At 67.6% G+C, this 56,601-nt stretch carries 48 protein-coding genes, 1 tRNA gene and 1 pseudogene (1 of these 50 cut by a window edge); 26 read left to right on the top strand and 24 right to left on the bottom strand.

Translation table 11 applies throughout. The features are described from left to right. Nucleotides 1-18: 18 nt before the first annotated feature. The 4 genes from AAAZ40_RS03845 to AAAZ40_RS03830 form a co-directional block, all read right to left on the bottom strand. Nucleotides 19-1,278 carry an isovaleryl-CoA dehydrogenase gene (locus AAAZ40_RS03845; RefSeq protein ID WP_476661255.1) on the bottom strand — a complete coding sequence of 420 codons (1,260 nt, stop codon included), beginning with the start codon at nt 1,276-1,278 and terminating at the stop codon, nt 19-21. Nucleotides 1,279-1,344: 66 nt separating this feature from the next. Next, complete coding sequence (locus AAAZ40_RS03840) at nt 1,345-1,752, bottom strand: type II toxin-antitoxin system VapC family toxin (RefSeq protein WP_476661254.1); 408 nt, start codon at nt 1,750-1,752, stop codon at nt 1,345-1,347. Further along, the gene (locus tag AAAZ40_RS03835) at nt 1,752-2,009 is read right to left on the bottom strand and encodes a type II toxin-antitoxin system Phd/YefM family antitoxin (protein ID WP_476661253.1); all 258 of its coding nucleotides are present in this window, start codon (nt 2,007-2,009) and stop codon (nt 1,752-1,754) included. Before AAAZ40_RS03835 ends, AAAZ40_RS03840 begins: the two co-directional genes overlap by 1 nt. A gap of 131 nt (nt 2,010-2,140) precedes the next feature. Further along, nucleotides 2,141-2,533 carry a MerR family transcriptional regulator gene (locus AAAZ40_RS03830; RefSeq protein ID WP_476661252.1) on the bottom strand — a complete coding sequence of 131 codons (393 nt, stop codon included), beginning with the start codon at nt 2,531-2,533 and terminating at the stop codon, nt 2,141-2,143. Between the two features lie 77 nt (nt 2,534-2,610). On the opposite strand from AAAZ40_RS03830, the gene AAAZ40_RS03825 reads away from it, so the two are divergent. After that, complete coding sequence (locus AAAZ40_RS03825) at nt 2,611-5,232, top strand: putative bifunctional diguanylate cyclase/phosphodiesterase (protein ID WP_476661251.1); 2,622 nt, start codon at nt 2,611-2,613, stop codon at nt 5,230-5,232. 29 nt (nt 5,233-5,261) lie between these two features. Here the strand turns inward: AAAZ40_RS03825 and AAAZ40_RS03820 are convergent, their stop codons facing one another. The 7 genes from AAAZ40_RS03820 to AAAZ40_RS03790 form a co-directional block, all read right to left on the bottom strand. After that, a complete protein-coding gene (locus tag AAAZ40_RS03820) occupies nt 5,262-6,074 on the bottom strand; it encodes a M48 family metallopeptidase (protein ID WP_476661250.1) in 813 nt (270 codons plus the stop codon). A gap of 17 nt (nt 6,075-6,091) precedes the next feature. Further along, a complete protein-coding gene (locus AAAZ40_RS03815) occupies nt 6,092-6,844 on the bottom strand; it encodes a lysophospholipid acyltransferase family protein (protein WP_476661249.1) in 753 nt (250 codons plus the stop codon). Then, nucleotides 6,841-7,440 carry a D-glycero-beta-D-manno-heptose 1,7-bisphosphate 7-phosphatase gene (gene gmhB, locus AAAZ40_RS03810; protein ID WP_476661248.1) on the bottom strand — a complete coding sequence of 200 codons (600 nt, stop codon included), beginning with the start codon at nt 7,438-7,440 and terminating at the stop codon, nt 6,841-6,843. Before gmhB ends, AAAZ40_RS03815 begins: the two co-directional genes overlap by 4 nt. Before the next feature lie 19 nt (nt 7,441-7,459). Continuing rightward, on the bottom strand, nt 7,460-9,664 hold the full coding sequence (gene glyS / locus AAAZ40_RS03805; protein WP_476661247.1) for a glycine--tRNA ligase subunit beta: 2,205 nt from the start codon (nt 9,662-9,664) through the stop codon (nt 7,460-7,462). 14 nt (nt 9,665-9,678) lie between these two features. Next, nucleotides 9,679-10,581, bottom strand: a complete 903-nt coding sequence (gene glyQ, locus AAAZ40_RS03800) for a glycine--tRNA ligase subunit alpha (RefSeq protein WP_476661246.1) — start codon at nt 10,579-10,581, stop codon at nt 9,679-9,681. 96 nt (nt 10,582-10,677) lie between these two features. Then, a complete protein-coding gene (gene lnt, locus AAAZ40_RS03795; RefSeq protein WP_476661245.1) occupies nt 10,678-12,318 on the bottom strand; it encodes an apolipoprotein N-acyltransferase in 1,641 nt (546 codons plus the stop codon). Continuing rightward, nucleotides 12,318-13,184 (bottom strand): HlyC/CorC family transporter, encoded by an 867-nt coding sequence (locus tag AAAZ40_RS03790; protein ID WP_476661244.1) that lies wholly within the window; start codon nt 13,182-13,184, stop codon nt 12,318-12,320. Before AAAZ40_RS03790 ends, lnt begins: the two co-directional genes overlap by 1 nt. Before the next feature lie 166 nt (nt 13,185-13,350). On the opposite strand from AAAZ40_RS03790, the gene AAAZ40_RS03785 reads away from it, so the two are divergent. Further along, a complete protein-coding gene (locus AAAZ40_RS03785) occupies nt 13,351-15,030 on the top strand; it encodes an AMP-binding protein (protein ID WP_476661243.1) in 1,680 nt (559 codons plus the stop codon). Further along, on the top strand, nt 15,027-15,995 hold the full coding sequence (locus AAAZ40_RS03780; protein ID WP_476661242.1) for an MBL fold metallo-hydrolase: 969 nt from the start codon (nt 15,027-15,029) through the stop codon (nt 15,993-15,995). Before AAAZ40_RS03785 ends, AAAZ40_RS03780 begins: the two co-directional genes overlap by 4 nt. Nucleotides 15,996-16,010: 15 nt before the next feature. Here the strand turns inward: AAAZ40_RS03780 and argC are convergent, their stop codons facing one another. Beyond that, entirely contained in the window at nt 16,011-16,934 is a 924-nt protein-coding gene (argC, locus tag AAAZ40_RS03775; RefSeq protein WP_476661241.1) for an N-acetyl-gamma-glutamyl-phosphate reductase, read from the bottom strand. A 229-nt stretch (nt 16,935-17,163) separates the two neighbouring features. On the opposite strand from argC, the gene sucC reads away from it, so the two are divergent. The 3 genes from sucC to AAAZ40_RS03760 are packed head-to-tail and all read left to right on the top strand — an operon-like array spanning nt 17,164 to nt 19,920. Continuing rightward, nucleotides 17,164-18,327 (top strand): ADP-forming succinate--CoA ligase subunit beta, encoded by a 1,164-nt coding sequence (gene sucC / locus AAAZ40_RS03770; protein WP_476661240.1) that lies wholly within the window; start codon nt 17,164-17,166, stop codon nt 18,325-18,327. 37 nt (nt 18,328-18,364) lie between these two features. Continuing rightward, the gene (gene sucD / locus AAAZ40_RS03765) at nt 18,365-19,258 is read left to right on the top strand and encodes a succinate--CoA ligase subunit alpha (protein ID WP_476661239.1); all 894 of its coding nucleotides are present in this window, start codon (nt 18,365-18,367) and stop codon (nt 19,256-19,258) included. A gap of 44 nt (nt 19,259-19,302) precedes the next feature. Continuing rightward, nucleotides 19,303-19,920, top strand: a complete 618-nt coding sequence (locus AAAZ40_RS03760; RefSeq protein WP_476661238.1) for an FHA domain-containing protein — start codon at nt 19,303-19,305, stop codon at nt 19,918-19,920. 65 nt (nt 19,921-19,985) lie between these two features. On the opposite strand, the pseudogene pyrF reads toward AAAZ40_RS03760, so the two are convergent. The 7 genes and pseudogenes from pyrF to AAAZ40_RS03725 form a co-directional block, all read right to left on the bottom strand. Continuing rightward, nucleotides 19,986-20,875: pseudogene (pyrF, locus tag AAAZ40_RS03755) on the bottom strand (orotidine-5'-phosphate decarboxylase). Nucleotides 20,876-20,949: 74 nt separating this feature from the next. Further along, complete coding sequence (gene gshB / locus AAAZ40_RS03750; RefSeq protein ID WP_476661237.1) at nt 20,950-21,909, bottom strand: glutathione synthase; 960 nt, start codon at nt 21,907-21,909, stop codon at nt 20,950-20,952. Beyond that, complete coding sequence (gene gshA / locus AAAZ40_RS03745; RefSeq protein WP_045536427.1) at nt 21,909-23,204, bottom strand: glutamate--cysteine ligase; 1,296 nt, start codon at nt 23,202-23,204, stop codon at nt 21,909-21,911. Before gshA ends, gshB begins: the two co-directional genes overlap by 1 nt. A 25-nt stretch (nt 23,205-23,229) precedes the next feature. Then, nucleotides 23,230-25,185: a methyl-accepting chemotaxis protein gene (locus AAAZ40_RS03740; RefSeq protein ID WP_476661236.1), complete on the bottom strand. Its 1,956-nt coding sequence runs from the start codon at nt 25,183-25,185 to the stop codon at nt 23,230-23,232. A 45-nt stretch (nt 25,186-25,230) separates the two neighbouring features. Next, nucleotides 25,231-26,556, bottom strand: coding sequence for a methyl-accepting chemotaxis protein (locus tag AAAZ40_RS03735; protein WP_045536429.1), 1,326 nt, complete (start codon nt 26,554-26,556; stop codon nt 25,231-25,233). Between the two features lie 2 nt (nt 26,557-26,558). Then, on the bottom strand, nt 26,559-27,071 hold the full coding sequence (locus AAAZ40_RS03730) for a chemotaxis protein CheW (RefSeq protein ID WP_045536431.1): 513 nt from the start codon (nt 27,069-27,071) through the stop codon (nt 26,559-26,561). 79 nt (nt 27,072-27,150) lie between these two features. Then, nucleotides 27,151-27,696, bottom strand: coding sequence for a type I phosphoribosyltransferase (locus AAAZ40_RS03725; RefSeq protein ID WP_476463569.1), 546 nt, complete (start codon nt 27,694-27,696; stop codon nt 27,151-27,153). Between the two features lie 78 nt (nt 27,697-27,774). Between AAAZ40_RS03725 and AAAZ40_RS03720 the strand changes: the two genes are divergently transcribed. The 3 genes from AAAZ40_RS03720 to lptC are packed head-to-tail and all read left to right on the top strand — an operon-like array spanning nt 27,775 to nt 30,142. Further along, nucleotides 27,775-28,821: a KpsF/GutQ family sugar-phosphate isomerase gene (locus AAAZ40_RS03720; RefSeq protein WP_476661235.1), complete on the top strand. Its 1,047-nt coding sequence runs from the start codon at nt 27,775-27,777 to the stop codon at nt 28,819-28,821. A 23-nt stretch (nt 28,822-28,844) separates the two neighbouring features. After that, nucleotides 28,845-29,456, top strand: coding sequence for a KdsC family phosphatase (locus AAAZ40_RS03715; protein WP_476661234.1), 612 nt, complete (start codon nt 28,845-28,847; stop codon nt 29,454-29,456). Continuing rightward, nucleotides 29,453-30,142, top strand: coding sequence for an LPS export ABC transporter periplasmic protein LptC (lptC, locus tag AAAZ40_RS03710; protein ID WP_476661233.1), 690 nt, complete (start codon nt 29,453-29,455; stop codon nt 30,140-30,142). Before AAAZ40_RS03715 ends, lptC begins: the two co-directional genes overlap by 4 nt. 126 nt (nt 30,143-30,268) lie before the next feature. Here the strand turns inward: lptC and AAAZ40_RS03705 are convergent, their stop codons facing one another. Continuing rightward, entirely contained in the window at nt 30,269-30,709 is a 441-nt protein-coding gene (locus AAAZ40_RS03705) for an RNA recognition motif domain-containing protein (RefSeq protein ID WP_476661232.1), read from the bottom strand. A 347-nt stretch (nt 30,710-31,056) separates the two neighbouring features. Between AAAZ40_RS03705 and metX the strand changes: the two genes are divergently transcribed. Continuing rightward, nucleotides 31,057-32,283 (top strand): homoserine O-succinyltransferase MetX, encoded by a 1,227-nt coding sequence (gene metX, locus AAAZ40_RS03700; protein ID WP_476661231.1) that lies wholly within the window; start codon nt 31,057-31,059, stop codon nt 32,281-32,283. Beyond that, nucleotides 32,280-32,864 carry a methionine biosynthesis protein MetW gene (gene metW / locus AAAZ40_RS03695; RefSeq protein WP_476661230.1) on the top strand — a complete coding sequence of 195 codons (585 nt, stop codon included), beginning with the start codon at nt 32,280-32,282 and terminating at the stop codon, nt 32,862-32,864. The genes metX and metW overlap by 4 nt, the downstream gene beginning before the upstream one ends. Here the strand turns inward: metW and AAAZ40_RS03690 are convergent. Beyond that, a complete protein-coding gene (locus AAAZ40_RS03690) occupies nt 32,845-33,495 on the bottom strand; it encodes a TetR family transcriptional regulator (protein ID WP_476661229.1) in 651 nt (216 codons plus the stop codon). The genes metW and AAAZ40_RS03690 overlap by 20 nt on opposite strands. A gap of 176 nt (nt 33,496-33,671) precedes the next feature. On the opposite strand from AAAZ40_RS03690, the gene AAAZ40_RS03685 reads away from it, so the two are divergent. From AAAZ40_RS03685 to AAAZ40_RS03675, 3 genes are read left to right on the top strand one after another with little or no spacing between them, the layout of a single operon-like run. After that, complete coding sequence (locus AAAZ40_RS03685) at nt 33,672-34,919, top strand: efflux RND transporter periplasmic adaptor subunit (protein ID WP_476661228.1); 1,248 nt, start codon at nt 33,672-33,674, stop codon at nt 34,917-34,919. 15 nt (nt 34,920-34,934) lie between these two features. Beyond that, the gene (locus tag AAAZ40_RS03680) at nt 34,935-38,102 is read left to right on the top strand and encodes an efflux RND transporter permease subunit (protein WP_476661227.1); all 3,168 of its coding nucleotides are present in this window, start codon (nt 34,935-34,937) and stop codon (nt 38,100-38,102) included. Then, nucleotides 38,095-39,552 (top strand): efflux transporter outer membrane subunit, encoded by a 1,458-nt coding sequence (locus AAAZ40_RS03675; protein ID WP_476661226.1) that lies wholly within the window; start codon nt 38,095-38,097, stop codon nt 39,550-39,552. The genes AAAZ40_RS03680 and AAAZ40_RS03675 overlap by 8 nt, the downstream gene beginning before the upstream one ends. 1 nt (nt 39,553) lies before the next feature. Here the strand turns inward: AAAZ40_RS03675 and AAAZ40_RS03670 are convergent, their stop codons facing one another. Both AAAZ40_RS03670 and radA read right to left on the bottom strand, forming a co-directional pair. Beyond that, the gene (locus AAAZ40_RS03670; RefSeq protein ID WP_476661225.1) at nt 39,554-40,660 is read right to left on the bottom strand and encodes a patatin-like phospholipase family protein; all 1,107 of its coding nucleotides are present in this window, start codon (nt 40,658-40,660) and stop codon (nt 39,554-39,556) included. A gap of 46 nt (nt 40,661-40,706) precedes the next feature. Further along, nucleotides 40,707-42,119, bottom strand: coding sequence for a DNA repair protein RadA (gene radA / locus AAAZ40_RS03665; RefSeq protein ID WP_476661224.1), 1,413 nt, complete (start codon nt 42,117-42,119; stop codon nt 40,707-40,709). A 45-nt stretch (nt 42,120-42,164) separates the two neighbouring features. Here radA and rodA point away from each other — a divergent pair, with 45 nt between their 5' ends. Together rodA and tldD are read left to right on the top strand one after the other, a co-directional pair. Continuing rightward, on the top strand, nt 42,165-43,322 hold the full coding sequence (rodA, locus tag AAAZ40_RS03660) for a rod shape-determining protein RodA (protein WP_476661223.1): 1,158 nt from the start codon (nt 42,165-42,167) through the stop codon (nt 43,320-43,322). Between the two features lie 89 nt (nt 43,323-43,411). Then, entirely contained in the window at nt 43,412-44,872 is a 1,461-nt protein-coding gene (gene tldD / locus AAAZ40_RS03655) for a metalloprotease TldD (RefSeq protein WP_476661222.1), read from the top strand. Nucleotides 44,873-45,008: 136 nt separating this feature from the next. Here the strand turns inward: tldD and murJ are convergent, their stop codons facing one another. Beyond that, nucleotides 45,009-46,574, bottom strand: a complete 1,566-nt coding sequence (gene murJ, locus AAAZ40_RS03650; protein WP_476661221.1) for a murein biosynthesis integral membrane protein MurJ — start codon at nt 46,572-46,574, stop codon at nt 45,009-45,011. Between the two features lie 116 nt (nt 46,575-46,690). On the opposite strand from murJ, the gene AAAZ40_RS03645 reads away from it, so the two are divergent. From AAAZ40_RS03645 to brxC, 10 genes are all read left to right on the top strand, one after another. Next, entirely contained in the window at nt 46,691-47,545 is an 855-nt protein-coding gene (locus AAAZ40_RS03645; RefSeq protein WP_476661220.1) for a 3',5'-nucleoside bisphosphate phosphatase, read from the top strand. Then, nucleotides 47,535-48,428 carry a DMT family transporter gene (locus AAAZ40_RS03640; protein WP_476661219.1) on the top strand — a complete coding sequence of 298 codons (894 nt, stop codon included), beginning with the start codon at nt 47,535-47,537 and terminating at the stop codon, nt 48,426-48,428. The genes AAAZ40_RS03645 and AAAZ40_RS03640 overlap by 11 nt, the downstream gene beginning before the upstream one ends. 16 nt (nt 48,429-48,444) lie before the next feature. Beyond that, nucleotides 48,445-49,080, top strand: coding sequence for an L-threonylcarbamoyladenylate synthase (locus tag AAAZ40_RS03635; RefSeq protein ID WP_476661218.1), 636 nt, complete (start codon nt 48,445-48,447; stop codon nt 49,078-49,080). A gap of 52 nt (nt 49,081-49,132) precedes the next feature. After that, nucleotides 49,133-49,801, top strand: a complete 669-nt coding sequence (locus AAAZ40_RS03630) for a site-2 protease family protein (protein ID WP_476661217.1) — start codon at nt 49,133-49,135, stop codon at nt 49,799-49,801. Nucleotides 49,802-49,828: 27 nt separating this feature from the next. Beyond that, a complete protein-coding gene (locus AAAZ40_RS03625) occupies nt 49,829-51,205 on the top strand; it encodes a tryptophan--tRNA ligase (RefSeq protein WP_476661216.1) in 1,377 nt (458 codons plus the stop codon). Between the two features lie 64 nt (nt 51,206-51,269). Further along, nucleotides 51,270-51,360, top strand: a tRNA-Ser gene (locus tag AAAZ40_RS03620). A 305-nt stretch (nt 51,361-51,665) separates the two neighbouring features. Beyond that, a complete protein-coding gene (locus tag AAAZ40_RS03615) occupies nt 51,666-51,794 on the top strand; it encodes a hypothetical protein (RefSeq protein WP_476661215.1) in 129 nt (42 codons plus the stop codon). Then, the gene (locus AAAZ40_RS03610; RefSeq protein WP_476661214.1) at nt 51,791-52,591 is read left to right on the top strand and encodes a hypothetical protein; all 801 of its coding nucleotides are present in this window, start codon (nt 51,791-51,793) and stop codon (nt 52,589-52,591) included. The genes AAAZ40_RS03615 and AAAZ40_RS03610 overlap by 4 nt, the downstream gene beginning before the upstream one ends. Beyond that, complete coding sequence (locus tag AAAZ40_RS03605) at nt 52,581-53,144, top strand: BREX protein BrxB domain-containing protein (protein WP_476661213.1); 564 nt, start codon at nt 52,581-52,583, stop codon at nt 53,142-53,144. The genes AAAZ40_RS03610 and AAAZ40_RS03605 overlap by 11 nt, the downstream gene beginning before the upstream one ends. A gap of 41 nt (nt 53,145-53,185) precedes the next feature. Beyond that, nucleotides 53,186-56,601, top strand: the 5' portion of a protein-coding gene (gene brxC / locus AAAZ40_RS03600; protein WP_476661212.1) for a BREX system P-loop protein BrxC. Its footprint extends 46 nt past the window's final position; 3,416 of the gene's 3,462 nt are visible here — the first part of the coding sequence; the start codon lies at nt 53,186-53,188; its stop codon lies beyond the right edge, outside the window.

Below are 56,601 nucleotides of genomic sequence, written 5' to 3'. Positions count from 1 at the left end.
ACCGCCGCGGCTGCGCTTTCAGCGGGTCTCGTGGTACAGCTCGCGTCCGATCAGCATGCGCCGGATCTCGCTGGTGCCGGCGCCGATCTCGTACAGCTTGGCGTCGCGCCACAGGCGGCCCAGCGGGTAGTCGTTGATGTAGCCGTTGCCACCAAAGAGCTGGATGCCGTCGCCGGCCATTTTGGTGGCCTGCTCGGCGCACCACAAAATCACCGAGGCGCAGTCTTTGCGCACCTGGCGCACGTGCGCGGCGCCGAGCCGATCCAGGTTCTTGCCGATCTGGTAACAAAAGGCACGGCCGGCCTGCAGCACGGTGTACATGTCGGCCACCTTGCCCTGCACCAGCTGGAACTCGCCGATGCTCTGACCAAACTGCTTGCGCTCGTGGATGTAGGGCACCACGTTGTCGAGCACCGCCTGCATGATGCCGATGGGGCCGGCGGCCAACACCGCGCGCTCGTAGTCCAGCCCGCTCATCAGCACCTTGGCGCCCTGGTTCAGGCCACCCAAAATGTTGGCCGCCGGCACCTCGACGTTGTTGAACACCAGTTCGCCGGTGTGGCTGCCGCGCATGCCCAGCTTGTCGAGCTTTTGCGCCACAGTAAACCCCTTCATGCCCTTCTCGACGATGAAGGCGGTGATGGCGCGCGCGCCCCCGCCGGCCGCCCGGCCGCCCGAAGGCGGGCGAGCCCCCTCGGGGGGAGGCGCAGCCTGGGAGTCGTCGGGTTCGGGCGCGGTCTTGGCATAGACCACCAGCGTGTCGGCGTCGGGGCCGTTGGTGATCCACATCTTGCTGCCGTTGAGCAGGTAGCAGCCACCGCGCTCTTCGGCCCGCAGCTTCATGCCGATCACGTCGGAGCCGGCGCCGGCCTCGCTCATGGCCAGCGCGCCCACGTGCTCGCCGCTGATGAGCTTGGGCAGGTACTTGGCGCGCTGCGCCGCGCTGCCGTTGCGCTTGATCTGGTTCACGCACAGGTTGGAGTGCGCGCCGTAGCTCAGGCCCACGCTGGCGCTGGCGCGCGAGATTTCCTCCATCGCGATCATGTGCGCCAGGTAGCCCATGTTGGCGCCGCCGTATTCCTCGTCCACGGTGATGCCCAGCACGCCCAGCTCGCCCAGCTTGCGCCACAGGTCCATGGGGAACTGGTCGCTGCGGTCGATCTCGGCCGCGCGTGGGGCGATTTCGGCCTGGGCGAAATCGCGCACCGCGTCGCGCAGGGCATCGATGTCGTCGCCCAGCATGAAATCGAGGCCGGGCAGGTTGGGCAGTGCGTTCATGGTCGGTGTCTCCGGTTTTTTGAGGCCAGTTACGTTTACGTAAACGTCAATTATGACGGTAAAAACCTACGCCGACACCACACCCACGCCCGCCACCACAGCGGCATGAGCCAAGGCCTGGTCCTGGGTGGCCAGCGGCAGGCGGCGGCGCAAAGCCAGATCCAGGTACACGGCGTCGTAACTGCTCAGGTCGTAGCGCAAGGCCAAGTCGAGCAATTGGGCCGGATGGGGTTTTGCGCTGTCGATATCAATCGGCAAAGTGGCCAACAGGGCAAGCATCTCCTGCGCCTGGGACGCAATCAGGCGCTGGCGCTTGCAGGCCGTGCGCAACACGTTGGTGTATTCCAGAGGCAGCAAGGCGGGCGCAATGGCTCGCTCATCCAGCAGGCGCTGGGCCACGGCTTGGGCGTAAGGGCTGGATTGGCTCTCGATCAGCCATCCGCACACCACCGAGTTATCGATGACGAATGACATCAGTCCAGCCCTTGACGCGCCAGCGCCTTGATCTCGCCCTCGAGGACGACGCCCTGGCGCAGGCTGCCCAGGCGAACGAAGGCCTCTTGCACTTGCAGGCGCTGCGCCTCGGGTGCGTCGGTTCCACTGCTGGGCACCCGCACCAGCCTGGCCGCCGGCTTGCCGCGGCGGGTAACGGCGACGGTTTCACCCCCTTCTACCCGGTCGATGAGTGCGGATAGCTGGTTTTTGGCTTGCGCAAGCGAAACATGGATCATGGCTAGGCTCTTTCAAGAATGGCCAGTTCATCATGCAGCAGGGCAGGCACCGTGTCAAGCAACTGCGGCACTGTGCTCGAGGCCGTGCTCGGCAGGGCCGCTTGCCCAGCCCAAACCCGCAGGGGTCAAGCTCAGCCCCCCAGCTTGGCCAGCAGGGTCTTGGCTTCTTTTTCGTGCACTTTCACCTCTTCCAGATTGGCTTGCAGGTCGGCCAGCTGCTCTTCGAGCTGGCGCCGGTGCAGCGCCAGCACGGCCAGAAACTTGCGCAACTGCGGCCCGCTGTCGCGCGGGGTGTCGTACATGTCGATGATTTCTTTGGCTTGCGACAGGCTCAGGCCGAGGCGCTTGGCGCGCAGCACGAGCTTGAGCCGGGTGCGGTCGCGCGCGCTGTAGACGCGGTTGCGCCCGAGCGCGCCGCTGCGCTGCGGCTGCAGCAGCCCCATGTCTTCGTAGAAACGAATGGCGCGCGTGGTCAGGTCGAACTCGCGCGCCAAATCGCTGATGCTGTAGCTGGTTTTAACCATGTTGTGCGCCGTCAACACCCTTGTTTCTCAATGGGCTCATAATGCCGTAAGCGAAAATCTGATCACTGCCATTTGCCATGGAAGCGCTGCATCCCTTTGCCCCCTACGCCCCGGGTCCGCGTCATTCCGGCCCGGGATTTTTGGCCACCGCCATCAATGCCTCGCCTGTGGTGGCAATCACCTGGGTGGGAGCCGAAGGCTGTCCGGTCGCGTACGTGAGTGAAAACGTGAGCCAGTGGGGCTACCGCGCCACCGACTGGATGCGCCAGCACCTGCTCTACCTCGATCTGGTGCACCCACACGACTTGGACGCGCTCAACGCCGAGGTCGAAGCCAAGCGCCTGCAAGGCATCGAGAACTATGTGCAGCATTATCGCCTGCGCACCGCCGACGGGCGCTGGGTCTGGATCGAAGACCGCACCTGGATAGAGTACGACGCAGCCGGCACCATCACCTGGGCGCACGGGGTGCTGCTTGACATCAGCGCACGCAAACACCACGAGCAAATGGCCGAGCTGGAGCGCCAGACGCTGGAGCGGCTGCTGGGCCACACCGAGTTGCAGCCTTTGCTCGAGTTCATGGTGCATGGCTACCAAAGCCTGCTGCCCGAGCGCCTTTTTAGCGTGCTGCTGCTCGAACCCAAAAGCAACACCTTGCTCGACTGCGCCGGCCCCGATCTGCCGCCCCCCTACCGAGCCGCCATCAACGGCAGCCCCATAGGCCCGGCCGCGGGCTCGTGTGGTACGGCGGCGCACAGCGGCCAAACCGTGGTCGTGTCCGACATCGCCACCGACCCGCTGTGGGCCGATTACAAACACTTGGCCCTGGCGCACGGCTTGGCAGCCTGCTGGTCGGTGCCCATCAAGGGGGCACAGGGCAGGGTACTGGGCACTTTTGCCGTTTATGCGCGCCAAGTCGCCCCGCCCAACCCAGGCGAATTGGCGTTGCTCGAGCGCGGTGCCTACTTGGCCGGACTGGCGATCGAGCGCCACCAGTCGCTCGACACCTTGATCAAATTGCAGCAGGCGGTCGAGCAGAGCCCGTCTTCGATCGTGATCGCCAACTTAAATGCCGAAATCGAGTACGCCAACGCCGCATTTTTCCGCGCCACCGGCTACAGCCCAGAGGAAGTGCTGGGCAAAAACCCACGTTTCTTGCAGTCTGGCCAAACCCCGCCCTCGGTTTACCGGGAAATGTGGGAAGCGCTCACTGCTGGTCGCCCTTGGAACGGGGAGCTGATCAACCGGCGCAAAGACGGCAGCAGCTACACCGAAATGGCGCGCTTGGCCCCGATCGTGCAGCCCAACGGCCGCATCACGCACTACCTGGGCATCAAAGAAGACATCACCCAAAGCAAGCTGGTCGAGCAGCAAATCGAGCGCATGGCGTACTTTGATGCGCTCACCGGCCTAGCCAACCGGCTGCTGCTGCAGGATCGCTACCACCAGGCGGCGGTGGTGGCGCGGCGCCAAGACCAGCCCTTGGCGCTGATGTACATCGACATCGACAACTTCAAGCACATCAACGACATCTTGGGGCACCACGTGGGCGACCAGCTGCTGGTGCAGATGGCGCAGCGCCTGAGCACCCTGTTGCGCGCTGGCGACACGCTCTCGCGCCAGGGTGGCGACGAATTCGTGCTGATGCTGCCCGGCTGCGATGCGGCGTCGGCCCGCCTCGTGGCTGAGAAACTGACCGAACAAACGCGCCACAGCTTCACCCTCGGCGAGCACGAGGTGACGGCGACGCTCTCGATCGGGATTGCGCTCTTCATGCGCGACGGTGAAACGCTGGACGAACTGGCCCGTAGCGCCGACCTGGCGATGTACCAGGCCAAACAAGAGGGGCGCAGCACCTTCCGCTTTTACGCGCCCGAATTGCGTACCCAAAGCAGCCGCACGCTGCGCCTGCAAACCGATTTGCGGCTGGCGCTGGAGCGTGGGCAACTGGCGCTGGTCTATCAGCCCCAGGTGCGGCTCGGCGATGGCGCCTTGCTGGGCGTTGAGGCCCTGCTGCGCTGGCAGCACAGCGAGCTGGGCCCGATCTCGCCGGCCGAGTTCATTCCGCTGGCCGAAACCTCAGGCCTGATCCTGCCGATCGGTGAGTGGGTGCTGCACCAGGCGCTGCAGCAGTTGCAGCGCTGGGACGCCGCTGGGTTGGATGGGTTGACGATGGCCGTCAACTTGTCGGCGGTGCAGTTTCGCGACTCCAGGCTGGCCGATGGGATTGGGAAGCTGTTGCGCGTAAGCGGTTTGGCGGCGCACCGACTGGAGATTGAGCTCACCGAAAGCTGCGCCATGATCAACCCGCAAGGCACCATCGCCACCATGGAGAGCTTGCGGCGGCTGCAAGTGCCGATTGCCATCGACGACTTTGGCACCGACTACTCGTCGCTGAGCTACCTCAAGCGCTTCAAGGTGGCCAAACTCAAGATCGACCAAAGTTTTGTGCGCGATCTGCACGCCGACCCGGACGACCGCGCCATCGTGCGCGCCGTGATCGGGCTGGCCGACCACCTGGGTATGCGCACCGTGGCCGAAGGGGTGGAAACGGCCGAGCAACTGGCTTGGCTGCGCGAGCACGGCTGCGACCAAGCACAAGGCTATTTCTTCACCCGCCCGCTGCCTGCCGATGCCTTGCAGGCATGGGCGCAGCAGCGCAACTTGCTTGGGCCAGGCCCAGCGGGTGCAGTAGGCTAGCGGCAGCTCGAACAACCCTGTGTCGGGTCTCAATCGGGCCCGATGCGCACCCGCGCCAGCGCGCGCCGGCGCTCGAGCTGGTCGGGCAGCACGCCCTGCACCAGACGCCAAAAGGCCGGGCTGTGGTTCATCTCGCGCAGGTGCGCCAGTTCGTGCACCACCACGTAGTCGATCAACTGCGCCTCGAGCTGGATCAGGCGCCAGTGCAGGCGCAGGCTGCCGTCGGCCTTGGCGCTGCCCCAGCGCGTGCCGGCGTTGCTGAGCTTGAGGCTGCGCCAGCGCACCCCCAGCTGCGGGGCAAAGTGCTGCAGGCGTTGCACGTACAGGCCGTAGGCGCTGTGTTGCAGCCAGGTGTGCACGGCGCTGCGCACCCGTTCGGGCGCGCTGCCGGGGGCCAGCGCCAGCTGCAGGCCGGCGCTGCTCAGGCGCGCACTCCCCGGGGCCAAGCCCGCTGCCGGCTCCAGCAACAAGGGCCAGGGCTGGCCCAGGTAGGCCACGCTCGCCCCGGCGCGCCAGCGCGCCGCCAGTTGCGCCGCCTGCTGCTCGGGTGTGGGCGTGGCCGCTGCGGCCGAGTGCGCCTGCACCTGCTGCAGCTTGTCGAGTATCCAGCGCGCCTTGCTGAGCAAAAAACGCTCCACCTCGGCCTGCGCCAAGCGGCTGGGGGCGCGTACGGTCAGCCCTTGGGGCCCGATGCGCAAGCCCAGCGTCTTGCGTGCCGCGCGCTCGAAGTGGTAGCCCACGCGCTGCCCGTTGAGCAGGCATTCGCGGTTGGTTTGTGGGTGGCGCAACGGTGGCGCGTCCAACAAATCCAGTTGCGTGCTCACAGCGACAACGGGGGGCAAAAAAGGCGGGGGCTGTTTCAGGGCTGGCTGGCGTAGGCTTCGGGGTCGAGGCGGCGCATCTCGGCCTCGATCCAGTCTTGCACCTCGCGCATCAGCTCCTCGGGGTCACGCCCCACGCTGGGGATGGGCGGGCCGATGGACAGCTCGACCACCCCGGGGCGCTTGATGAAGGCCTTGGCCGGCCAGCAGCGGCCGGAATTGACGGCGATCGGGATCACCGGCACCCCGGCCTGCACCGCCAGCCGCGCGCCACCGCTCTTGTACTGGCCCACCTCGCCGCGGGCGATGCGCGTGCCTTCGGGGAACATGATGACCCAAGTGCCCTTGGCGAGCAGGCGCCGGCCTTGCTGCACCACCTTGGCAAAAGCCTGGTTGCGTTGCGCGCGGTCGATGTGGATCATGTCCATGCGCCCCATCGCCCAGCCGAAAAAGGGGATGCGCAGCAGCTCTTTTTTGAACACAAAGGCCAGCGGACGCGGCATCAGCGCCGGCAGGCTGAAGGTCTCCCAGACCGACTGGTGCTTGACCAGCAGCACCGCGGCGTCCTGCTCCCCAGTGGGCAGGTGCTCCCAGCAGGTGACGCGGTTTTTGATGCCCAAAATCCAGCCTCCGGCCCAGACCGAAGTCGCCAGCCAGGCCACGCACAGGCGGTAGGTTCGGGCGCCGCTGACCCAAGGTGCGGCCAGCACCACCACCAGCGCCCACGGCACCACCGTAACGGCCATGAACAACAAATGCAGCAGCGAACGCAGGGCGTAAATGGCGGTCATGAATGGCCTGTTTTATCGGGGACTATGGCCTTTGCCCGCGCCACGATGGCGTCGGCAAAAGCGCTTAAATCGGGGTGCACGTTCACGCCGGCGGGCAAACCGGGCGGCGGCGTGCCGTCGCGGTGCGCCACAGACTGGCCGCTGAGCACCAGGTGCGCCTCGCAGCCGGCGGCCAGCGCCGCTTGGGCGTCGCGCACCGAATCGCCGACTGCCACCATCTGCGCCGCCGGGACGCCAAAGCGCTGGCTGATCTGCAGAAAGAGCCCCGGCGCCGGTTTGCGGCAGTCGCATTCGTCTTCGGGCGCGTGCGGGCAGAAAAACACCGCCTCCACGCGACCCCCGGCCTGCGCCAGCGCCTTGTGCATGCGGGTGTGGATGTCGTTGAGGGTGGCGATGTCGAACAACCCACGGCCCAGGCCCGATTGGTTGGTCGCCACCACCACGCGCCAGCCGGCCTGGTTGAGCCGCGCCACCGCCTCGAGCGCCCCCGGCAAGGGTTGCCAGTCGTCGGGGCTGCGCAGGTAGTCTTCGGGGTCGGGGTTGAGGGTGCCGTCGCGGTCGATCACGATCAGCTTGAGGTCGCGGGAGTGGGGCATGGTTTGGTGCGCTCGAGGCTCAAGCCAGCCGCGCCAGCTCGGCCACGCGGTTCATGGCCCGGTGCAGGGTGTGCAGCAGCGCCAGCCGGTTGGCGCGCACCGCCGGGTCGTCGGCGTTGACCAGCACCGTCGCGAAAAACGCATCCACCGACCCATGCAGCGCCGCTAGGCCCAGCAGGTGGGCGCGGTAGTCGCCAGCCTCGAACTGGGCCTGGGTCTGCGGCAGCGTGGCTTGCAGCGCGGCGTACAGGGCCTGTTCGGCCGGCTCGGCCAGCAGCTGCGGCTGCACCGGGGCCGCGCCAGCGTCGGCCGTTGCGGGCCCGGCGGCGGCCGATTTTTTCAGGATGTTGCCGATGCGCTTGTTGGCCGCTGCCAGCGCCGCCGCTTGCGGCAAGGCGGCAAAGGCACGCACCGCCTCGAGCCGGCGCGGCACCTCGGCCAGGCGCGTCGGGCGCAGCGCCAGCACCGCGTCCACCTCGTGGCTGCCAAAGCCCTGTTCGCGCAAGCTGCCGGCCAGGCGCTCAAACACGAACTCGGTCAGCGCGGCGCTGGGGTCGGCGATTTGATCGCCAAACACCGGTCGCGCCAGCGCCAGCAGCTCGTCCCAGTCCAGCGGCAAGTCGCGCTCGATCCACATGCGCAGCACGCCCAGGGCGTGGCGGCGCAAGGCGTAGGGGTCCTTGTCGCCGCTGGGCAGGCTGCCGATGCCAAACAGGCCCACCAGGGTTTCGAGCTTGTCGGCCAGCGCCACGCACAACCCGACCAGGCTGCGCGGCAGCGCATCGCCGGCAAAGCGCGGTTTGTAGTGGTCTTCGATGGCCTGGGCCACCGCCGGCTCGAGCCCGTCGTGCAAGGCGTAGGTGCGCCCCATGATGCCTTGCAGCTCGGGGAACTCGCCCACCATGTCGGTGAGCAAATCGGCCTTGGCCAGCAGGGCCGCCTGCTCGACCTGGCGCAGCAGCGCCGCATCGCCCAGCCGCTGCGCGATGGCGCAAGCGATGGCGCGCACGCGCTCCACGCGCTCGCCCTGGCTGCCGAGCCGGTTGTGATAGACCACCTTGGCCAGCCCGAGCAGGCGCGATTCGAGCGAGCGCTTGCGGTCCTGGTCGTAGAAGAAGCGCGCGTCGGCCAGGCGCGGGCGCACCACGCGCTCGTTGCCGGCGATCACCGCGCTCGGGTCGGCCGGGTTGATGTTGCTGACCACCAGGAACTGGTGGCTCAGGCGCCCCTGCGCGTCGAGCAGCGGGAAATACTTCTGGTTGGCCTTCATGGTCAGGATCAGGCACTCTTGCGGCACCTCGAGGAACTGGCGCTCGAAGGCGCACACCAGCACTGTGGGCCGCTCGACCAGCGCCGTGACCTCTTGCACCAACGCGTCGGCCAGCAGGCGCTGCTCGATGTCCTCGGCACTCAGGCCATCGCAGCCCTGCTCCACCTCGAGCCGCGCGCCCACAGCGGCCGCCGCCTGGCGCAGCTGGCGCACCAGCTCGAGGCTGCGCTCGGCGTAGCTGGCGATCACTGCGCCTTGGGTGCGCAGCGTGGCGGCGTAGCTGTCGGCATCGGGCAGCGGCAGCGGGTCCACGGCGGCCTCGAAGCGGTGACCGCGCGTGCTGCGGCCGGCGCGCAGGCCCAGCGCCTGCACCGCCACCACCTCGGGGCCGTGCAACGCCACCAAGCCATGCGCCGGGCGCACGAACTGCACGCTGCTCCAGCCGGGCACAAAGTTGGCGCCGTCGCTGTGGCCTTGGCTTTCGGGCTGGTAGCTCATCACCTTGGGGATGGGCAGCCGGGCCAGGGCATCGTCGAGCGCCTTTTGCAGCCCCACGGCCAGGCTCACACCGGGCTGCACGCCATCCAGGTACAAGGCCTCGGCCTTGCCATCGGGGGCGCGGCGCAGGCTGGGCACGGCCGTGGCGTCGGCCCCCAGCGCCGCCAGGCGCTTGAGCAGCGCCGGCGTGGGCGCGCCGCTGGCATCGAGCCCCACGCTCACCGGCATGAGCTTGTGCGACACCGGCCGATCCGGCGCACGCGCGGCCACGCCGCTGAGGTGCGCGGCCAAGCGCCGCGGCGAGGCATAGGGGGTGAGCTGCGCATCGGCCGCGGCCAAGCCTTGGGCTTGCAGCTGCTCGGCCAGCACGCCGGCAAAGGCTTCGCCCAGTTTTTTCAGCGCCTTGGGGGGCAGCTCTTCGACCAACAGTTCGACCAGGAGGTTGTGCTTGTGCATAGATCTTGCGCCCATCAGGCCGCTTGGGGTTCCATCTGCGCCACCCAGGGGCGCGGCGCCATGGGAAAGCCCAAGCGCTGCCGGCTCTCGAAATAGCTCTGGGCCACGCTGCGCGCCAGGTTGCGGATGCGCCCGATGTAGGCGGCGCGCTCGGTCACGCTGATGGCGCCGCGCGCGTCGAGCAGGTTGAAGCTGTGCGCGCACTTGAGCACCTGCTCGTAGGCCGGCAGCGCGAGTTGGCTGCGGATCAGGTGCTGCGCCTGGCGCTCGTGGGCGGCAAAGGCGGCAAACAGAAAATCGGCGTCGGCGTGCTCGAAGTTGTAGGCGCTTTGCTCCTGCTCGTTCTGCAGATAGACGTCGCCGTAGCTCAGGCCCGGCGTCCAGACCAGGTCATAGACGTTTTCCACCCCCTGCAGGTACATCGCCAGGCGCTCGAGGCCGTAGGTGATCTCGCCGGTGATCGGCCGGCAGTCGATGCCGCCCACTTGCTGGAAGTAGGTGAACTGCGTCACCTCCATGCCGTTGAGCCAGACCTCCCAGCCCAGGCCCCAGGCGCCCAGCGTCGGGTTTTCCCAGTCGTCCTCGACAAAGCGCACGTCGTTTTGCTTCAGGTCAAAACCCAGCGCCTGCAGCGAGCCCAGGTACAGCTCGAGGATGTGGGCCGGGGCGGGCTTGAGCACCACCTGATACTGGTAGTAGTGCTGCAAGCGGTTCGGGTTCTGGCCGTAGCGCCCGTCCTTGGGGCGCCGGCTCGGCTGCACGTAGGCCGCTTTCCAGGGCTCGGGCCCGAGGGCGCGCAAAAAAGTGGCGGTGTGGCTGGTGCCAGCGCCCACTTCCATGTCGTAGGGTTGCAGCAGCGCACAGCCCTGGGCCGCCCAGTAGCTTTGCAGTTGGAGGATGATTTGTTGGAACGTCATGGTGGCGGCCTAAGGTGCCCAGGCGGCGCCTGGCAACAGCGCGCGCAAGGGCCGATTTTAGTGCCCAAGGGGGAGCGCCCGAGCGCCCGCCAAGGCTCAGGTGCGGCGCCAGCACAGCGCCAGCAGCGCCAGCGCCGCCAACGCCACCGGCCACAAGTCCCAGCGCGCGGCCCAGCGCGCGAAGGGGGTCAGGCCGCTGCGGCCCTCGACCGTGACCTCCAGCACACCGCGCGTCAGGCGCGGCAGCTCGGCCAGCACCCGGCCCATGTGGTCGATGCCCACGGTGGAGCCGGTGTTGGTGGCGCGCACCATCGGGCGTTGCAGCTCCAGGGCGCGCAGGCGGGCGATGTGGCGGTGCTGATCGATCGCCACGGTGTTGCCAAACCAGGCGATGTTGCTCACGTTGACCAGCACCGTCGGTGCCTGCCCGGGCTGGCGAAAAGCCGCCGCCAGCTCTTCGCCAAACAGGTCTTCGTAGCAGATGTTGGGCCCGATGCGCTGACCCGCCCACACCAAAGGCGCCTGCCCCAGGGGGCCAGGGCGGTAGGCGCCCAGCGGAATCTGCATCATGTCGATGAACCACTGAAAGAACGGCGGCACGAACTCGCCAAAGGGCACCAGGTGGTATTTGTCGTAGCGGTAGGGTTGCAGCGACGGCGTCCAGCCCAGCACCGAATTGGTGTAACCCTCGAGCCAGTTGCCCACCGGGATGCCGATCAGCACCGCCGACTGGCTGCGCTCGATGCGGCCCAGGAAGTCCTCCCACCAGAGCGGGTCGATCTCTTGCGGCAGCAGCGGGATGGCGGTTTCGGGCAGCACCACCAGGCCGGGCGTGCCGGCGGCGTCGAGCCGGTCGAGCGCCAGCGCGGTCTGCTCTTTGTACCAGCGCAGCGCAAAGGGGATGCCGACCTTGGGCTCAAATTTCTTGTCCTGCGACACATTGCCTTGCAGCAGTTGCACCGGCAGGGTGCCGGTGCTTGCGGTCAGGGTGGGCACACGCTGCGCCAGCCAACTGCCCAGGTGCGGCCACAGCAGCAGCGGCAGCCACAGGGCCAGCAGGGGCAACAGCGGCGACGCCATATGACCATGGCTCAGGCCGCGCCCCGCAGGCACCGCGACCGTCTGCTGCCATGGCACCGCCGGGGCGCTGCGTTGCACCAGCGCCGCCACCGTGCCCGCCGCCAGCGCCGCCGCCAGCGCGCCCATGCCATAGACCCCCACCCAAGGCGCCAGGACGGCCAGCGAATCGACGTGGGCGTAACCGATCGCGCCCCAGGGAAACCCAGTCAACAAGGTGCCGCGCGCCACCTCGGCCAGCGTCCACAGGGCCGCAAAAACCGCGGCCTGCACCAGCGGCGCCGCCGCGCGCCAGCGCCAGAACAGCGCCCCGGCGGCAGCGTAGTACAAGGCCAGAAAGGCCGCCAGCAAGCACACCGCCGCCACCGCCAACGGCACCGCCATGCCGCCGTAGGTGTTCATGGACACGAACAGCCACCAGAAGCTGCCGCACAGCCACGCCAGCGCAAACAGCCCGGTGCGCCAGGCCGCCCGGCGCCAGCTGGGCGCGCGCACGATGGCCAGCACCAGCACGCACAGCGCCAGCCATTGCAGCAGCGGCGTCGGCTCGCCGGCGTGCAGACCCCAGCCGGCCAGCGCCAGCGTCTGAAATGGCCAGGCCAAGGCCAGCGCCTGCACCCCACCCGCCAGCAGCAGGGCCACCGACCAGGCGCCACGCATCAGGTCGCTCCCTCGAGGCGCGTGACCTTGAACCAGACCACTGCACCGCCGCGCGTGTGCTGGGAGCGAAACAGCAGACCGCCCAAGGCGTGGCTTTCGCCGCGCTTGGGCACATGGCCGAGCTCGTGCGCCACCAGCCCGCCAATGGTCTCAAAGCCATCCAGCGGCAGCTGGACGTCAAAGCGCTCGTTGAGGCGCTCGATCGGGGTGTCGCCATTGATGCGCCAAGAGCCGTCGGCCAGCGTGAAGATGTCGCCTTCGTCCTCTTCGACGTCGAACTCGTCCTCGATCTCGCCCACGATCTCTTCGAGCACGTCTTCGATGGTGATCAGTCCGGCGACGCGGCCGAACTCGTCGATGACGATCGCCAGGTGGTTGCGGTTGCCGCGAAATTCGCGCAGCAGATCGTTGAGCCCCTTGCTTTCGGGCACGAAGGTGGCCGGGCGCAGCAGGGCACGCAGGTTGAGCTCCGGAGCGCGCTGCAGCTTGAGCAAATCCTTGGCCATGAGGATGCCGATGATCTGGTCGCGCTCGCCCTCATAGACCGGAAAGCGCGAGTGGGCGGTGGAGATCACGGTGTTGAGCAACTCGTTGAAAGGCGCATGAATGTCGAGCACGTCCATGCGCGGGGCTGCTACCATCACGTCGCCGGCCGTCATGTCGGCGATGCGGATCACGCCTTCGAGCATGGCACGCGACTCGGCGTTGATGATGGCGTTGTCCTCGGCCTCGGCCAAGGTCTCGATCAGCTCATCCTTGGAGTCTGGACCGGGGTTGAGAAATTCCACCAGCCGCTTGAAAAAACCGCGCTGGTCCACGTGCCGCAGCCGACGCCGCGGCGAACTACTGGGAGAGGGTTCGGACACAAGGGTGCCTGGTAGTTGATCAACCCCTAGGATACAACAGCACGCTGACACCCTGTTGCGGGCGCGACACCATCCAAGGGCTTGCCCTGATTCGGCGGTAGGTTCCAGCGCACACAATGCAACTCCAATCTGCGCTCTGCCCGCTTTCACACCTGCCGCCTGACCCATGGAAAAAATCTGGCTCCAGAGCTACCCACCCGGCGTGCCGCACGCCATCGACGCGTCGCAGTACCGCTGTCTCAACGAGCTGTTCGAGGACTCGTTTCGCCAGCACGCCCAGCGGCCGGTCACGGTCTGCATGGAGCGCTGGATGAGCTACGCCCAGCTCGACCAGATGAGTCAGGCCCTGGGGGCCTACCTGCAGTCGCTTGGTCTGTCCGAGCACGCGCGCGTGGCCATCATGCTGCCCAACCTGCCGCAGTTCCCCATCACCATGGCCGGGGTGTTGCGCGCCGGCTACACCTGCGTCAACGTCAATCCGCTCTACACCGCGCGCGAGCTCGAGCACCAACTGCGGGATTCCGGGGCCGAAGCGATCGTGATTCTGGAAAACTTCGCCCATGTGCTCGAGGAAGTGATCGATCGCACCCCGGTCAGGCACGTGGTCGTGGCCAGCATGGGCGAGTTGTTGGGCTGGTGGTACGGGCGCTGGCTCACCTTTGCCGTGCGCCATCTGGCCAAAATGGTGCCACGCTACCGCCTGCCGCTGCAGGGGCGCACCATCGTGCCCTTCAAGCAGGCGCTGAAAAGCGGCCGCAGCCTGCGCCTGCAGCGGCCCACGCTCGGCCACGACGCGATCGCTTTTTTGCAATACACCGGCGGCACCACCGGGCTGTCCAAGGGCGCCATCCTGACGCACGGCAACGTGATCGCCGCCACCTTGCAGGCCGAGGCCTGGTTCACCCCGGCCCTGACCCAGCTCGGCGACGTCAGCCGCGCCAACCACATCATGGCGCTGCCGCTGTACCACATCTTTGCCCTCACCCTGATGCTGCTGGTGCTGCGCCACGGCTCGCACGCCACCCTGATCCCCAACCCGCGCGACATCGGCAAGTTCATCGAGGTGCTCAAGAGCCGCCCGTTCCACTTCCTGCCCGCCGTCAACACGCTGTTCAACGGCCTGCTCAACCACCCGCGCTTCAAGCAGGTCGATTGCTCGCACCTGGTGCTGTCGCAGGCCGGGGGCATGGCGGCCCTGGAAGCCACGGCGCGCCAGTGGAAAGCGGTCACCAAAAGCCCCATGATCGAAGGCTGGGGCATGAGCGAAACCTGCGCCATCGGCACCAACAACCCGGTCACCAGCACCGAATTCACCGGCAGCATCGGGCTGCCGCTGCCCAGCATCGACATCGCCATCAAGGACGACGAAGGCCGCGATCTGGCACCGGGCAGCCCGGGCGAGATCTGCATCCGCGGCCCCAACGTGACGCCGGGCTACTACCTCAAGCCCGAGGAAAACGCCAAGTCCTTCACCGCCGACGGCTACCTGCGCACCGGTGACGTGGGCATCATGGATGCGCGCGGCTTCATCCGCATCGTCGATCGCAAGAAAGACATGGTGATCGTATCGGGCTTCAACGTCTATCCGGCCGAGCTCGACCAGGTGATCGCCCTGTGCCCGGGGGTGCTCGAATGCGCCTGCGTGGGCGTGCCCGACGAGCGCACCGGCGAGGCCATCAAGGCCTATGTGGTGCGCAGCGACCCGACCCTGACCGAAGAGGCGCTGCTGCGCTTTTGCCACGAGCAGCTCACCGGCTACAAGCGCCCCAAATACATCGAGTTCCGCGACGAACTGCCCAAGAGCAACGTGGGCAAGATCCTGCGCCGCGAACTGCGCCAGAAATGAACCCCAGCGCCGCCGTGTCCACGGCCCCGACTCCCGCCCTGCCCCCGGGCGTGCGCGTGTTCGAGCGCGGCTGGCTCTCGTCCAACAACGTGCTGATCGACGGCCCCGAGGGCGCCACCTTGGTCGATAGCGGCTACGCCAGCCACGCCGCGCAGACCGTGGCGCTGGTCGAGCAGGCGCTGCAAGGCCGCCCGCTGCGCCACCTGCTCAACACCCACCTGCACAGCGACCACTGCGGCGGCAACGCCGCCCTGCAGGCGCGCTTTGCCACGGTGCAGACGTGGATCCCGCCCGGCCAGGCCGAGGCCGCCCGCACCTGGGACGAAGCGGCCCTGAGCTTTCGCGCCACCGGCCAGCGCTGCCCGCGCTTTGCCTTTGATGCCCTGCTGCAACCCGGCCACGCGCTGACGCTGGGCGCGAGCGCGTGGCAGATCCACGCCGCCCCAGGACACGACCCGCACGCGGTGCTGCTGTTCGAGCCGCAGCAGCGGCTGCTGATCAGCGGCGACGCGCTGTGGCCCAACGGCTTTGGCGTGGTGTTCCCGGAGCTCGACGGCGAGCCCGGCTTTGCCGACGTGGCGGCCACGCTCGATGCCATCGAGGCCTTGCAGCCGCTGCTGGTGATTCCCGGCCACGGGGCCTTGATTGCCGGTGCGCCCGCCGTGGCGTTGGCGCTGGAGCGCGCGCGCAGCCGGCTGGTGCAGTTTGCCACCCAACCCGAGCGGCACCGAGAGTACGCGCTCAAGGTGTTGCTCAAGTTCAGGCTGCTCGAGTGGCAGAGCGCCGCGCTGGCCGATTTTTTGGCCTGGGCCGAAGGCACACCCTATCTGCAGCAGCTGCACCGGCGCCACGGCGCGGGGCAGGGCTTGCGCCCTTGGGTGCAGCAGCGCATCGACGAACTGGTGCGCAGCCAGGCAGCAAGGCTGGAACCCGGCCCCGACGGCCCACGGCTGCTCGACGCCTGAAAACGCCCGCCAGCCTCAAATCAGCCCCAGCATCAGGCGCAGGTTTTGCACCGCTGCGCCGCTGGCGCCTTTGCCCAGGTTGTCCAGCCGCGCCACCAGCAGCGCCTGGCGCTGGGCCTCGTTGGCATACACGAACAGCTCGAGCGCATCGCTGCCCGCCAGCGCCACGGCGTCGAGCTTGGCGCTGGGGCTGGGCGTACCCACGCGCACCCAGTCGCTGCCGGCGTAGTGCGTGCGCAGCGCCTGCTCGAGGTCGGCGGCCTGCACCCGGCCCGGCAAGGCCTCGAGGTGCAGCGGCAGTTGCACCAGCATGCCCTGGGCAAAGTTGCCCACCGCCGGCACGAACAGCGGCGCGCGCCGCAAGCCGCTGTGGGCCATGATCTCGGGCAGGTGCTTGTGCTGCAAGCCCAACGCGTAGAGCTCGAACGCGGGCGCTTGGCCAGACTCGTAGGCTTCGATCATGGTGCGCCCGCCGCCGCTGTAGCCGCTGACGCTGGGCAGGCACAGCGCCGTGTCGGGCGCGATCAGGCCGGCGTCGAGCAGCGGCCGCAGCAGCGCGATGGCGCCGGTGGCGTAGCAGCCCGGGTTGCTGACGCGCTCGGCACCCCGGATCGCCTCGGCTTGGCCCGCGCACAGTTCGGCAAAGCCATAGACCCAACCCGGCGCCACCCGGTGCGCGCTCGAGGCGTCGATCACCCGCGGGGCTGCGCCGCCCCCGGCCTTGAGCGCATCGAGCAGGGCCACCGAGGCGCGCGCGTCGTCGTCGTGCAGGCACAGCATCACCAGATCGGCCTGCGCCATCAGCTCGCGCTTGGCGTCCGGGTCTTTGCGCCGCTCGGGTGCGATGCTCAGCAGCTGCACCGCCGGCAAGCCGGCCAGGCGCTGGCGGATTTGCAAACCGGTGGTGCCGGCCTCGCCGTCGATGAAAACGCGTGCCATGGGCGGGGGTTCCTCGAAATAAATGGCTAAAAAAAGCGCACGCAGCGGCCCGCCGCTCAAGCCAGCCACCGAGCTGCCTATCAGCTTCGTGCAAGGCACGCATGATACAGTGCAGGCTTCGTGTGTCCCTTGGCCTGTAGTTTTGGAACCGTGGCCAGTATTCCATGCCCACGCTTTCCTGCCCTCAGGGCGGACGTGCTGTGTTTGACTCTTACAGAGAGCGCTTTTCATGAAAATTCACGAGTATCAAGCCAAGGATATCCTGCGCCAGTTCGGCGTCCCGGTGCCACGCGGCATCCCCGCTTTCACGGTCCAGGAAGCCGTGGAAGCGGCGCAAAAACTCGGCGGCCCGGTGTGGGTGGTCAAGGCCCAGATTCATGCCGGCGGGCGCGGCAAGGGCGGCGGCGTCAAGGTCGCCAAAAGCCTCGACGACCTCAAGGCCCGCGCCACCGACATTCTGGGCATGCAACTGGTCACGCACCAAACCGGCCCCAGCGGGCAAAAAGTGTGCCGGCTCTACATCGAAGACGGCGCCGACATTGACAAAGAGTACTACCTCTCGCTGGTGACCGATCGCGGCACGCAAAAGGTGGCCTTCATCGCCTCGAGCGAAGGCGGCATGGACATCGAAGAAGTCGCCCACGCCACGCCCGAGAAAATCGTCAAGGTCTTTGTCGATCCGCTCGTTGGCCTGACGCCCGAGCAAGGCGCGCAGTTGGCACAAGGCATCGGCATGCCCATGGATTCGCAGGCGCAGTTCGTCGATATCTGCCAAAAGCTGTACCGCTGCTACATGGAGACCGACGCCTCGCTGGTCGAGATCAACCCGCTCAACCGCGACCGCAAGGGCCAGCTCATGGCGCTCGACGCCAAGTTCAACTTCGACGCCAACGCGCTCTTTCGCCACCCCGAGATCGTCGCCCTGCGCGACCTCGACGAAGAAGACCCGGCCGAAATCGAAGCCTCGAAGTTTGACCTGGCCTACATCAGCCTCGACGGCAACATCGGCTGCCTGGTCAACGGTGCCGGGCTTGCCATGTCCACCATGGACACGATCAAGCTCTTTGGCGCCGAACCGGCCAACTTCCTCGACGTCGGCGGCGGCGCCACGCCCGAGAAGGTCACCGAAGCGTTCAAGATCATGCTCAAGAACGACAAGGTCAAGGCGATCCTGGTGAACATCTTTGGCGGCATCATGAAGTGCGACACCATCGCCACCGGCGTCATCACCGCCTGCCGCGCCGTCAACCTGAGCGTGCCGCTGGTGGTGCGCATGAAGGGCACCAACGAAGAACTGGGCAAGCAGATGCTGGCCTCATCCGGGCTGCCGATCATCAGCGCCGACACCATGGCCGAAGCCGCCCAAAAGGTGGTGGCTGCCGTTCAGGCCTGAGCGCCTCATCCCTTCAGCGCGCACAAGGAAACGCACCATGTCCATCCTGATCAACCAAGACACCAAGGTCATCACCCAAGGCATCACTGGCAAGACCGGCCAGTTCCACACCGAAAAGTGCCAGGAATACGCCAACGGCAAGCAGTGCTTCGTCGCCGGCGTGAACCCCAAAAAGGCCGGCGAGTCGATTTTCAACATCCCGATCTACGCCAGCGTCAAGGAAGCCGCGGCCCAAACCGGCGCCACCGTGTCGGTGATCTACGTCCCGCCCGCCGGCGCGGCCGACGCCATCTGGGAGGCGGTCGAGGCCGACCTCGATCTGGCGATCTGCATCACCGAGGGCATCCCGGTGCGCGACATGCTCATGGTGCGCAACAAAATGAAGGCCAAGGTCGCTGCGGGCGGCAAGGAGACGCTGCTGCTGGGCCCGAACTGCCCGGGCCTGATCACGCCCGAGGAAATCAAGATCGGCATCATGCCCGGCCACATCCACCGCAAGGGGCGCATCGGCGTCGTCAGCCGCTCCGGCACCCTGACCTACGAAGCGGTGGCGCAGCTGACCGAAATCGGCCTGGGCCAGAGCAGCGCCGTGGGCATCGGCGGCGACCCGATCAACGGCCTCAAGCACATCGACGTCATGCGCCTGTTCAACGACGACCCGGACACCGACGCCGTGATCATGATCGGCGAGATCGGCGGCCCGGACGAGGCCGAAGCGGCGCTGTGGTGCAAGCAACACATGAAAAAGCCGGTGGTCGGTTTCATCGCTGGCGTCACCGCCCCGGCGGGCAAGCGCATGGGCCACGCCGGCGCGCTGATTGCCGGCGGCGCCGACACCGCCGACGCCAAGCTGGCGATCATGGAAGAATGCGGCTTCACCATCACGCGCAACCCCTCGGAAATGGCGCGCCTGCTCAAGCGCCTGCTCTGAGTTGGCGTAGCATGGGGGGTTGGAATGCCAGACGCAACCCCACCATGCCTACCCTGAGCATCAGCCTCGACGGTGCCGCGCCCCAAGTGCTTCGGCTCGAGCAGCCGCGCACCACCCTGGGGCGCCGGCCCTACAACGACATCGTCGTCGATAGCCTGGCCGTGAGCGGCGAACACGCGGTGTTCGTGCTGCACCCCGATGGCGTCGAACTGATCGACCTGCACAGCACCAACGGCACCTACGTCAACGGCCACGCCATCGACAGCGTGCGCCTGCTGCCCGAAGACCTGATCGAAATCGGCCGCTGCCAAATGCGCCTGGGGTTTGAAGACCTGGCAGCGGCCCCTGAGCCTGGCTCCGAGGCGGCTGCGGCGGCCGCGTTGGCGCCAGCGCCTGCCCTGCGGGCGCGCCTGCGCGTGCTCAGCGGCCCGGCAACGGGCAAGGAAATGGCGCTCGAAAAACCCACCACCACCCTGGGCAAACCGGGGCTGGCGGTGGCCGCCATCAGCCGCTTGGCCGATTCGGGCTTTGCCATCCACTGGATCGATGGCGCGCCCGCCGTGCTCAACGGCCACACCTTGAGCCAGCGGCAGGCCAAGGCGCTCGCGCACCACGACCGCCTGCGCATCGCCGGCATCGAGATGGAGTTTTTGCTCGATTGATGGGTGGCGCTCGTTGCGCGCATGGGCGTGTCGCCGCACTGGAGGCGGCGCCCAGCCTGGAGCCCTCAGGGGTGCGCGTCTTGGGGCCTGCTGGAAGCATCGCTCGGCGGCCGCTGCAGCGGCCGGGCGGCCTGCAGCAGCGCGCGCGTGCGCTCGGCCTCGCGCCGCGCAGCCTGCGCAAATCGTCGCCGGCGCTGGCGTACAGAATGGCACGCGATGAATTGACGGCGATCAGCGCCTGGCTGCGGCCGCTGTCGCCACGCCAGCCGGCGCGCACCGTGGCGGCGGCGTCGCCGCCCTGCGCGCCCACACCGGGAATGAGCAGCGGCAGCGTCGGCGCGAGCGCGCGCACGCGCTCGATCTCATGCGGGTAGGTCGCGCCCACCACCAGCCCGAGCTGGCCACTGAGGTTCCACGGCCCCTGCGCCAGACGGGCGATGTGCTCGTAGAGCAGCGGCTGCCCGGGCAGATCGGCCAGGCGCTGGTTCTGCAGTTCGTCGCCACCGGGGTTGCTGGTGCGGCAGAGCAGAAACACGCCCTTGCCGGGGTAGTGCAGGTAGGGCTGGATGGAGTCGAAGCCCATGAAGGGCGACAGCGTCACGGCGTCGGCGCCATAGCGCTCGAAGGCTTCGCGCGCGTACTGCTCGGCGGTGCTGCCGATGTCGCCGCGCTTGGCATCGAGGATGATGGGCACGTGCGGCGCCGCCACGCGGATGTGCGCCAACAGGTGCTCGAGCTGGTCTTCGGCGCGGTGCGCGGCAAAATGGGCGATCTGCGGCTTGAAGGCCAGCGCCAGGTCGGCGGTGGCATCGACGATGGCAGCGCAAAAGTCGTAGATGCGCGCCGGGTCGTCGCGCCAGACGTGCGGAAAACGCGCCGGGTCTGGGTCCAGGCCCACGCACAGCAGCGACTGGTGGCGGCGCTCGGCCGCATGCAGCATCTCGACGAAGTTCATGCCTTCGATTGTAGGCGCGCCGTGCTACGCTACCTGCCCATGTGCCAACCGCTCGCTCTACGCCAGCGCCGGCCCTACCCCAGCGCCTGCTCGAGCGCATCGACAAAGCGCGCCGCCACGTCGAAGCCGGTTTGATCGGTGATTTCCTGAAAGCAGGTCGGGCTGGTGACGTTGATTTCGGTCACGCGCTCGCCGATCACATCCAGGCCCACCAGCAACAAGCCGCGCGCCGCCAGCTGCGGGCCGATGGCGCGGGCCAGCGCCCAGTCGCGCTCGCTCAGGGGCTGCGCCACGCCTTTGCCGCCGGCGGCCAGGTTGCCGCGCACCTCGCCGCCTTGTGGGATGCGCGCCAAACAAAAGGGCACCGCCTCGCCGCCGATCAGCAGCACGCGCTTGTCGCCCTGGGCGATTTCGGGCAAAAAGCGCTGCACCATCACCGTGCACTGGCCGTGGCGGTTCAGGGTTTCGATGATGACACCGAGGTTGAGCCCGTCGGGGCCGACGCGGAAAATCCCCATGCCGCCCATGCCGTCGAGCGGCTTCAAGATGATGTCGCGCTGCTCGGCGTGAAAGGCGCGGATGGCCGCGGCAGAGCGCGTCACCAGCGTGGGCGGGGCGTACTGGGCAAACTCCAGCAGCGCCAGCTTTTCTGGGTGTTCGCGCAGCGCCTGCGGCCGGTTGAACACGCGCGCGCCCTCGCGCTCGGCTTGCTGCAGCAGGTGCGTGGCGTAGAAGTACTCGCTGTCAAAGGGCGGGTCGGCGCGCATCAGCACGGCGTCGAAGTCGCGCAGCGCCAGCGCGCTGCGGGCACCCACCCGGTACCAGTCGCTCGGGTGGCCGGTGAGCTCGAGGGCTTGCGCCCACGCCTGCACCGGGCCGCCGCTTTGCCAGTGCAGATCGGCCGCTGTGCACACCGCCAACTCGTGCCCGCGGCGCTGGCATTCGCGCAGCATGGCAAAGGTGCTGTCCTTGGCGATCTTGAAGCCGGCCAGCGCGTCGGCCACGCACAGCAGCCGCCGGGGCTGCGCACGCATCAGTCGAGCTCCTCGGCCATGGGGTCGGTGGCTTCGAGCTCGTAACTCGCCGCCAGCATCGCCAGCCGGGCGATCACGCCATAGAGGTAGAAGCGATTGGGCACGCTGGCCCCCGGCTTTTGCCCCGGCTGGGGCTGCTGCGCGCTTTTCTCGAAGGCCAGCGGTGCAAAGCTGGAACCGGGAGCGTTGAGGTTTTCGTCGGTGCCGCGCTCGGCGTGCACGCGGTAAAAACCGCCCACCACGTAGCGGTCCATCATATAGACCACCGGCTCGGCCACGGCGTCGTTGACGCGCTCGTGCGTCAGCACGCCTTCTTGAATGATCACGTCCGAGACCGGCTGGCCGTCTTTGATCACCGCCATCTTGTTCTTGGTCTTGCGGTTGAGGTCGGACAGATCAGAGGCGTCGCGCACCGTCATCACGCCCATGCCGTAGGTGCCGTTGTCGGCCTTGACGATGACGAAGGGCTTCTCGCGGATGCCGTATTCTTTGAACTTCTTTTTGATTTTGCCCAGCAGCGCATCGACGTTGCTCTGCAGGCACTCCATCCCGGTGCCTTCGGCAAAATTGACCTGCCCGCAGTGGTTGAAGAGCGGGTTGATGAGCCACGGGTCCATGCCCAGCAGCTTGCCAAAGCGCTTGGCCACCGCTTCGTAGGCGGCAAAGTGCTGGCTTTTTTTGCGCACATGCCAGCCGGCGTGCAGCGGCGGCAACAGGTACTGCTCGTGCAAGTCTTCCAAAATGCCGGGCACGCCGGCGCTCAGGTCGTTGTTGAGCAGCACCGTGCAGGGGTCGAAGTGCTTGAGCCCGACACGCTTGCCCTGGCGCAGCAGCGGCTCGATGCGCACCTGCTCGCCGTTGGGCAGGTCGATGGTCACGGGCGCTTTGAGCTCGGGGCTGAGCGAACCCAGACGCACATTGAGGCCGGCCTGATAAAAGATTTTCTGCAGCTGCGCCACGTTCATCAGGTAGAACATGTTGCGCGTGTGGTTTTCGGGCACCAGCAGCAGGTTTTTGGCCTCGGGGCAGATTTTTTCGATCGCCGCCATCGCCGCCTGCACCGCCAGCGGCAGCATCTCGGGCGTGAGGTTGTTCCAGCCGCCCGGGAACAGGTTGGTGTCCACCGGTGCCAGTTTGAAGCCGGCGTTGCGGATATCGACCGAACTGTAAAACGGCGGCGTGTGCTCCATCCACTCGAGCCGGAACCAGCGCTCGATCACGGGGGTGGACTCGAGCACGCGCTGCTCGAGCTCGTTGATGGGGCCGGTCAGGGCAGTGACTAGATGAGGAACCATGGCCCGACTTTAACCCATCAAGGCTTCAAAAACTCTCCCACTCGCCCTCGGTGTTGTTGGCCGCTTTGGGGCTGGCTTTGGCGCTGTTGCGGTTGGGCAAGGCCTTGGGGGCCAACGGGGCAGGTTGGGCTGGGCTGCGGGCCGGCGCTGAGGCCTGGGCTTTGGCAGCGGCCGGCGCAGCTGCGGGCAGCGCCTTGGCCGAGGCGCTCGGGTGCGCTTGCGGCTTGGGCAGTGGGGCGGCGGCGGGCCCGGACGCAAAAGCGCTGCGTCCTGCGGACTGCCTAGCGGGGGGCTGCGCTCGGCCGGATGTTGCAGCCAAAGCACTCCCTTCGACCGCTGTCGCCGTGGCGGCTGGGCGCGCGCGCAGCGCTAACGCGCCGGCCTGCGCCGCAGAGCCGCCCTCGGCGCCGGTGCGGAAGGTGCCGATCGCCTCAGCCAAGCGCCCGGCCTGGTCGCGCAGGCTCTCGGCGGCGGCTGCGCTTTGCTCGACCAGCGCGGCGTTTTGCTGCGTCATCTGGTCGAGCTGGTTCACCGCCACGTTCACTTGACCGATGCCCTCGCTCTGCTCGGCCGCTGCGGCCGTGATTTCGCCGATGATGTCGCTCACGCGCTGCACGCTGGTGACGATTTCGTTCATGGTAGCACCCGCCTCCTGCACCAGGCGGCTGCCGCTGTCCACCTTTTCGACGCTGGCACCAATCAGGGCCTTGATCTCTTTGGCGGCTTCGGCGCTGCGTCCAGCCAGGCTGCGCACTTCAGAGGCCACCACGGCAAAGCCGCGCCCTTGCTCGCCCGCCCGCGCCGCTTCCACTGCGGCATTGAGCGCCAAAATGTTGGTCTGGAACGCGATGCCATCGATGACGCCGATGATGTCAGAGATTTTCTGGCTACTGGAGCTGATGTCGTTCATGGTGTGCACCACCTGCCCCACCACCGCGCCGCCTTTTTGTGCCACTTGCGCCGCGCTGGCTGCCAACTGGTTGGCTTGGCGCGCCGAATCCGCTGTCTGCTTGACCGTGGCCGTGAGCTGCTCCATGCTGGAGGCGGTTTCTTCGAGGTTGCTGGCGGCTTGCTCGGTGCGCCGGCTCAAGTCTTGGTTGCCGTTGGCGATTTCTTCGGATGCGGTTCCAATGCTGTCGTTGGCCTGGCGCACTTTGCCAACGATGTCGAGCAAAGACACCTTCATGGCTGCCAATGCCCGCAACAAATCGCCCAGCTCATCGGTGCGGTTGCCGGTTACGCTGCGCGTCAAATCCCCTTGGGCCACCGCTTGCGCCAACTCCACCGCTTGTTGAATCGGGGCGCCGATCGAGCGCCCGATGCGCCACGCCAACAGCACAGAAATGAGCAGAGCCGCCACAAAAAGCACCCCAACCAACAGGTACAGGGCTCGGAATTCGGCCTGAATCTGCGCCTGCAACGCCGCCATCGACGCCAACTGACCATCGACCAGCGCCTGCGTGACCTCCACGTAGCGGTTGGTGACGGGCAAAAACTGGCTCTCGATCAGCGCCCGTGCGGCGGCATCGTCGCCGGCGGCCTTGAGCTGGTTGACGGCATCGCGGGCAGCCAGCCACTGCGTGCGCACTTCGCCCACCACGCCGGCGCGCTGCAGCGAGTCGGCGTCTCCCTCAGCCAGTGCCAAGAATTCCGTTTGGGTGGCGGTGGTGTCGCGCGAGGTTTGGGCCATGGCAGCGCGAAAAAACTCGAGCACCTCGGTGCCCGGCGACACCGCCACCGCCTGCGAGCGTGCTGAATCTTGGCGTATGTGGGCCAGCCATTCACTGGCCAGCTCCAGCTTGCTGGCTTTGACCCGCATTTGCTGGCTCAAGTCACGCACCTGCTCTGCCTTCCAGACCGTAGCAGCCAAAACCACTGCAAACAGCAGCAAAATACCAGCAAAAGCACCATTCAGGCGCCGCTGCACCGTGCCCAACAGGCCGCGGGATTGCGGCTCGGCTGCGTAAGCGTTTTGAGACATCTAAAAATCCTCGACGTTATAAATAGATAGCAACTCCGCCCTAGCTCACCGCCCAGGCATGGTCAAGCGCCGCTCTGCGCCCTGGTAGCCCGAGGCTTTTCCATGCCCGCGGGTCGCGGTGCGCTGCAGCGGCGGGTGGCCGGGGTGCGCGGCGTCTTGCAAACGAAATACCGCCACCAGCTCGCTCAAGCGCTGCGCCTGGTCGCTCAAGGCTTGGGCGGCTGCGGCGCTTTGCTCGACCAAAGCGGCGTTTTGCTGTGTCATCTGGTCGAGCTGGGCCACTGCGCCGTTGACCGACGACAGGCCGCTGGCCTGCTCGCCGCTGGCGCTGCTGATCTCGGTGATGAAAGCCGAGACCTTGTGCGCGTTGGCCACGATTTCGCGGATGTTGGTGCCGGCTTGGTGCACCAGCTTGGAGCCGGCTGCAACGGTTTCGACGCTGGCTCCTATGAGCTGCTTGATCTCGCGCGCTGCTGCCGCGCTGCGCCCGGCCAGCGAGCGCACCTCGGTGGCCACCACGGCAAAACCACGGCCAGCCTCGCCAGCGCGTGCCGCCTCTACTGCCGCATTCAGGGCCAAGATGTTGGTCTGGAAGGCAATGCCGTCGATCACGCCGATGATGTCGTGTATCTTCTGGCTGCTTTGGTTGATTGCATCCATGGTGCGCACCACCTGGCCCACCACCTCTCCGCCCCGTTCGGCCACGCTGGCATTGTCCTGCGCCAAACCCAGGGCCGACTGCGCCGCCTGGCTCGATTGCTGCCCAGCTACTGTGATCTGATCCATGCTGCTGGCGGTTTGCTGCAGGTTGCTGGCCGTCTGCTCGGTGCGCTGGCTCAGGTCCTGGTTGCCGCTGGCGATCTCGCTGCTGGCTTGGTGGATGCTCTCGGCCGCCTGGCGCACCTCGCCCACCGTGCGCGCCAGCGAGGCCTGCATGTCGGCGAGGTTGCGCATGAGCTCGGCGATTTCGTCGCGCCCGTTCAGGTCGGGTGTGGTGCTCAGGTCGCCGCGGGCAATCGCCACCGCCAGCCCCTGCGCCTGCTCCAGCGGCCGCGTGATGCTCACCATATTGAGCAGGGTCGAGGGCATGACCACCAGCACGGCCAAGCACAAAACACCCAAAAACAACCACAGCGCCCAGCTGGCGCTGCTGGCCGCCTCGGCCGCAAGCAGCTCGAGCGCCGCGCGTGCCTGCTCGGTCTGCGCGCCTTGCTGAGCCAGTTGCAGCAGCTCGTTTTGCACGCCGATCAGGCTCTGAATACCCCACCAACCAGCCGCCCCCAGCAGCATGAGCAAAGCAAAAACGACCCCGATCGCGCCGATCATGCGCAAGCGGATGGAAAACAGGCGCATCAGGGCGGTGCCGTCCATGGTCAGGCCCGGCTGTCGATCAGCCCCATGTCGGCGCTGGCCATCAGGGCTTCGATGTCCATCAAAATCAGCATGCGCTCGCCCACGCTGGCAATGCCGGTGATGAAGGTGGTGTCCACCGCAGCGTTGGCCATCTCGGGCGCCGGGCGGATCTGGTCGTGCGCCAGTTCCAGCACATCGGAAACCGAATCGACCACCGCGCCCACCACCCGGCCCTTGACGTTGAGCACGATCACCACCGTAAAGCTGTTGTATTCGATCTTCTCGCAGCCGAGCTTGATGCGCAGATCGACCACCGGCACAATCACGCCGCGCAGATTGACCACGCCCTTGAGGTGCGGCGGCGAGTTGGCAATGCGCGTGGGCTCTTCGAACGAGCGGATTTCTTGCACCCGCAGGATGTCGATGCCGTATTCCTCGGCACCGAGCCTAAAACTCAGGTATTCGGCGCTGCCGCCAGCGGCACCTGCAGCGCCGCGCTTGGCCTGGGACGGGGATTGCTCAAAGGTATTCATGCAAACTCCATAAAATGGTGCCAATATAGCAAAAATTTCTGTCAATTACTGAGCGCCAATCGGGCTTGCGAAAATCGGCTCAGGCGTCGTCGAACTCGACCAAAGTGTGCAGGGCCAAGCCGCTGTCGCGCAAGCGCTGCACGCCCCCCAACCCGGGCAGCGCCACGATCGCCGCGCCCTCGAGCACCTGCGCGCCGAACTTTTCCAGCAGGCGCTTGCCCGCCAGCATGGTGCCACCGGTGGCGATCAGATCGTCGATCAGCAGCACGCGCTCGCCCTTTTGCACCGCGTCGGTGTGCAGTTCCACGGTGGCGCTGCCGTATTCCAGCTCGTAGCTTTCCTGCACGGTGGTGTAGGGCAGTTTGCCCTTTTTGCGGATGGGCACGAAGCCAACGCCCAGCTCGTAGGCCAGCACCGCGCCGATGATGAAACCGCGTGCGTCCAGCCCCGCCACCACGTCGGGGCGCTGGCCGCGCGCCATGTAGCGGTGCACAAAAACGTCGATCAAGACCCGAAACACCTTGGGGTCTTGCAGCAACGGCGTGATGTCGCGAAACTGCACCCCGGGGGCCGGCCAGTCGGGCACGGTGCGAATGTGGGCCTTGAGGTAAGCGGAAGTGTCCATCCGACGATTATGAAGCGAAAACCGCAGCCCGGCCGGTGCGCCCGCGCCTCTGGATTGGCGCTGGTTGATAATCCGGACATGGCCCTGACGCAACCCCACGCCGCCCCCGCTTGGCTGCCCCACTCCGACCCCGCCGCGCTCGCCAGCGCCCCGGCGTCCGTGCAGCGGCTGCTGCAGCTGGCGCGTGACACGCTGGCCATCGAAGCGCAGGCGCTGCACGACATGGCCCAACGGCTCGACACCCGCTTCGTGCAAGCGGTCGAGCGCATTCTGGCCTGCCGCGGCCGCGTGGTGGTCAGCGGCATGGGCAAGAGCGGCCACGTGGGGCGCAAGATCGCCGCCACCCTGGCCTCCACCGGCACCCCGGCGCTGTTCATGCACCCCGGCGAAGCCAGCCACGGCGATCTGGGCATGATCACCGGCGCCGACGTGCTGCTGGCCATCAGCAACAGCGGCGAGAGCGAGGAGCTGAGCGCCATCTTGCCGCTCATCAAGCGCATGGGCGTGCCGCTGCTGGCCATGACCGGCCGCCCCGACTCGAACCTGGGCCGCCACGCCGACGTGCTGCTCGACACCAGCGTGGCCAAGGAAGCCTGCCCGCACAACCTGGCCCCCACCGCCAGCACCACCGCCCAGTTGGCGATGGGCGACGCGCTCGCCGTGGCCTTGCTGGATGCGCGCGGCTTCAAGGCCGAAGACTTTGCCCGCTCGCACCCCGGCGGGGCGCTCGGGCGCAAGCTGCTCACCCTGGTGGCCGACGTGATGCGCCCGGCCGAACAAGCCCCGCGCGTGGGCCTGCAGGCGCGCCTGCCCGAGATCATGCGCGAGATCAGCGCCAAGGGGCTGGGCGCCACCGCCGTGGTGGACGCCGACGGCGTGCCGGTGGGCATCTTCACCGACGGCGACTTGCGCCGCCTGATCGAGCGCGGCGCCGACCTGCAATCCCTGCGCGCCGAGCACGTGATGCACCCGGCCCCGCACACCGTGCGCCCGCAGGCGCTGGCGGTCGAGGCCGCCGAGCGCATGGAAACGCACCGCATCACCAGCGTGCTGGTGGTCGATGACGCCGGCCGCCTGTGCGGCGCCCTCAACAGCCACGACCTGATGCGCGCCAAGGTGATTTGATTCCTGCACCCACCGCCAAGCCCATGCCCCTCGCACCCCATCCAGACGCCGCGCCGCCGGCCCCCCCGAGCGCACCCGCTCTGCCCGAGCTGCGCCCCAGCCTGCAGTTCGACCCCACCGTGTTGCTGCGCGCCCAGGGCGTGCGGGTGGTGTTTTTCGACATCGACGGCGTGCTCACCGACGGCGGCCTGTACTTCAGCGACGCGGGCGAGACCCTCAAGCGCTTCAACAGCCTCGACGGCCACGGCATCAAGCTGCTGCAGCGCGCCGGCATCGCGGTGGCGGTGGTCAGCGGCCGCGACTCGGCCCCCTTGCGCACCCGCCTGCAGGCGCTGGGCGTGACGCACACCCGGCTGGGCTGCGAAACCAAGCGGCCCGCCGCCCAGGAGCTGTTGCATGCGCTGGGTCTGGGCTGGCACGAGGCCGCCGCCATGGGCGACGACTGGCCCGACCTGCCCCTGTTGCGCCGCTGCGCGCTGGCGGTGGCGCCGCCGCAGGCCCACCCCGAAGTGCGGCGGGTGGCGCACCACACCACGCTGGCGGCAGGCGGCCACGGCGCCGCGCGCGAGCTCTGCGACCTGCTGCTGGTGGCCAGCGGCCACTACGCCCGCCTGCTGCAGGAGGCCGGTGCTTGAACCCCCGCCCTGGCCTGGGGCCCGCGCCTGCGCTCGCCAGCGTGCCCGCCCGTGCGCTGGGGCGCGATCCGGCGCGGCGGCTCAAGCGCGCCTGGGACCACGCCTCGCTGTACCTGCCCGTGATCCTCATGGGCCTGCTGGCGCTGGGCAGTTACTGGATCATCGCCCAGAGCCCCGCGCCGGCCGAGCCCCCCGCAGCGCGCGCTCCGGATCCAGGCCCCGGTGCCGTGATGCAGGATTTTTTGCTGCGCGACTTCGGCCCCGACGGGCAGCTGCTGCTCAAAATCGAAGGCGTGCAGCTGCACCACTATCCGGGCGCGGCGCGGCTGGTGGTCGAGCAAGTGCGCCTGCAACAGCGCGACGCCCAGGGCCATCTGAGCTTCGCACAGGCAGACCGTTTGGAGAGCACCACCGACCGCACCGTGCACCGCCTCAGCGGCAACGTGGTGCTGCTGCGTCCGGCGCGCGCCGCCACCGCCACCCAAGCCGCCATGCCCGAGCAGGAATTTCGCAGCCAGGCGCTGACGCTCTACACCCAGGCCAACCGGATCGAGTCGGATCAGCCAGTGGAAATCCGCCGTGGCACGCAGCTGCTTCGGGCGCAGCGCATGCGCTACGACCAAGGCACTGGCCAGCTCGAACTGCGGGGCCAGGTGCGCGCCACCCTGGCGCCCCCCGCGCAATAGGGCGGGCCAACATACCAGGCGCCAGAAACACCAAACCCCGCAAACCATGCAGGCTTGCGGGGCTGATGAAGCGCTCAGGCCGGTCGTGAACGACCCGCCGCAGCGGTTCTGGCGCTCAGGGGGTGATCAGTAGCCGCGACCACCGCCGCCGCCACCTTCGCGCCGGCCACCGCCGCCGTAGGGGCTGCGGAACTGGCCTTCGCCGCCGCCACCACCGTAGCCACCGCCGCCTTCGCGACGGCCACCGCCGCCGCCACCGCCGTAGCCACCACCACCGCCGCCGCCAAAGCCGCCGCCACCGCTGCGGGGCGGACGCGACTCCATCGGACGCGCTTCGTTGACCACCAGGCTGCGGCCGCCGAGCGACTGGCCGTTCATGCCTTCGATCGCCGACTGGGCGTCAGCGTCGCTGCCCATTTCCACGAAGCCAAAGCCCTTGGAGCGACCGGTGTCGCGCTCCATCATGACCTTGGCGCTGCTCACTTGGCCGAACTCGCCAAAAGCCTTTTGCAGATCCTCGTCGCGCACCGTGTAGGGAAGATTGCCGACGTACAGTTTGTTGCCCATTGAACCGGGACTCCTGAAAACACAAAGAAACAATAGCGATTGGCACCCCGTTGGCACGAAGAAAGCACTTGGCTGGCTGCAGTGGCACGCGAAAAAACCGATCACCTGAAAAGCGCAGCCCACCCACGGGTGCTCTGCGAGGCCACATTATGCGCCTGCCGCTCCAAAAGACCAAGAAGTTTTGGCCCAAACGCCGCAAAATCGGGAAAGCCCTAATCTGCGGGCGCAGATTGGGTGGCTGGTGCCCCGCTTTCGTTGCGAAGCCACAACAGTCGCCCCCCATCCCCTATACTGCGCTCCAAGCTTTTTCCCCCTTTGGGCCCCTTGCCAGCGCACCCCTACCGCCCGTGATCGCCACCCCGCAAACGCTGCACTCCAGTCAGGCGCTGCCCTTGAGCAGCGGTGCCGTGCTGCCCGCCTTCGATCTGGTCTATGAATGCTACGGCCAGCTCAACGCCGCGCGCTCCAACGCCGTGCTGGTGTGCCACGCCCTCAACGCCAGCCACCACGTGGCCGGCCGCCACGCCGACGCCAGCGGCGCCCCCATCCCCAAAAGCGAAGGCTGGTGGGACAACCTGATCGGCCCCGGCAAACCGATCGACACCGAGCGCTGGTTCGTCATCGGCGTCAACAACCTCGGTTCCTGCTTTGGCAGCACCGGCCCCACGCACCTCAACCCGGCCAGCGGCCAGCCCTGGGGCGCCGACTTCCCGGTGGTCACGGTCGAGGACTGGGTCCACGCGCAAGCGCGCCTGCTCGACGCGCTGGGCATCGAGCAGCTCGCGGCCGTGATCGGCGGCAGCCTGGGCGGCATGCAGGCGCTGTCGTGGACGCTGCAATACCCTAAGCGCGTGCGCCACGCCGTGATCATTGCCAGCGCGCCCAACCTCACGGCCGAGAACATCGCCTTCAACGAAGTGGCGCGGCGCGCCATCGTCACCGACCCCGACTTCCACGGCGGCCACTACCTGCGCCACGGCACCAAACCGCGCCGGGGCCTGCGCATCGCGCGCATGATCGGGCACATCACCTACCTGAGCGACGACGTGATGAACGAAAAGTTCGGCCGCCGCCTGCGCCCGCTGGCCGACGCGCTGCGCAATGGCGACGCCGCCACCGCCGAACGCCTGGCCTACCACTACAGCACGCAGGAAGTCGAGTTCCAGATCGAGAGCTACCTGCGCCACCAGGGCGACAAGTTCAGCGACTACTTCGACGCCAACACCTATTTGCTGATCACCCGCGCGCTCGACTACTTCGACCCGGCGCGCGACCACGACGGGCAGTTGCGCGCGGCGCTGGCGCGCACCGAGGCGCGCTTTCTGCTCATCAGCTTCAGCACCGACTGGCGTTTTGCCCCGGCGCGCTCGCGCGAGATCGTCAAGGCGCTGCTGGACAACCGGCGCGACGTGAGCTACGCCGAGATCGACGCGCCGCACGGCCACGACGCCTTTTTGCTCGACGACCCGCGCTACCACGCCGCCGTGCGCAGCTACTTCGAGCAGCAGATCGCCCCCACCCTGGGGCTGGCGGGGGCCGGTCTGGTGCAACACGGCGGGCAGGCCACGCCATGAGCGACCGCCTGCTGCTCGAATCCATCGCCCGCCTGGTGCCCACGGGCGCGCGCGTGCTCGACCTGGGCTGTGGCGACGGCGCCTTGCTCGCGCACCTGCACCAGCAGCGCGGCTGCAGCGGCTACGGCGTCGAGATCGACGACGCCAAGGTGCAGCAGTGCCTTCGCCGCGGCATCAACGTGCTGCAGCTCAACCTCGAAGACGGGCTGGCGATGTTCGAAGACGACAGCTTCGACCTGGTGCTGCAGATCGACACCCTGCAGCACCTGCGCAACACCGAAGTCATGCTGCGCGAGACCGCGCGCGTGGGCCGCGCCGCCATCGTCGCCTTTCCCAACTTCGCCCACTGGCCCAACCGCCTGCGCGTGCTGCAAGGCCGCATGCCAGTGACCAAGCGCCTGCCCTACCAGTGGTACGACACGCCCAACATCCGCGTCGGCACCTACACCGACTTCGAGGTGCTGGCGCAGCGCCTGGGGCTGCGCGTGAGCGACGCCTTCGGCCTGCACGACGGCCACGAGCGGCGCTGGCGCCCGAACCTGCTGGCCAGCACCGCCGTGTTCAAGCTGGAAAAGGGCTGAGCAACAAGTCTTCCAGCCCCAGCCCGCGCAAATACAGACGCAAGGCGCGCGCACCCACCTGCTCCAGATCGAACTGGCCAGCGTCGATGAGCCAGTTTGAAATCAGGCCATCAAAAAGCATGAACAAGGCCTGCGCCGCTTCGCGCGCTGGAACGGCCAAGGTGCGCTGACTGGCCTGTGCCGCCGCCTGCAGCACCTGCTCGGCCTGCGCCTGCGCCAGTTGCATGCACTCGCGCCGGCGCGCCAGCACCGGGTCCATCTCGGCCAGGTACTCGACCCGATGCGTGGCAATGGCGAAAACGCGCTGGGTGCGCGGGTCGTGCACGGTGGCGTGCAGCGCGGCCAGCAGCGCATCGAACAAGGCCTGCAACTGGCGCTGTGGGCTGCTGTGGGCGGCGTCGAGCGCCCCAAACGCCTGCTCGAGTGGCAGCGTGGCGCGCTCCATCATGGCGTTGAACAAGTCGGCCTTGTTCTCGAAATGCCAGTAGATGGCCCCGCGCGTGAGGCCCGCCGCGCTGGCGATGTCGTGCAAAGAGGTGCGCGCCACCCCGCGCGCCAGAAACAAAACCTCGGCGGCGTCGAGCAGGCACTGACGCGTGCGTTCGGCTTCGGCTTTGGTTTTGCGTGGCATGGCTTCGGGGTTGGTTTTACGCCAATTTTATTCCGCACAAAGCGAGCCTGCACGTTTACATACATTCGTGTGTGCATGTATACTGGCGGCCTGTTTGGCCCAACCTGCCCCACACCATGCCCGCCTTGCCCCACCCATCCCATTGCCGCCCACCCCGCCACGCAGCGGCGCATGTCGTGCCCCAGCCCCAGGCCTCTCAGGCCCTGGCACCAGCGCGCGCGCCCTGGCCTCAAACCGTTGCCTGGGCGCGGGCCAGCGCCGCTGCGGGCTTGGCCGCTTGCCTGGCCCTGGCCTTGGGCGGTTGCAGCCAGGCGCCAGCCGACCCGGCTGCCGCCGCAGCCGCCATGGCGCCCGAGGTAGGCGTTGTTGTGGTACAGGCCCAAAGCACGGCGCTGAGCGCAGAGCTGCCGGGGCGGCTTGAAGCGGCGCGCACCGCGCAGGTGCGTGCGCGCAGCAGCGGCATCGTGCTCGAACGCCGTTTTGCCGAGGGCAGCCAGGTGCGCGCTGGCCAACTGCTGTTTCGCATTGACCCGGCCAGCGCCGACGCAGCCCTGGCCAGCGCCGTGGCGCAACTCAGCCGCGCTCAGGCGCAGGAGCGCCACGCCCGCGCCGAAGTGGAGCGCTTGCGCCCGCTGGCGGCCGAACAGGCGGTCAGCCAGCAGCAGTTCGACGGCGCAGAAATTGCCCTGCAATTGGCCCAAGCCGAGGGCGAAGCGGCGCAGGCCGCCGTGCAGGCCGCGCGCATCCAGCGCAGCCACGCCGACGTGACGGCACCGATTGCCGGGCGCATCGGGCGCGCGCTGGTGAGCGAAGGCGCGCTGGTGGGCCAGGGCGATGCCACGCCCATGGCGCTCATTCAGCAGACCGATCGGCTTTACGTCAACTTCACGCGCAGCGCCAATGAAGTGCTGGCGCTGCAGCGTGCCGTGCGCGCCGGGCAACTCCAGCCGGGCGGCACGGGGGCGGTGCGCGTTCAAGTGGTGCTCGACGACGGCAGCGTACACCCGCACCCTGGCCAACTGTTGTTCACCGACCTGAACGTAGACCCCGGCACCGGGCAAGTCACGCTGCGCGCCTCTGTGCCCAACCCCGACGGGCTCCTGCTGCCCGGCATGTTCGTGCGCGTGCGCCTGGCACAGGCGCAGGCTGCAGCGGCTTTTGCCGTGCCACAACAGGCGCTGCAGCGCAGCCCGCAAGGCGAGCAGGTGCTGGTGGTCGATCAGGCTGGGCGCATCAGCCCGCGTCCCGTGCGCACAGGCCCCAGCGTTGGCGGGCAAGTGTGGGTGTTGGAGGGCCTGCAAAGCGGCGAGCAGGTGGTGGTGGACGGCTTTCAGCGCCTGATGCCGGGCGTGGCGAACGTGCGCGCGGTGCCGTGGCAAGCGCCCCCCGCCGCCGCACCGGCACCTGCTGCCAGCCAAGGTTGAACAGGGGCCATCCGCATGTCGCGCTTCTTCATTGACCGGCCCATCTTTGCTTGGGTCATCGCCTTGTTCATCGCGGCCTTTGGTGCCGCCTCCCTGACGCAACTGCCGATCCAGCAGTACCCGGCGGTTGCGCCGCCAGCCATTCAGGTCAGCACCTTCTTTCCGGGCGCTTCGGCGCAAACGCACGAAGACAGCGTGCTGGCGCTGATCGAGCGCGAAATGCACGGCGCGCCTGGGCTGATGTTCATGGAGTCGGTCGCGCAGGCCGACGGCAGCGGCACCCTGACGCTGAGCTTCGAGCAAGGCAGCGACGTGCGCATGGCCCAGGTGGACGTGCAAAACCGCCTCAACCGCGCCGCCGCCCGCCTGCCCGCCGCCGTGGTGCAACAAGGCGTGCGCGTGGAGGAGGTGAACAACAACTTCCTGCTCTTCATGATGCTGCGCAGCAGCGACGCCGACACCAACCTCTATGCGCTGGGCGACTTTGCCGCGCGTCAGGTGGTGCCCGCGCTGCAACAGGTGCCTGGCGTGGGGCGTGCGCTGATGTTTGGCTCCGAGCCCGCCATGCGGGTGTGGTTCGACCCCATGCGACTGCAAGGGGCGGGGCTGAGCAGCGCCGACCTGATCACCGCCTTGCGCAACCAGAACCTGCAGGTGGCCGCGGGCGAAATCGGCTCCCTGCCCAGCGTGCCCGGACAAAGCGTGGTGGCGAGTGTGCGCGTCGAAGGCCAATTGGCCACGGTGGCCGAGTTTGAGCAATTGTTGCTGCGCACCTTGCCCGACGGCTCGGCGCTGCGCCTGCGCGACGTGGCACGGGTGGAGCTCGGCGGCCAACTGTACGCCACCAGCGCCCGCTACGATGGCCAGCCGTCGCTGGGCATCGGCATCCAACTGGCTTCAGACGGCAACGCCTTGGCCACCGCACGCGCGGTGCGCGCCGAACTCGAGCGCCTGGCACCCAGCCTGCCTGCCGGGGTCGATTGGTCGATCCCGTACGACAGCTCGCGCTTTGTCGAACTCTCGGTGCAGCAGGTGGTGCTGACGCTGCTGATGGCGCTGCTGCTGGTGGTGGCGGTGATTTACCTGTTTCTGCAAAGCTGGCGCTACACACTGGTGCCCGCGATCGTGGTGCCGATCACCCTGCTGGGCGCGCTGGCGGGTTTGCTGCTGCTGGGCTACACGATCAACGTGCTGACGCTGTTTGGCATGGTGCTGGTCATAGGCATCGTGGTTGACGACTCGATCGTGGTGGTGGAAAACGTCGAGCGCATCATGCGCGAGGAAGGGCTTGCCGCCCGCGCTGCGACCTACCGGGCGATGCAGCAAATCTCGGGCGCCATTGTGGGCACCACGGCGGTGCTGCTGTCGGTCTTCGTGCCGTTGGCATTCTTTGACGGTGCCATGGGCAACATCCTGCGCCAGTTTGCGGTGGTGCTGGGCTTGTCGGTGACGATCTCGACCTTTCTTGCCCTGACGCTGGCGCCGGCTTTGTGCGCCACACTGCTCAAACAAGCCCTGCCCGAACACGCGCAGCAGCGCGGCTTTTTTGGCGCCTTCAACCGCCGCTTCGACCGCACCACGCAAGGCTATCTGGGCTGGCTCGGCGTGGTCCTGCGCCGGCCTGGGCGCAGCATGTTGCTCTACGCCGTGCTCATAGGCCTGGCCGTGCTCGCCTACCAGCGCTTGCCAGCCTCGTTTTTGCCCAACGAAGACCAGGGCAGCTTGCTCGTCAACGTACAACTGCCCCCGGGCGCGAGCAAGGAGCGCACGCTGGCGGTGATGGAGCAAGTCGAGCAATACATGCTGGCGCAACCCGAGGTGGAGAGCATGGTCGGTGTGCTGGGCTTCAGCTTTTCGGGCCAAGGCCAGAACGCGGCGCTGGCCTTTGTGACCCTGACCGATTGGTCGCAACGCACAGAGCCGCAGAGCAGCGCGGCGGCGGTCGCCGGGCGCGCCTTCATGGCCTTGTCGGGCGTGCGCGACGCCGTCATCTTCCCGCTCAGCCCGCCCCCGATTCCACAACTGGGCTCGGCCTTGGGCTTTAGCTTTCGCCTGCAGGACCGCGCTGGCCAGGGCCACGAGGCTTTGCTGGCGGCGCGCAACCAGTTGCTCGGCCAGGCGGCGCAAAGCCCGGTATTGGCGCAGGTGTTCCCAGACGGACTGGAGCCCGCGCCGCAACTGCAACTGGATATCGACCGCGAGCGCGCCGCCACCTTGGGTGTGGATTTCGCCGCCATCGGGCAAACGCTGGCGGTTGCGCTGGGCTCGGCCTATGTGAACGACTTTCCCAACCAGGGGCGCTTGCAGCGGGTGATCGTGCAGGCCGAGGCCAGCGCACGCATGAACCCGGACGACTTGCTGCGCCTGACGGTGCCGAACCGCCTGGGGCAAGCGGTTCCGCTGTCCAGCCTGGCCAGCGCGCGTTGGGTCACAGGGCCGGTGCAGACGGTGCGCTACAACGGCTTTCCAGCCATGCGCATCAATGGCCAAGCCGCAGCGGGCCAAAGCAGCGGTGCAGCAATGGCCGAAATGGAGCGCCTGGCAAGCACTTTGCCCCCAGGGTTTGGGTATGAGTGGACCGGGCAGTCGCTGGAGGAGCAGCGCGCCGGTGCGCAATTCATCTTTGTGCTCGGCTTCGTGTTGCTGGCGGTTTACTTGTGCCTGGCGGCGCTGTACGGCAGTTGGCAGATTCCGCTGGCGGTGCTGCTGGTGGTGCCGTTGGGCATGATTGGTTTGCTGCTGGCCTTGTTGCTGCGCGGTTTCGAGGCCGACGTGTACTTCCAGATTGCGCTCATCACGATTGTCGGTCTGTCGGCCAAGAACGCGATTTTGATCGTTGAGTTTGCCAAAACCCTGCAAGAGCAAGGTGCCAGCGCTTACGACGCGGCGTTGGAAGCAGCGCGGCTGCGCTTGCGCCCCTTGGTGATGATCTCGACCGCCTTCAGCGCCGGCGTGCTGCCGCTGGTGTTCGCCAGCGGCGCTGGCGCCCTGAGCCAGCAGGTGATCGGCACGGCCCTGGTTGGCGGCATGTTGAGCGCTGTGCTGCTGGGGGTGTTTTTCATCCCCTTGTTTTATGTGTTGGTGCGCCGGTTTCTGTCGCGCCCCGACGCAGCCAAGGGTTCCACATGGGCCCCCGATGCAGTACAGGACAGCCCCCACCCCGCCGGAGACCGCCATGACTGAAGCGCATTCTGGAGCCAAAGCCGACGTGCGCGCTGCCCTGCCACGCCGCAGCCGCATCGGGTGGGCAGCGCTGGCGCTGTTGGGCTTGAGCGCTTGCTCGCAGTTCCAGCCTTACCAGCGCGCCGATCTGCCCTTGCCTGCAGACTGGCACAATGGCACCGCCCCCCACGACGGCGTTGCCAGCCCCGGCGCAGACCCCAGCCTGGTGTCGCTGGCCTGGGATCAGTTCGTGCAGGAGCCGCAACTGCGCGCCCTGATCGAGCAGGCCTTGCGCCAACACACCGATGTACGCATCGCGCAGCGCCAAGTCGACCTGTTGCAGGCGCAATGGCAGCAAAGGCGCGCCGCCCAAGGGCCAAGCCTGGGTGCCGCGCTGCAAGCCCAGGTGGTGGGTGGCGACACGCCAGGCACCGACCAGGTGCGCGCTGGCTTGCAAGTGGCTGGCTGGGAGCTCGACTTCTTTGGCCGCCTGCAAAGCCTGAGCGCTGCAGCGCAAGCGCAGTACCTGGCGTCGCTGGAGGGCGAACGCTTCGCGCGCGTCAGCCTGGTGGCCGCGTTGGCCTCGGCCTGGCTCGATTGGCTTGGCCTGCAGGCGCAACTCGAGCTCAGCCAACGCAGCCTGGACAACCGCAACGCCGCCCTGCACCTGATGCAGCGCCGCCAGCAACAAGGCTTGGCGAGCGCGCAAGAGGTGCAACAGGCCCAGACCCTGGTGCAGGCTGCGCGCCTGGTGCAAGCGCAACAGCAACGCCAACTGCAACTGGCGCTGCACCAACTGCAAGCCCTGCTCGGCGCGCCGCAAACCGCTTTGCCTACGCCCACCGCGCTGCCCTTGCTGACAGGCAAGCCCGAGCTTGGCAGCGGCGTGCTGCAGCCGGTGGCGGTGGGTTTGCCAGCCCAGGTCTTGCTGCAACGCCCAGACGTGCGCGCCGCCGAAAACCGGCTCGCGGCGGCGCAGGCGCATATTGGCGCCGCACGCGCAGCGTTTTTTCCGCGCATAGCGCTCACGGCACAGTTGGGCAGTGCCAGCAGCGAGCTCAGCGGCCTGTTTGCCAGCGGCAGTTGGGGCTGGAGCCTGGCACCGCAAGTGCTGATGCCCTTGCTCGACCGCGGTGCCAACCAAGCTGGCCTGGCGCAAGCACAGGCCGAGCGCGACATCGCCCTGCTGCGCTACCAGCAGGCGATCGAAGGCGCATTCCGCGAGGTGCGCGACGCGCTCGCCAACCAGGCTCTGTTGCGCTCCGAGTACGCTGCACAGCAGGCGCTGCTGGCCAGCGAACAGGAACGCTTGCGCCTGGCGCAACGGCGCCTGAAGGCCGGTGCCGCCAACCAACTCGAATGGCTCGATGCCGAGCGCAGCGTGTTTGCCGCCGAGCAGCAGTTGCTGCAACTGCGCCTGGCACAACTGCACAACCGCGTGGCGCTGTACCGCGCCAGCGGCGGGCATTGAGTCAGCAGCGGTCGCCGCTCAAGCGGCATTCGGCGTGCAGGTCGAGCGTGGCGCGCTGCCCGAGGTCGGCGCGGTGCGCCTGCAGCCAGGCGTCGGCGCTGGCGTGGCCGCGCTTGAACAGATCGAGCAAGAAGGGCGGATCGGTGCGCAGCTTGGACGCCGCCCCGAGCTCGACCAGCGCCGCGCCGCCGTCGATGCGGTGCGTGCGCAGCGCGGCGATGCGCGCCATCAGCGGGTCGCGGTCGGGGTGCGTGGCCGCCGGGCCGTCCTGTTCGATCAGGTTCTTGAGCAGCTGGATCGTGCGCAGCTCCTTGAGCAGGCTGGCGTTGAAGGTGATCTCGTTGACCCGGTCCATGATGTCGGCCACCTGCTGCGGCACCTGGCTGCGCAGCATCGGGTTGATCTGCACCAGCAGCAAGTCGTCGGCCGGGCTCTCGCCGATCAGCGGCATGAGCGAGGGGTTGCCGGCGTAGCCGCCGTCCCAATAGGGTTCGCCGTCGATCTCCACGGCCTGGAACAGCGTCGGCAGGCAAGCCGAAGCCAGCGCCACCTGGGCGTTGAGCTCGTGCTGGCGAAACACGCGCAAGGCGCCGGTGCGCACATGCGTGGCGGCGATGAACAAACGCGTTTTGGTGCAGGTGCGCACGCGCTCGAAATCGACCGTGCGCTCCAGGATGCTGCGCAGCGGGTTCAGGTCCAGCGGGTTGAACTGATAGGGCGAAAACGGTTGACCGATGGCCTTGCTCCACCAGCGCATCGACTCTTGGCTGGCCTGCTGCCAGGCTTGCACGCCGGGCAGGCGCGCCGTCCAGGCATGGAGGCCGCCCATGGCCGGCTGCAGCAGCGCAAAGGGCGATTGCGCCCCCACCTGGGTCCAGAACGCGCGCAGGGTGTTGCGCGCGCCCTCGCGGCCGCCCTCCATCAGCCCGGCGGCCAGCGCGACCGCGTTCATGGCCCCGGCGCTGGTGCCGCTGATGGCCGCGATTTCCAGGCTCTCGTCCTGCAGCAGCCGGTCCAGCACGCCCCAGGTGAAGGCGCCATGCGCGCCACCGCCTTGCAGGGCGAGGTCGATGGGCAGGGGCGGTGCGGCAGCAGGGACTTGTTTCATGCGCACATTATGCGCCAGCGACTGTGTAAACCCCATGAAACCCGGCTCAGGGCTGAGTCTGGAGGCTGCGCACGACCTCGAGCGCCTCCTCGATGCGCTCCACAGGGTGCAGCGCCATGCCGGCCAGCGCCTTGTGCTGCGCCAGATCCGACTTTTTGGGCAGGTTGGCCTTGGGCAACAGGGCGGCCGTAAAACCCAGCTTGGCGGCTTCGCGCAGCCGCTCCTGCCCGCGCGGCGCCGGGCGCACCTCGCCCGCCAGCCCGACCTCGCCAAAGGCCAGAAAACCCTGCGGCAAGGCGCGGTTGCGCAGCGACGACGCGATCGCCAGCAGCACCGCCAGATCGGCCGCCGGCTCGCTGATGCGCACCCCGCCCACGGCGTTGACGAACACGTCCTGGTCGCTGCACGACACCCCGGCGTGCCGGTGCAGCACCGCCAGCAGCATCGCCAGGCGCTCGCGCTCCAACCCCACGCTCAGGCGCCGCGGGCTCGGGCCGCCGCTGTCCACCAGCGCCTGAATCTCGACCAGCAGCGGCCGCGTGCCTTCGAGCGTCACCAGCACGCAACTGCCCGGCACCGGCTGGCTGTGCTGGCTCAGGAAAATCGCGCTCGGGTTGCTCACGCCCTTGAGCCCACGCTCGGTCATGGCAAAGACGCCGATCTCGTTCACGGCGCCGAAGCGGTTCTTGATGGCCCGAATCAGCCGGTAGGGGCCGTGGCTGTCGCCCTCGAAATACAGCACCGTGTCCACCATGTGCTCGAGCACGCGCGGCCCGGCCAGCGTGCCTTCCTTGGTCACGTGCCCGACCAGCACGATGGCGCTGCCGCTGGCCTTGGCGGCGCGCGTCAGGTAGGCGGCGCATTCGCGCACCTGGGCCACCGAACCGGGTGCCGAGCTGAGCTGGTCCGAATACAGGGTCTGGATCGAGTCGATCACCGCCAGCGCCGGGCGCTCGCGTGCCAGCGTGGCCAGGATGGCCTCGAGCCCGATCTCGACCAGCACCGGCACCGGGCTCGCCGCCAGCCCGAGGCGGCGCGCGCGCAGCGCCACCTGGGCCGCGCTTTCTTCGCCGCTCACGTACAGCGTCGGCAGGCCCTGGCGCTGCATGGCGTCCAGCGCCTGCAGCAGCAGCGTCGATTTGCCGATGCCGGGGTCGCCGCCGATCAGCACCACGCCCCCGGCGACGATGCCGCCGCCGAGCACGCGGTCCAGCTCCTCCTGCCCGGTGGCGGTGCGCGCCACTTCGCTGGCCTCGATGGCGCACAGCGGCGCCAGTTCGGCCGCCGCCACCAGCCCTGTGGGCCCAGCCGCGCCGAGCCGGTTCTTGCCTGCGGCTTGCGGCTCGGGCGCGGTTTCGAGCAGGCTGTTCCAGGCCCCGCAGTGCGGGCATTTGCCGAGCCAGCGCGGCGTCGTGCCGCCGCATTGCTGGCAACTGTAGTGGGACTTGTCTTTGGCCATGGGGCGCACTGTAGCAGCGCCGGGCACAGAGGATAATGCGCCGTCATGGCCGTCGTGATCCAGAACCCTCCCTTGTGGCGTCGGGCCTTGCCGCTGGTGCAGGGCTTCGATGGCCCGCTGCTGCTGGCCATTGCGCTGCTGAGCGCGCTCGGGCTGCTGGCCATGTATTCGGCCGCCTTCGAAATGCCGGGCCGCTTCGAGCTGCACGTGCGCAACCTGCTGATCGCGGCCGCCGCGCTGTTCGTGGTGGCGCAGATTCCGCCACAGCGCTGGCTGGCGCTGGCCGCGCCGCTGTACGTGGGCGGCCTGCTGCTGCTGCTGGCGGTGGAGCTGGTGGGGATCGAGCGCAACGGCGCGCAGCGCTGGCTCGACCTTGGCTTCATCGTCATGCAGCCGAGCGAGATCATGAAGCTGGCCATGCCGCTGATGCTGGCCTGGTGGTTTCACAAGCGCGAGGGCCAGTTGCAGTGGCCCGATTTCGTGGTCGCCGGCGTGATCGTGGCCGTGCCCACGGCGCTGATCATGAGCCAGCCCGACCTCGGCACCAGCCTGCTCATCGCCAGTTCGGGCCTGTTCGTGATCTACTTTGCCGGCCTGAGCTGGAAGCTCATCCTCCCGCCGCTGCTGCTGGGGCTGGTGGGCATCGTCACCCTGGTGCTGATGGAGCCGCACTGGTGCCAGCGCGGGGTCGACTGGGTGCTGCTGCGCGACTACCAGAAGGTGCGCGTCTGCACCCTGCTCAACCCCCACGCCGACCCCTTGGGCAGCGGCTTTCACATCATCCAGAGCATGATCGCCATCGGCTCGGGTGGCCTGTGGGGCCAGGGGCTGCTGCAAGGCACCCAGACCCAGCTCGACTTCGTGCTCGAGCGCACCACCGACTTCATCTTTGCCGCCTACGCCGAAGAGTTTGGCTTCCTCGGTGTGCTGCTGCTGCTGGGGGCGTATTTCTATCTGGTCTGGCGCGGCCTCAAAATCGCCATCGAAGCCCCGACCCTGTTCACCCGCCTGCTGGCCGGCGCGCTCACGCTGGTGCACTTCGTCTATGCCTTTGTGAACATCGGCATGGTCAGCGGCATTTTGCCGGTGGTCGGGCTGCCGCTGCCGTTCATGAGCTTTGGCGGCACGGCCATGCTCACGCTCGGGGCCAGCCTGGGCATCTTGCTGGCCATCGGGCGCTCCAGGCGGCGGCTGCAATCCTGAGCGCGGCCCTTGCGCACGGCGCCCTGCGGCGCCACGGCCCACTGCACGCGCCCCGGCACGGTCGGGCGCAAGTTCCTACAATGGGGCCCATGATCGCACGCGAACCCACCCTGGCCCGGCTGGCCACTGCCCACAGCCTGTTGCTCGAACCCTACGGGCTCGACCAGACCCACCTGCGCCGCACCCTGAGCCAGCTCATGGCCCCTGGGGTCGATGACGCCGACCTCTACTTCCAGTACACCCGCTCCGAGGGCTGGAGCCTCGAAGAAGGCATCGTCAAGAGCGGCAGCTTCAGCATCGACCAAGGCGTGGGCGTGCGCGCCGTCAGCGGCGACAAGACCGCCTTTGCCTACTCCGACGACCTGTCGTGGGCCGCCCTGCAAGACGCGGCGCAAAACGTGCGCAGCATCGGTGCCCAGGGGCAGCAGGGCCGCACCAGGGTGGGCGCACGCCAGGTCGCCAAGGCGCGCTCGCTCTACCCAGGGCACGACCCGATCGCCAGCCTCGACAGCGCCGCCAAGGTGGCGTTGCTCGAGCGCGTCGAGGCGCTGGCCAAGGCACAGGACCCGCGCATCGTGCAGGTCATGGCCAGTCTGGCCAGCGAATACGACGTGGTGCTGGTGGCGCGCGCCGACGGCACCCTGGCCGCCGACGTGCGGCCGCTGGTGCGCCTGTCGCTGACCGTGATCGCCGAACAGGGCGGGCGGCGCGAATCGGGTTCCTCTGGCGGCGGCGGCCGCTTTGGGCTGGCGCGCTTTGATGAAGCGCAAATCGCGCACTATGTCACCGACGCCGTGCAGTCGGCCCTGACCAACCTCGAGAGCCGCCCCGCGCCGGCGGGCGAGATGACGGTGGTGCTGGGCCCCGGTTGGCCGGGCGTGCTGCTGCACGAGGCCGTGGGGCATGGGCTCGAGGGCGACTTCAACCGCAAGGGCTCGAGCGCCTTTGCCGGCCGCATCGGCAAGCGCGTGGCAGCCAAGGGCGTGACCGTGCTCGACGACGGCACGCTCACCGACCGGCGCGGTTCGCTCAACATGGACGACGAAGGCTGCGCCAGCCAGCGCAATGTGCTGATCGAAGACGGCATTCTGCGCGGCTACCTGCAAGACAGCCTGAACGCGCGCCTCATGGGCGTCAAGCCCACCGGCAACGCCCGGCGCGAGAGCTACGCCCACCTGCCCATGCCGCGCATGACCAACACCTACATGCTGGCCGGCGACAAGGCGCCGCAGGAAATCATCGCCAGCATCAAACGCGGCCTGTATGCCAGCAACTTTGGCGGCGGCCAGGTCGATATCACCAGCGGCAAGTTCGTGTTCAGCGCCAGCCAGGCCTGGTGGGTCGAAGACGGCAAGCTGCAATACCCGGTCAAGGGCGCCACGCTGGTGGGCAGCGGCCCCGAGGCGCTCAAGCAAGTCAGCCTGATCGGCAACGACCTCGCGCTCGACAGCGGCGTGGGCACCTGCGGCAAGGAAGGCCAGAGCCTGCCGGTGGGCGTGGGCCAGCCGACGCTGCGCATCGACGGGCTGACGGTGGGCGGCACGGCCTGAAACCCCTCTCGGCAACCTGGGGCCTCGAGCGCTCGGCACGGCCAAGCTGGCGGCGGGCGCTGGCGTCGCAGGTCTGACAATCGCCCGGGGTGGGACAGGTAGATGACCAGCAGCGCGGCAACGGGCGCAAGCCGGCTCAAGGCCGCAACAACGCGCGCAGCTTCATGCCGCTGAGCAGCAGCGCGCCGAAGTACACCAGCGCGGCGCCGACCAGCAGCGCGGCCATGGCCAGCAGGCGCTGCCAGACGCTCACATCGACCGCCACCCAGGCAAATTGGCCAGCGGCCCACCACAGAAAAGCGCCCAGCAGCGCACACGCCAGCAGCACGCGCAGCGCAAACAGCAGCCAGCCCGGCCGCGCCTGGTAGGCGCCGCGCCGCAGCAGGCCCGCCAGCAGCAGGCCGGCATTGATCAGCGCCCCCAGGCCTATGGCCAGCGCCAGCCCGGCGTGGGCCAAGTGCGGCACCAGCAGCAGGTTGAGCAACTGCGTCAGCACCAGCACCGCAATGGCAATTTTGACCGGCGTGCGGATGTCTTGCTTGGCATAAAAAGCCGGGGCCAGAATCTTGATCGCCACCAGGCCCAGCAGCCCGACACCGTAGCCCATGAGCGCCGCCGCGGTTTGCTGCACGTCGTGCGCGCTGAAGGCACCGTAGTGGAACAGCACCGCCACCAGCGGCTCGGCGATCAGCAGCAGCGCCAGCGCGCAGGGCAGTGCCAGCAGCAGCATCAGGCGCAAGCCCCAGTCGAGCAAGCCGCTGTAGCGCGCGGCGTCGGCGGCGGCATGGGCGCTGGCCAGCGCGGGCAGCAGCACCACGCCCAGCGCCACACCGAGCAGCGCGGTCGGAAACTCCATCAGGCGGTCGGCGAAGGTGAGCCAGCTCACGCTGCCGGTGGCCAGGTGCGAGGCGATCTGGGTGTTGATGAGCAGCGACAACTGCGCCACACTCACCCCCAGCAGCGCCGGCAGCATGAGCGTGAGGATGCGCTGCGTGCCCGGGTGCTGCCAGGCCGCGCGCACCTTGGACCAGCGCAAGCCCACCCGCGGCAGCAGCCCCAGGCGCTTGAGGGCCGCCAGTTGAACCGCCAGTTGCAGGCTGCCGCCGAGCAACACGCCTCCGGCCAGCGCCATGATCGGCTCGATGCCCATCGACTCAAACCACGGCGCCCCCCAAGCCGCCGCCACGATCAAGCCGACGTTGAGCAGCACCGGTGTGGCCGCCGGCACGGCAAAGCGCTTCCAGGTGTTGAGGATGCCGGCCGCCAGCGCCACCAGCGACATGAAGCCGATGTAGGGGAACATCCAGCGCGTCAGCGCCACCGTCACGTCAAAGGTGTACGGGTCGCGCGCCAGCCCAGATGCCATGGCCCATACCAGCAGTGGTGCCGCCAGCACGCCCACGATGCAGGTGAGTGTGAGCGCCCAGGCCAGCACCGTGGCCACGCGGTCGATCAGGTCTTGGGTGGCGGCGTCGCCCTCTTGGGTGCGCGTGGCCGCCAGCACCGGCACAAAAGCCTGGCTGAACGCGCCTTCGGCAAACAGGCGCCGCAGCAGGTTGGGGATGCGAAACGCGACGTTGAAGGCGTCGGTCATGGCGCTCACGCCAAAGGTGGCGGCGATGAGCAGATCGCGCACCAGGCCGCTGATGCGCGACAGCAGGGTGAGCAGCGAGACGACAGAGGCGGATTTAAAGAGCGACACAGCGCGAGTGTAGCCTTGGCACTAGAATGGTTCGCGCCCACGATTGCTGCGCTCGCCACCTCTCCAGGGGATGCGCGGGTGGCTGCAGGCGCTCGGGCGCCAATAAAATGATTCTTATGCCGATTTTCAACGCCGACCTGCACTGCCACTCCACCGTCTCCGACGGCACCCTCACGCCCGAGGCGCTGGCGGCACGCGCCAAGGCCAACGGGGTCGAGCTCTGGGCCCTGACCGACCACGACGAAGTGAGCGGCCAGCAGCGCGCCATCGACGCCGCGCGCGCCCTGGCGCTGCCCTACCTCACCGGCACCGAGATTTCGGTCAGCTTTTGCGAGCTCACGGTGCACATCGTCGGGCTGGGTTTTGACCACACCCACCCGGCGCTGTTGCAGGGCCTGGAGCGCACGCGCAGCGGCCGCAGCGCGCGCGCCCAGGAAATGGCGCAGCAGTTGCGCCTGGTCGGCATCCCCGGTGTCTTCGAGGGGGCGCTCAAATACGTCAGCAACCCAGAGCTGATTTCGCGCGCCCATTTTGCCCGCTACCTGGTCGAGGTCGGGGTGTGCAAAGACGTGCAAGAGGTGTTTCGCAAATACCTCACCGACGGCAAACCCGGCTTCGTGCCGCACCGCTGGGCCAGCCTGGGCGACGCGGTGCGCTGGATCGTCGAGGCCGGCGGCGTGGCGGTGATCGCGCATCCAGCGCGCTACAACCATCCCAACGCCACCCAGGAATACGCCCTGTTCAGCGAATTCAAGGCCCACGGCGGGCAAGCGGTGGAGGTGCTCACCGGCAGCCACAGCAGCGCCGAAGCGGCCCAGTACGCCGAGATGGCGCTCGAGTTTGGCCTTGCGGCCTCGCGCGGCTCCGATTTCCACAGCCCCGGCGAGAGCCACTGCGAGCTCGGCGCCCTGCCCTTGCTCGACGCCCGCTTGCAGCCGGTGTGGGATTTGCTGGCACACCGTGTCCACTGAAAGCGCGCGCTTGGTGCAGCCACGCGCGCTGCTGGGTATTGCCTTTGTGGTGCTGGCGGTGGCCTGTTTTGCGGCGCTGGATGCCACCGTCAAGCTGCTGGGCGCCAGCATTTCGGTGCTGATGGTGGTGTGGTTTCGCTACACCTTTCAGGCGCTGGTCATGGCCGCGGTGGTGCTGCCCACCCGCGGCTGGCGTTCGTTGGCCACACGCCAGCCGCTGCTGCACGCGCTGCGCGGGCTGCTGCTGCTGGCAGTCAGTACCTTGAGCTTTGTCAGCGTGCAACACATGCCGCTGGGTGAGTTCACCGCCATGATCATGCTCACGCCGCTGGTGGTGACGCTGCTGGCGGCCGTGTTTTTGCGCGAAACCGTGAGCCGCCTGCGCTGGCTGCTGGTCTGGGGCGGTTTTGCCGGGGCCTTGCTCATCATCCAGCCCACCGGGGCCGCGCTGGGCTGGTTTGTGCTGGTGCCGCTGCTCATGGTGCTGCTGTACGCCACGTTCCAGATTCTGACCAGCCGCATGGCGCGCAGCGAAGACGCCATGACCATGCACTGCTATACCGGCTGGACCGGGGCGGCGCTGATGACGCTGGCGCTGCCCTGGGTCTGGCAGACCATCCCTGATTTGCGCACGCTGGCGCTGCTGTGCCTGGCGGGGCTGTGCGGCACCGTGGGCCATTTTTTGTTCATCCAGGCGTTTGCGCGCGCGCCGGCCTCCACCCTGGCACCCTACATGTATCTGCAAGTGGGCCTTGCGCTGCTGCTGGGCTGGTTGCTGTTTGGTCACCTGCCAGGGCTGTGGGCCTGGGTGGGCATGGGCCTGATTGTGCTCTGCGGCGCGACCTTGGTCTGGCTCACGGCGCGTCAACCCAAAATCGACTGATTCTCACCCTCTACCCATGTCGCAGTATTTTCAACTCCACCCCGACAACCCGCAACCGCGCCTGCTCAAACAGGCGGTGCAGGCGCTGCAGCAAGGCGGCGTGCTGGCGCTGCCCACCGACTCCAGCTACGCGCTGGTCTGCCACCTCGACGACAAAGACGCGGTCGAGCGGCTGCGCCGCATCCGTGGCTTCGATGCCAGGCACCCGCTCACGCTGCTGTGCCGCGACCTGAGCGAACTGGCCAGCTACGCGCGCGTGAGCAACGCCCAGTTTCGCCTGCTCAAGCTCGGCACCCCCGGCCCCTACACCTTCGTGCTCGAGGCCAGCAAAGAGGTGCCGCGGCGTCTGAGCCACCCGGCGCGCAAGACCATCGGGCTGCGCGTTCCGGCACACAAGGTGCTGCAGGCACTGCTGGAACTGCACGGCGCGCCGCTGCTGGGCACCACCCTGATCGAGCCCGGCGCCAGCGAGCCCCTCAACGACGCGCACGAAATCCGTCAGCGCCTCGAGCACAGCCTGGCCGCCGTGATCGACGCCGGCGCCTGCGCGCTGGCGCCCACCACCGTACTCGACCTCACGCCCATGGCCCAAGGCGAGGCGCCGCAGCTGCTGCGCCAAGGCCAGGGCAGCCTGGCCGCGCTCGGGTTGTAAGCGCCACCGAGCCCATACGCCACACCGCTGCGCTGCTGAGACAATACACCCCATGGACATCGCCGCCCTGCTGCAAACCATCGCCGTCTTTGCGTTGCCGGTGCTGTTTGCCATCACCATCCACGAGGCCGCGCACGGCTACGCGGCGCGCCACTTCGGCGACCCCACGGCCTGGATGCTGGGGCGCATCACGCTCAACCCGGCCAAGCACATCGACCCGCTGGGCACGATCGCGCTGCCGCTGCTGCTGCTGTTTGCCACCAGCGGCGCTTTTTTGTTTGGCTACGCCAAGCCGGTGCCAGTGAACGCCGCGCGCCTGCGCCGGCCCAAGACCGATATGGTCTGGGTGGCGCTGGCCGGCCCGGCGTCCAACGTGGTGCAGGCGCTGCTGTGGGTGATCTTTGGCTATCTGCTGCTGGCGCTGGGCCTGCACGAGCCGTTTTTGCTTGAAATGTCGCAGGCCGGGCTGCTGGTCAATCTGGTGCTGTTCGTGCTCAATATGCTGCCGCTGCCGCCGCTGGATGGCGGGCGCATCCTGGTCGGGCTGCTGCCCGCGCAACCGGCGCAGGCGGTCGCGCGCATCGAACCCTTTGGCTTCATCATCGTGCTGGTGCTGCTGTTCACCGGTTTGCTGGGCACCTACTGGCTGCGCCCACTGATGACGCTTTCAGCCGACCTGATCCAAACCGTGCTCACGCCGCTGCGCTGGTTGCTGCTTTAAATTTACCCCCCCTCTCTCGATCCCTTCATGCACACCCTGCGCGTCCTCACTGGCATCAAACCCTCTGGCACCCCGCACCTGGGCAATTATGTGGGCGCCATCCGGCCGGCGCTGCGCTCGAGCGCGCTGGGCAGCGTCGATGCCTTTTACTTTCTGGCCGACTACCACGCCCTCATTTCCACGCACGAACCCGAGCGCGTGCAGCGCTCGACGCTCGAAATCGCCGCCACCTGGCTGGCTTGCGGGCTCGACCCGGAGCGCGTCACGTTTTACCGCCAGTCCGACATCCCCGAAACCACCGAACTCACCTGGCTGCTCACCTGCGTCTGCGGCAAGGGGCTGCTCAACCGCGCCCACGCCTACAAAGCGGCGCTGGACAAAAACGCGGCCGCCGGGCTCGATGCCGACGACGGCGTGAGCGCCGGCCTGTTCATGTACCCGGTGCTGATGGCGGCCGACATCCTGCTCTTCAACGCGCACCAGGTGCCGGTGGGGCGCGACCAGGTGCAGCACATCGAAATGGCGCGCGACCTCGGTTCCAGCTTCAACCACCTCTACGGCACGCACTTCACCCTGCCCGAAGCCGTGGTCGAGGCCCAAGTGGCCACCCTGCCCGGGCTGGACGGGCGCAAGATGAGCAAGAGCTACGACAACACCATCCCACTGTTTGCGCCACCCGAGCAGCTCAAGAAACTGATCTTCGGCATCGTCACCGACTCGCTGGCACCGGGTCAGCCCAAGCAGACCGAGGGCTCGGCGCTGTTCCAGCTCTACCAAGCCTTTGCCAGCGCCGACGAAACCGCCGCGCTGGCGCGCGCCTACGCACAAGGCATCGCCTGGGCGCAGGCCAAGCAGCTGCTGTACGAGCGCATCGAGGCCGAAATCGCGCCGCTGCGTGCGCGCTACCTCGAGCTCATGGCGCGCCCGCAAGATGTCGAAGCGCTGCTGCAAGCCGGCGCCGCCAAGGCGCGGCGCAGCGCCACCCCGTTCACCCAGCGCCTGCGCCATGCGGTGGGGCTGCGGCCGCTGGTGGCGGCGGGTGCCGGTGCGGCGGCGCGGGCGAATGGTGCGGCGGCGGCCCTTGCTGGAGGCGGCGGCACGGCGGCGCCCACGGCGGGCAGCGCCCCGGCCGCCAAGGCCGCCCTGCCCGTCTTCAAGCAGTACCGCGAGCCCGACGGCCGCTTCGCCTTCAAGCTCGCCGACGCGCGCGGCCAGCTGCTGCTGCAAAGCCTGGGCTTTGCCACCCCCCAGGAAGCAGGGCAAGCCATCGCCCGCCTCAAGGCCGCCGGCTACAGCGCCAGCCCCGAACTGCACCCGCTGCTGCAACTGGGCGCGCAGAATGCGGGTGCGGGTGCAGCCCAAGCCGCCGACGCCGCCCTGGCCGCACTGCGCGAAGCCGGTTAGCGCTCTCCCCGGCAGCGCGCGATGGCCCGGTTTTGAGCCTGCTACAATGCGCGGCTCGACACGCGGAGAGATGGCAGAGTGGTCGAATGCGCCGGACTCGAAATCCGGTATACGGTTGTACCGTATCGAGGGTTCGAATCCCTCTCTCTCCGCCAAACAATTTAAAATTAACAGGTTACATCAGGTTGGTTTTCGCAGCAAGGGCCCGCCGAGGCCCTTTTTCGCGTCCAAGTGCCTCCGTTTTGTTCCCGTCATACCGGCACGATTCCTGGTACGCGCGCGGCCGGTCGGGGCGATGATGGGAGTTACAGGATATGACTGGTGCAGTGCCAGCAGGCGTTGGGGTGGCCGCGTTTGTCATGTCGTGATGATTTCGTGATAACCCTTGCTCTTGGACGTTCCGCCAAAGGAATCGAGTAAGCTAGCGTTTTGCCAGCTTACTGCTTACAGGAGCGTGCCTATGGCCGCCAGCAAGTCGGAAGTCGTCAGTGTTCGCGTTGAGCCGCACATCAAGTCTGCCATGCTGGAGGCTGCAGAGCGGGAGATGCGAAGCCTGGCCAACTTGAAAGCCCGAAAGATCGGTTCGTGACGGATGCCCAAAAAGCAGCGCTCCAGGCGCTCGGTTTCCGCTTCGGCATCAATGGCCCTCATGCTGCTCGGACGATGATGCTGGACGAACTGCGCCTGCTGCTTGGCCACACGCAGCCCCAGGCCGGCCGCGCCGACTACGCGACGGCCATTGTGGATGAGAACGTCTTGGGCAAGCCGACCCTTAAGGCGCGGGTACTGACGCTGCGCCACATGAGCGCACTTTACAGCCTTGGCGCCACCAATCCCATTTTCCGTGCACTGCGCCGCCTCTGGCCGCTGAACGAGGCCGCACAACCGCAGCTCGCTTTGGCGCTGGCACTGGCGCGCGACCCCCTTTTGCGCAGCACCCAGGCTTTCATTCTTGGCCACGCTATCGGCGCTGCGGTGTCTCGCGAAGCGGTCGAGCGCTTCTTGGCGCAGTCCTACCCAGACCGCTTCAGCCCTGCGTCGCTCAAGTCGTTTGCTCAGAACGTGGCGGGCAGTTGGACGGCTGCCGGCCTTCTTTGCGGTCACCGCAACAAGACCCGCGCGCAGCCGCCGGCACACCCCGAAGCCGCGACCCTGCTGCTCTTCCTGGCTTACCTCGGGGGGCGCACCGGGCAACGCCTCTTCTCATCCGAATGGACGAATCTGCTGGGCGGCTCAACTGATGAGCTGGAGTTGCTTGCAAACTCCGCTGCGCACCGGGGCCTTCTCGTGTTCATGAATGCAGGCGGCGTCAAAGAGGTTCGCTTCCCTGGCTACCTCACGCCCGAAGAAGAACGCACTCGTCTGGAGGTGCTGCATGTCGTCTAGAGTCGCCAAGCTGGCTGCAAGCTACCGTCAGCATCTATCGGTGCCATGGCAGACCGGGCTGGCCGCTGTCCAACGCGTTATCTTCGCGGTCTACGACAAGGCCGACGAACTGCGCCTGCGCGCCCATGTCGGTGAGTTCGAGCTCGCCACCCAGCAGGCTGGCAAGCAGTGGCTGCTGTTGGACCTGACCCATGCCTTCCCACTGTGGATGGCGGCGCAGGAGAACCGCGACGCCTATTTCGAATGCCCCGAAGACCTGGCCGGCTACCAAACGGGCGAGGTCATAATGTTTCGCGACGCGCTGATCGAGCAGATCAAGACGCAAATCTCAGCACAAGCGGGCCCAGATACGGTCGTCGCCCTGCTGGGTGTGGGGGCGTTGTTTGGTCTGGCTCGCGTCTCAGCCGTGGTAGAACGCATCAAGGATGCCATACCGGGCCGCCTGCTGGTGTTCTTTCCGGGCGAACACCACCCCGAGAACCACACCTACCGGCTGCTGGACGCACGCGACGGCTGGAACTACCTGGCCGTTCCCCTGATGGCCAAGGACTGAACCGCCCGCTGCACGCGACACCAGGGCAAGCAAGGAACGCTATGCTGAACAGGGACATTTACCTCAAACCGCCGCAACAGAACCGCCTTGTCAACCATGGTGTGGCCGAGGTCTCTGAAGACCACTCCGAGGCTGCGCAGGCCATCCTGCGCTACGAGCTCGAGACCTTCGTCTGCGACGGCCAGTACGCCAAGGGGCTGGAGACCATCCTCGACAAGTTCCTGCTCAACCTTGGCTCCAAGACCGAGCAGCCAGGGGTGTGGATTTCCGGCTTCTACGGCAGCGGCAAGTCGCACCTGGCCAAGATGTTGCGCACGCTGTGGACCGACTACTCCTTTGCCGATGGTGCCACGGCACGCAGCATCGCGCGTCTGCCGCAAGGCATCCTGGCCCAGCTCAAGGAACTCAGCACCCAGGGCAAGCGCCACGGCGGGCTGCACGCCGCAGCCGGCAAGTTGGGGGCCGGTGCCAACGACAGAGTGCGGCTCGCGCTGCTGGGTATTCTGTTCAAGTCCAAGGGCTTGCCCGAGCCATACAACCAGGCGCAGTTGCAGATGTGGCTGCAGCGCGAGGGCATACTCGACGCGGTGCGCGCCGATCTGCACACCGAAGGCCGCACGCTACAAAAGACGCTGCCCGAGATGTACGTCTCGCAGCCGCTCGCGCAGTCGCTGCTGAAACACCGCCCCGACCTCGCAGCCAGCCAGAAAGAGCTGCGAACCATCCTGAAGCACCAGTTTCCCGAGGTGACCGACATCAGCAGCAACCAGCTGGTGGCGGCCATCGAAGCCGCCCTGGTGCACAACGGCAAGCTCCCGCTCACGCTCGTGGTGCTGGACGAGGTGCAGCAGTACATTGGCACCGACGCCGAAAAGGCGTTCCAGGTGCAAGAGCTTACCGAGACGCTGAGCAAGCACTTCAACGGCAAGCTGCTCTTCGTGGGCACGGGCCAGTCGGCCCTGACTGGCACCCCGGCCCTCACCAAGCTGACGGGCCGGTTCCCGGTGCAAGTGATGCTGGGTGACTGGGATGTCGAGAACGTCACGCGCCAAATCATCCTGGCCAAAAAGCCCTCGGTGCAGCCCGAGCTCGAGAAGGTCTGGCGCAGCAACCTGGGGGAAATCTCGCGCCACCTGCGCGGCACCAAGCTCGAGCACGTCACCGCTGACGAAAGCCTCATGACGTCCGACTACCCGCTGCTGCCGGTGCGCCGCCGCTTCTGGGAGCGGGTGCTGCGCACGATCGACACCACCGGCACCGTCTCGCAACTGCGCAGCCAGTTGCGCGTGGTGCATGAAGCGGTGCTGGCCACGGCCGAGGCGCCGCTGGGGCATGTGGTTTGCGGCGACTTTCTTTACGACCAAATTGCCGCCAACCTGCTCTCCACGGCGCAGCTGCCCAAAGAAGTGTTCGAGAACGTGCAGCGCTTCGCCGCTGGAGATGCGAACGCCCAGCTCAAGGCCAAGCTGCTCAAGCTCATCTACCTCATCAACAAACTGCCCGCCGATGCGGCGCTGGACCTGGGCCTGAAGGCCACCGAAGAGGCCCTGGCCGACCTGCTGGTCACCGACCTGTCTGCCGGCTCGTCCGAGCTGCGCAAGTCGCTGCCGGCCCTGCTCGATGAGCTGCAGAACCAAGACCGCGTGGTCATGGCCCTGGCGGGTGGCAACGGCACCGAATACCGACTGCAAACGCGCGAATCCAGCGCCTGGTACGAGGAGTTTCGCGCCCATGAGTCCGAGCTCAAGGCCGCACCGCAGCGCGTGGAACACAAGCGCGTCGAACTGCTCAAGGCCCGCTTTGTTGAGGTGCTGAAGAAAGTGCGCGTCACGCAGGGCAAGGGCAACGAAGTGCGCACGCTCAGCCCCAGCTACGACGACACCCTGCCCAAGGACCATGACCGCAGCCTGTACCTGTGGACTCAGGACGGCTGGCAGACCGAAGAGAAGTCGGTCATTGCCGAGGCCAAGGCCAAGCGCTCCGACAACCCCACGCTGTTCGCCTTCCTGCCGGCCCAGCACAAAACCGAGTTGAGCAACGCCATCGTCGCGCTGGAGGCCGCGCGCACCACTTTGCAGAAGAAGGGCTACCCGGCTACCGAAGAAGGCCGCGACGCGCAGCGCTCGATGGAGAGCCGCCAGCGCAACGCCGAAAGGGCGCTTCAAGACCTACTCGACCAACTGTTCGCCGCTGTGCGCGTGTTCCAGGCCGGCGGGCAGGAGGCTACCGACGGCAATGACCTGGCCGACCGCATCAACCGTGCGGCCAAGTCTTCGGCCATCCGCCTCTACAGCCAGTTCGATGCGGCCGACCACGAGCAGTGGGGCAAGGTGCTGGATGAAGCCCGCAAGGGCAACCTGGAGGCTTTGAAGGCCGTCGGCCACACCCAAGAGGCCGACAAGCACCCGGTCTGCCAGAAGCTGCTGGGCTTCATCGGCCCCGGCAAGAAGGGCTCGGAGATTCGCGAGAACTTCGAGGCCCCGCCCTACGGCTGGCCGCGCGACGCCATCGACGGTGCGCTGTACGCGCTGCTGGCTGCCGGCCACCTGAAGGCCAGCGACGCGGCGGCCAAGCCGGTGGATGCCAAGAGCCTGGACCGCGCCAAGCTCAGCCAAGCCAGCTTCCAGCGCGAATCCATCCACATCACACCGATGCAGCTGATCAAGATCCGGCAGCTGTTCGGGTCCGTCGGCGTCCCCTGCCAGCCCAAGGAAGAGCAAGCCAAGCTGCCGGCACTGCTGGCCAAGCTGCGGGATCAGGCCAGCAGGGCCGGAGGCGCCGCACCCGCCCCTGAGGCGCCCAAGCTCGGCGTGCTGGAATCCATCGAAGGCCAGTCCGGCAACGCTCAGCTGCTGGAGGTCTACACCCGGTCCGACGAGATCGCCGCGCTGTCCAAGGCCTGGGTCCACACCGCCGAAGGCATCACCAAGCGGCTGCCGGCCTGGCACCAACTGCAAGACCTGCTGCGCCACGCCAAGACTCTAGTCCCGTACCAGGCGCTGAAGACCGAGGCCCAGGCCATCGAGACCCAGCGCGCGCTGCTGGCCGAGCCTGACCCGGTACGCCCGCTGCTCGACAAGGTGGTGGACCTGCTGCGCCAGGCGCTCAACGCCAAGCTGGCCACCTATAAGCAAGCATTCGCCCAACAGCAGCAACAGCTTCATGGCGACACCGAGTGGAACAAGCTCAGCGATGCCCAGAGGACTGACCTGACCGGGCGGCACCACCTGAAGCCCCAGGCCGACCCGCCTTTGGGCACGCCCGAGCAACTGCAGGATGCCCTGGACGACTGCGACCTCGACCACTGGGTCTCCAAGGCCGATGCCCTGCCCAGCCGCTTCGAGGCCGCGCGCATGGCCGCGGTGCAACTGCTCAAGCCCAACGTCGTGCACCTGAGCCTGCCCAAACGCACGCTAAACAACGCCGAAGAGCTGAAGGCCTGGCTGGCGGATGTTGA

This window comes from Serpentinimonas sp. SMBJO2 (genome assembly GCF_056341105.1).
This window is presented reverse-complemented; position numbering and strand designations above follow the sequence as displayed.

Excerpts from the sequence above, each read along its gene's own strand:
- AAAZ40_RS03845 (WP_476661255.1), bottom strand. The coding sequence starts at position 1,278 with ATGAACGCACTGCCCAACCTGCCCGGCCTCGATTTCATGCTGGGCGAC.
- AAAZ40_RS03840 (WP_476661254.1), bottom strand. The coding sequence starts at position 1,752 with ATGTCATTCGTCATCGATAACTCGGTGGTGTGCGGATGGCTGATCGAG.
- AAAZ40_RS03835 (WP_476661253.1), bottom strand. The coding sequence starts at position 2,009 with ATGATCCATGTTTCGCTTGCGCAAGCCAAAAACCAGCTATCCGCACTC.
- AAAZ40_RS03830 (WP_476661252.1), bottom strand. The coding sequence starts at position 2,533 with ATGGTTAAAACCAGCTACAGCATCAGCGATTTGGCGCGCGAGTTCGAC.
- AAAZ40_RS03825 (WP_476661251.1), top strand. The coding sequence starts at position 2,611 with ATGGAAGCGCTGCATCCCTTTGCCCCCTACGCCCCGGGTCCGCGTCAT.
- AAAZ40_RS03815 (WP_476661249.1), bottom strand. The coding sequence starts at position 6,844 with ATGACCGCCATTTACGCCCTGCGTTCGCTGCTGCATTTGTTGTTCATG.
- gmhB (WP_476661248.1), bottom strand. The coding sequence starts at position 7,440 with ATGCCCCACTCCCGCGACCTCAAGCTGATCGTGATCGACCGCGACGGC.
- glyS (WP_476661247.1), bottom strand. The coding sequence starts at position 9,664 with ATGCACAAGCACAACCTCCTGGTCGAACTGTTGGTCGAAGAGCTGCCC.
- glyQ (WP_476661246.1), bottom strand. The coding sequence starts at position 10,581 with ATGACGTTCCAACAAATCATCCTCCAACTGCAAAGCTACTGGGCGGCC.
- lnt (WP_476661245.1), bottom strand. The coding sequence starts at position 12,318 with ATGCGTGGCGCCTGGTCGGTGGCCCTGCTGCTGGCGGGTGGGGTGCAG.
- AAAZ40_RS03785 (WP_476661243.1), top strand. The coding sequence starts at position 13,351 with ATGGAAAAAATCTGGCTCCAGAGCTACCCACCCGGCGTGCCGCACGCC.
- AAAZ40_RS03780 (WP_476661242.1), top strand. The coding sequence starts at position 15,027 with ATGAACCCCAGCGCCGCCGTGTCCACGGCCCCGACTCCCGCCCTGCCC.
- argC (WP_476661241.1), bottom strand. The coding sequence starts at position 16,934 with ATGGCACGCGTTTTCATCGACGGCGAGGCCGGCACCACCGGTTTGCAA.
- sucC (WP_476661240.1), top strand. The coding sequence starts at position 17,164 with ATGAAAATTCACGAGTATCAAGCCAAGGATATCCTGCGCCAGTTCGGC.
- sucD (WP_476661239.1), top strand. The coding sequence starts at position 18,365 with ATGTCCATCCTGATCAACCAAGACACCAAGGTCATCACCCAAGGCATC.
- AAAZ40_RS03760 (WP_476661238.1), top strand. The coding sequence starts at position 19,303 with ATGCCTACCCTGAGCATCAGCCTCGACGGTGCCGCGCCCCAAGTGCTT.
- gshB (WP_476661237.1), bottom strand. The coding sequence starts at position 21,909 with ATGCGTGCGCAGCCCCGGCGGCTGCTGTGCGTGGCCGACGCGCTGGCC.
- gshA (WP_045536427.1), bottom strand. The coding sequence starts at position 23,204 with ATGGTTCCTCATCTAGTCACTGCCCTGACCGGCCCCATCAACGAGCTC.
- AAAZ40_RS03740 (WP_476661236.1), bottom strand. The coding sequence starts at position 25,185 with ATGTCTCAAAACGCTTACGCAGCCGAGCCGCAATCCCGCGGCCTGTTG.
- AAAZ40_RS03735 (WP_045536429.1), bottom strand. The coding sequence starts at position 26,556 with ATGGACGGCACCGCCCTGATGCGCCTGTTTTCCATCCGCTTGCGCATG.
- AAAZ40_RS03730 (WP_045536431.1), bottom strand. The coding sequence starts at position 27,071 with ATGAATACCTTTGAGCAATCCCCGTCCCAGGCCAAGCGCGGCGCTGCA.
- AAAZ40_RS03725 (WP_476463569.1), bottom strand. The coding sequence starts at position 27,696 with ATGGACACTTCCGCTTACCTCAAGGCCCACATTCGCACCGTGCCCGAC.
- AAAZ40_RS03720 (WP_476661235.1), top strand. The coding sequence starts at position 27,775 with ATGGCCCTGACGCAACCCCACGCCGCCCCCGCTTGGCTGCCCCACTCC.
- AAAZ40_RS03715 (WP_476661234.1), top strand. The coding sequence starts at position 28,845 with ATGCCCCTCGCACCCCATCCAGACGCCGCGCCGCCGGCCCCCCCGAGC.
- AAAZ40_RS03705 (WP_476661232.1), bottom strand. The coding sequence starts at position 30,709 with ATGGGCAACAAACTGTACGTCGGCAATCTTCCCTACACGGTGCGCGAC.
- metW (WP_476661230.1), top strand. The coding sequence starts at position 32,280 with ATGAGCGACCGCCTGCTGCTCGAATCCATCGCCCGCCTGGTGCCCACG.
- AAAZ40_RS03690 (WP_476661229.1), bottom strand. The coding sequence starts at position 33,495 with ATGCCACGCAAAACCAAAGCCGAAGCCGAACGCACGCGTCAGTGCCTG.
- AAAZ40_RS03680 (WP_476661227.1), top strand. The coding sequence starts at position 34,935 with ATGTCGCGCTTCTTCATTGACCGGCCCATCTTTGCTTGGGTCATCGCC.
- AAAZ40_RS03675 (WP_476661226.1), top strand. The coding sequence starts at position 38,095 with ATGACTGAAGCGCATTCTGGAGCCAAAGCCGACGTGCGCGCTGCCCTG.
- AAAZ40_RS03670 (WP_476661225.1), bottom strand. The coding sequence starts at position 40,660 with ATGAAACAAGTCCCTGCTGCCGCACCGCCCCTGCCCATCGACCTCGCC.
- radA (WP_476661224.1), bottom strand. The coding sequence starts at position 42,119 with ATGGCCAAAGACAAGTCCCACTACAGTTGCCAGCAATGCGGCGGCACG.
- rodA (WP_476661223.1), top strand. The coding sequence starts at position 42,165 with ATGGCCGTCGTGATCCAGAACCCTCCCTTGTGGCGTCGGGCCTTGCCG.
- tldD (WP_476661222.1), top strand. The coding sequence starts at position 43,412 with ATGATCGCACGCGAACCCACCCTGGCCCGGCTGGCCACTGCCCACAGC.
- AAAZ40_RS03645 (WP_476661220.1), top strand. The coding sequence starts at position 46,691 with ATGCCGATTTTCAACGCCGACCTGCACTGCCACTCCACCGTCTCCGAC.
- AAAZ40_RS03635 (WP_476661218.1), top strand. The coding sequence starts at position 48,445 with ATGTCGCAGTATTTTCAACTCCACCCCGACAACCCGCAACCGCGCCTG.
- AAAZ40_RS03630 (WP_476661217.1), top strand. The coding sequence starts at position 49,133 with ATGGACATCGCCGCCCTGCTGCAAACCATCGCCGTCTTTGCGTTGCCG.
- AAAZ40_RS03625 (WP_476661216.1), top strand. The coding sequence starts at position 49,829 with ATGCACACCCTGCGCGTCCTCACTGGCATCAAACCCTCTGGCACCCCG.
- AAAZ40_RS03615 (WP_476661215.1), top strand. The coding sequence starts at position 51,666 with ATGGCCGCCAGCAAGTCGGAAGTCGTCAGTGTTCGCGTTGAGCCGCAC.
- AAAZ40_RS03605 (WP_476661213.1), top strand. The coding sequence starts at position 52,581 with ATGTCGTCTAGAGTCGCCAAGCTGGCTGCAAGCTACCGTCAGCATCTA.